Source organism: Rhodococcus sp. MALMAid1271 (genome assembly GCF_049195265.1).
Taxonomy (GTDB): Bacteria; Actinomycetota; Actinomycetes; order Mycobacteriales; family Mycobacteriaceae; genus Rhodococcoides.
Genome location: NZ_JBMIRQ010000049.1, coordinates 1 through 57671, shown reverse-complemented (window position 1 = coordinate 57671; position 57671 = coordinate 1). Strand labels below are relative to the sequence as shown.

Genomic DNA, 57671 nt, shown 5'->3' with positions numbered 1-57671 from the left:
CGCAGCGGCGCTGAGTGTTCCTTCCCGGCCCCTGATGTCGTCGAGCGCGCGGGCCATCGCCAGCCGGGCCGCGTCGATCTGCTCAGCGGCCGCGAAGTAGTCCGTCAACGAGCCCATGTTCTTCTCGTCGCGCGCCTTGCGGTCGGCGACGACTTTTTGCTGCGCCGCACGCGCCCGAGCACGCGCAGTCATCCGGGCCTGAGTCGACGCCATGCCGCACACCCTAACCCCGAACACCCTCGAATTCACAGATCCTGACACAACCTCCCCCCACATCACCGATCCACCACCACCGAAACCCCAGTTCACCGACCCGATCCCACCCGTCACCATTTACCTCTCGGAAGCCAACATCGACCCACACACCTCATGCACTATGGAGCTACGCGTGTTTTCGCTGGTACAGTCCGCGTTTGTGATGGGTCTGCACAAGCTGACCGCTGGGGACGGGTACGAGTACCTGACCCGGCAGGTTGCGGTTGCCGATTCCACCGAGCGTGGGGCCTCTTCGTTGGCCGATTACTACTCCGAAAAAGGGGAGTCACCGGGCCGTTGGGCTGGGGCGGGCCTCGCTGGTCTGGGGTCGGTCACGGCCGGCCAGCAGGTGTCCGAGGCGCAGATGAAGGCCTTGTTCGGTGAAGGTCTGCACCCGAACGCGGACTTGATATTCGAGTTGGCGCTCGCGCAAGGCGCGTCTCAGGCGGACGCTGCCCGGTCGGCGAAATTGGGTCGGGCGTTCAAGATCAATTCGGGAGCGACCGCGTATCGGGTGGCGTGCGCGGAGGCATTCGTTGTGCACAATCTCGCACGCTGGCAGAAGTGGAACGCCTCGATCGACGACGCCGACCGCGCGCGGATCCGCACCGATGTCGGATCGAAGATGTTCGCGAAGGAGTACGGCCGCGCGCCGGCGGACGAGCGGGAACTGTCGGGGTGGGTGGCGAAGGTCGGCCGGCAGAAGACCACCGCTGTAGCTGGTTTCGACTTGACGTTCACACCGGTGAAGTCGGTGTCGGCATTGTGGGCGGTCGCACCGCGCGAGGTCTCGTTACAGATCGAAGCTGCACACGAGTCCGCGATCGCCGCCGCGGTGACGTACCTGGAGAAGCACGCGTGCTTCACCCGCGTCGGGACCGGGGGAGTGGCGCAGGTCGACGGCAACGGTTTGATCGCCGCACAGTTCACCCACCGCGATTCACGCGCCGGGGATCCGAACCTGCACACCCACGTCGCGATCAGCAACAAGGTCGCCGCCACGATGCCCGACGGCACGATCAAGTGGCTCGCACTCGACGGGGCCGCGTTGTACCGCAACAACGTTCCCGCCTCCGAGGTGTACAACACCGTTCTCGAAGCGCAGTTGCGTGAACGCATCGGCGTTCGGTTCACCGAGCGAGCGTCGGCCGATCGGAGCAAGCGTCCGGTCCGCGAGATCGACGGTATGGACACTCGTCTCGCCGAGCGGTGGTCCTCGCGCAGCGCCGCGATCAAGCTCCGCACCGCCGAACTCGCGCGCACCTTCCAGGCCGACCACGGGCGCGAACCGACCGCCATCGAAGCGATCTCTCTCGCCCAGCAAGCGACGTTGGAAACCCGCGCCGCCAAACACGAACCGGTCTCGCACGCCGACCAACGCAGCGGCTGGCGAGCCGAAGCGATCGAGATCCTCGGCTCACAGAAGGCGTTGTCGAAACTGGTCTCCTCGATCACCGCGCACACCGCCGCCGAAGCGGCGACGGACTTCGATCAGGCCTGGGTGCGCGAGACCGCAGAACGCTCACTCGACATCGTCTCGCGGAAGCGATCTCGGTTCCTGCGGCACAACATTCGCGCCGAGGTCGTGCGGCAAGTACGCACTTTCGACCCGCCGGCCGAGCGCATCGACGCACTTGTCGAGGCGGTCACCGACCTCGCGTGTGGGGAGGAGTTGTCGATCGACCTCTCCGGTGCCGCCGACACCGACCCCGCTGCCGATATCGCCCCGGATGTGATGCGCCGACGCGACGGTGCCGATGTGCACACCCGCCACGAATCGCAGTTGCTCACCACCGCAGCAGTACTCGATGCCGAAGCGCGCATCGTCGCCCTCGCCGGACGCACCGACGGTATTGCGATCGACGACAAGCATGTCGAGATTGCGTTGCTCGAATCCGCAGCGAACGGTCTCGACCTCAACGCCGGGCAGCGGTCGCTGGTGCGCGCGATGGCGACCTCGGGAGCGAAAGTGCAGCTCGCACTCGCCCCCGCAGGTACCGGCAAGACCGCGTCGATGAAAGCACTGACGACCGCGTGGCAGAACGCCGCCGGCCGCGTGGTCGGGTTCGCGCCGACCGCTGCCGCCGCCGCAGTCCTGCGTCAAGATATCTTGACGACTACCGACACGTTGGCGAAGTTCGTCGACATCACCCAACGCTTGCGCGAGGGCCGGTCGGTGAAAGTTCCGCAGTGGTACACCGACATCGGCGAGGACACTCTCGTCATCGTCGACGAAGCGGGCATGACCGGCACCCTCGATCTCGACGAAGCAATCACTGCACTCGTCGAGCGCGGTGCAACGGTGCGGTTGATCGGTGACGATCAACAGCTCGCCTCCGTCGCCTCCGGTGGCGTGCTCCGCGATATCCACGACCGCATCGGTGCGTTGTCTCTCTCGCAGGTCGTCCGGTTCCGCGACCCGGCCGAAGGTGCCGCGTCGCTGGCGTTGCGTGACGGCGACGAGGCCGCGATCGGGTTCTACATCGACCACGGACGAGTCCACGTCGGGTCGATTGCGACGGTCACCGACGACGCCTACACCGCGTGGGCGGCCGATCATGCGGCCGGCATGGACGCGCTCATGCTCGCCCCGACCCGCGAGCTCGTCGCCGAACTCAACACCCGCGCCCGCACCGACCGCCTCGCCGCCACCGGCAAGCGTGTCGGCCGCGAAGCCGTCCTCGCCGACGGGCTCATGGCCAGCGCCGGGGACACCGTCCGCACCCGCTCGAACGACCGCTATAACACCTTGTCCAAGACTGACTGGGTCCGCAACGGTGACCGCTGGATCGTCGAGAAGGTCGGACGGGACGGCTCGCTCCAGGTCCGGCATATCGAACTCGGACGCACCGTCACCCTCGACGCCGACTACGTCCAGTCCGCCACCGAACTCGGCTATGCCGGAACCGTGCACTCCGCGCAGGGCTCGACCGCCGACACCTGCCACGTCGTGGCCACCGGCGACGAAACCCGCCAGCTCGCCTACGTCGGACTCACCCGCGGCAAGCAAGCCAACCACCTGTACTTGGCGACCGCGTCGGACGGCGACCTGCACACCGCGATGACCGAACGCGGAATGCTTCCCCCGACCGCGGTCGACGACCTCCGCGAGATTCTGCGGCGCGACGGCGCACAGGTCTCGGCGCACTCCACTCTCGCCGAAGCCGACGATCCGCACCTCAATCTCTCGCCGGCTGCGCGGGCCTACGACTACTCGGTGGCCACCGGCTCCGAAGTGCACCTCGGGCCGGAGGTGATGGCCGCGATCGACGTTGCCGCCGAAGAAGAGGCGCCGGGTCTGACCGACGAGCCCGCGTGGCCGACCCTGCGCGGACACTTGGCGATCCTCGGTGCACACGGACGCGATCCCGTCGAGGCCCTGCGCAGTGCTGTCCGTTCGCGCGAGCTCGATACCGCCCTCGACCGGGCCGCGGTTCTCGACTGGCGTCTGGACCCGAGCGGCAAGCATTCCTCCGCCTCCGGGCCGCTGCCGTGGCTACCTACCATCCCGACAGCGGTACACGATCTGCCCGAGTGGGGTGCTTACCTCGACGCCCGCGAGGAACTGGTGACGGCGCACTGCGCACGCATCGCCGCCGACGTCGCCACGTGGACACCGACGACTGCACCGGTGTGGGCGCGCCCGCTGCTCACCGACGAACCCGACCTCGAACTGCTCACCGATCTCGCGGTGTTCCGCGCCGCACACGACGTCGACCCGGCCGATCGGCGTCCGACCGGACCCGAGCAGCTCGCCGCCGCATCGGTGAAAGCGCAACGCAGCCTCGACCGCCGCGCCGCCGAAATGATCGAGACCGGAAACGATGCCGTCGCCCGGTGGCGTCCGTTCGTCGACGAACTCGACACCCACATCGCCCGCGACCCGTACTTCCCGATCCTCGCCGACCGACTCTCCGCTGCCGCCCGCGCCGGAATCGACGTCCACACCCTCGTCCGTGACTCCCTCGCTTCCTCACCGCTGCCCGACGAGCTGCCCGCTGCGGCACTGTGGTGGCGACTGTCCGGTGAACTGTCCGTCGCCGCCCTCGACGCCGACGGCGACGGCGCGGTCCTCGAACCGTCCTGGGCACCGGCGCTGACCGAACTGCTCGGCTACACCGCCGCCGTCCGCGTCATGTCGGATCCGGCATGGCCCTCGCTCGTCGCGACCGTCGACGCCGCCGACCCGAGCCTGTGGACACCGGGACAGTTGCTCGGAACCGCGTACGAGTTCCTGCACGGAGGAATCGACCCGGTCGATCACGGTGTCACCCTGCCCGCCCACGAACTCGCCACCGCCCTGACATGGCGAGCCGAGATGCTGGTCCGCGAGAACCACCTCGCCCGCACCTACACACCACCCACCGTCGAACCACTGTCAGTCGAGGACGAAGAAGCCCTCGCCCCACTCGACGAGACGATCGGCGATACCACCGCCGACGTGCTGCCGCCCGAGTTCGCCGATCCGGACAACCTCCCGACACCGGTCAACGCACCCACAGCAGCAGTCGACGCAGCCGCGCCGACAATCCCGCTGGGCAATGACGCCGACTACCTCGCCTCCCTCGCCTCCCTCGCCTCCCTCGACGCCCCCGTCGACTACGACCAAGCGCCACCACCGGAGTACGACAGCGGGTACGACGAGTACACCGGTGCCGACGTCGTCGAGTCCGGTGCAGATGATGCTGAAGCCGACGTGTGGGATGTGCTGCGCTCGCAGATCGAGACGATCGAGCTGCCGTACCCGACGGTCACCACCGACGAACGAGTCCGACTGCTCACCGCAGATCTCGACGAGGCGACGACCAAGTATCGGGAGCTACGGGGTCAGATTTCCGACGGAAGCAGCCCCGCACAGTTCCATGCCCGCACGATGCTCGCCGAGCTGCAGAAGCGAGCCGACCGGCAACGCCCCGCCCGCATCGCGATGCTCGATACCCGCCAGGAGTGGACCGATCGCGAGTTCGAGGCCGAAGCGCTCTGGCATCACATCGACACCGTCATCCGGCCCGCAGTCGCCGCCGACGTCGCGGCCGCCGGGGACGACGACGATGCCCGCGCCCTCGCTCAGCGCGGTCTCGACTGGGAGATCTGGCGCGCCCGATTCGTCGACGACACCGCGACCGCCGCCCGCGCCCGCGCACACGACGCCGCCGCCGAATACGAGCGCGTCACCGACGCCGACGGAGGAGAAGTCACCGCCGTCGACGTCACCACCGCACGCCTGGCAGCCGAGAGCGTCGACCTTGCAACCCTCGCCGACCTCAAGGCCGACGTCGACCGCACCGAAGCGATGCTGTGGCGGGCCGAACAGGCAGCGAAGCGTGCCGCGATGACCAGCAGCCCGGCACAGATACAGGCCGTGGGCGAGGCCATCGACGCACTCGAAGCCGACACCGCCGTCGAGCAGCTCGAATCGACGCAGACTCAGCCGGAGATACCTGTCGAAGGCGAGCGAACCGTCCAGCCAGTGCCCGATCCGCAGCCGGTGCTCTCGCCGGCCGACGCCGCTCTGCTGGCGAAGATGGAGCAGGACCCGATCCGGCTCGTCCCGGACGCGGAACTGACAGCGTTCATCGACCGCGCCGGACGCGGACGTACCGAACCGACCGTGGTGGCCGACACCGAAAAGCTGTACGCCCGACTCGACGAGCAAACTGCAGCGATCGCCGCGGCCCGTGAACTCGCTAGCGAACTACGCCGGATCACCGCGCAACACGAGACTGCACGCGCTGAACGCGCCTCACTCACCGAGCAACTGTCGACCGCGAAGCGGCGCGAGCGCAAGACCCTCGAACCCGCCGTCGACGACGCACGCCTACGTCAAGAACGCCTTGAACGTCAGCTCCGCGATACTCAACGCGCCGCGCGCGACGCCGCCGGACGTGTCCAGGCTGAGGCCAGTCAATGGCCCGCGATAGTTGAGCGCGCCGCCGACCCGGACCGCCGCACCGCCGACCTCGCCGCCGCCGCTGTCTTCGACACTGCCATCGCCGAACGAGGTCGACGCCTCCGTGCAGTGACGATGGCCAGCGACCGGCACGCCGCCGAACAACGCATCCGCGAGTCTTCCGGGAACGCTGGAGCGGTCGAGACGCTGCCGATCGACGGGCTCACCGACATACACGCGCCCGCTGTCGAGTCCACTGATTCCAAGACGCAGCAGAACATTGCACGCCTGCTGGCAGATGCGCCAGGACCTGGACGGACCCACGGCGCTCAGGAGGCTCGGAATCCGTCCGTCCAGACCGATCCCGCGACGGAGCAGCGCCGGATCGACCACGATCACGGGCTGTAGCCCCATCAACAGGGGTGCAATGTTCGGATCACAGTGGGGTGCTCGTGCTCTGTGCTATCGCCGAGATCTTCGATAGTGCGTTGAGTGCAACCACGTCGGAATCCTGTGTTCGGAGGCCGAAGTGATCGTGAAGACGCACGCCAGCCTTGTAGTAGACAAGGCCCGCTGTGAGCATATTCTGTGCCATCTTGGGCAGAGAGATGCTGGCCGATACAGTTTGCACTCCCTCGATGCTCGGACCGGTTTGGGTCATGTTCGTCAGAGCTGCCGAGTTTGGATTTGCGTGTACCACAGCCGAATACCACTTGTAGGCGAAACGCCCGAAGGTCTGTTCGTCTTCAGGATCGTCGACAATTGCTTGAGCGATAGCCGTTTCGCTGGGCACCCTAAGCCCCAGGCGGTGTCTAACACCGCCCCAGCGCAGCTTGTCGATACGAAAGTCCACACCCAGTACCTCAGCCGCTTCTCCAATATTCGAGATCTGCTTGCTCAGATTCTCGGTGTACACACTGTTGGAGTCGGCAAGCTCAGCCCTTTGGTCCAGAGTGTCCAATTCGACGGCGAGACGGCGGCGAATTCTCTCGCCCACGTCGATGTCTGGATCCATCAGCCAGTACGCCATTCCGCACGCGCTCAAAACCGTGCGTCCGAGTGAGACTGGGCTGTAGATGACGGAGTTGTCGCCGCCGACAAGTATCCCAGCGCCACGAAGATGATCCTCGGCTCGGAAGAAGTACCCAACCGCTTCGTGATAGGCGTTGATGAGCGGCTGGCGAGACCAGACACCGGTGAATCGTCGTTCGGCTTGATGTTCGGTCCAGGCACGGCTTCTGGGCCGGAATGGCGGACTGCTATCCATTCCGTACTCATCGTCGCGGAAGGCGCTGGCGATCACTTGCAGTTGTTGGCCCAAGAACTCGAACGATGTCATGGATGGACCCCTGTTCCAGTGGATACGGTGCACCGCGCATGGCAACTGTGCATCGGGCTCCGTTTCGCGAGTGTGGGCCGCAGCCGGCTGGTCCGACCCTCCTTATGGGCCTTTGGTCGGCCACTTGGGCTCGGTAAGTAGAGCGCTGTCGAGCACCCGATAGATCTTTCTGTTTCTTCTGAACTGCATCGTTCCACCCTCAACACGGCTTTCGGCGGTGATCAGGCCGTGGTCGACCAGCTGCTGAGTGCCTCGCGTCCACGTATCAGCAGCGAAGCAGTATTCGTCTCGTTGATCACCGGTGAAGAACCTCGGTTTTGCTGTCCCGACGTCGTCTTTGCCCTGGCCGTCCAGAATCGCGAGGTATATCGCCAGCTCTACCCCGGTGAGGGCTGCAATCCAGTGACTCGTCCATAGATCCAGTGGAACCGTGACGTAGCCACTGGCGGGTTTCACGTATTCCTTTCCGTCCAAGCTTTGACTGAGCAACGTGAACCCGGGGGGGCGTCCTCGTGCTCGATCGACGTCCAGATATTTGTGCGTGTCGAGCCAGGTAAATGCGTCGGAAATCCGACGCGCTCCGGACTTGCTCGGTGCGGGCAGGCTCAACGCCTCCGCCCACCGTGCTGCCGGGCTGGGGCGGCTGTACTCGAAGGGTGGGGCCGCGGCGATGAGGCACGCGGTCAGATACAGCTTGAGCCGCACCTCTCCTCCACGCCCGCCTCTGATGAGGCGGGCAAGAGGGGGCGGAGATCCTTGTCGAAGAAACGCGTGCGGCAACTGCAACCCTTTGGAACGCCGTGACGTCTCCACCAGAAACGTCATCGCGGTTCGAGCCTCGGCAGTCGGAGCCGACTGTGCGACCAACAGATACCTCCAGGAAGAAGTCAATGAAGTGCTACACGTTTGTGCAGGAGCAACCAGCCATACGGTGCTCCCCGGTGCTCGGTAAGAGGTCCTAGTGCTTCGTTTAATACCACACCTATAAGAGCGCGACGTAACTCCTGCGCAAGCGTAATGCATCCCCTGTGATAATACCATGTAGCTTCGCCAGAAACGTTAAGTAGAGGTCGCCGCAACGTGTATCTGGCATACTTGACCGTGCGTATTTGCCCAGGCAGAGTCACTGTTGAAGGTTCTTGAGCGTGAGGTAACGACCCCGAAACGCAAAGGACCCCCGAGAGCATTAGCTCCCGGGGGTTACCTTCATTGTTTTCGCAAGGTATCAAGCCCTCGCCTCTGAAGCGAACATAGCAAAGGGAGATCCCGTGGTCCAGCCCGTGTCGTTGGCAGTTCTCGCGCATCACATAGGCGAACCGCGGTTCGAGACGTACCGAGAGCTCGCCCTCAACCACAATTTCGATGCAGTGCGACTCTATCGCTGGAATCTGGAGATGAGCGGCGCTCTCCATGAGGCACTAGGGCTCGCTGAAGTGTTTCTTCGGAACGCGATCGACCGCGAGCTGAGAGTGTGGAACGCTGCGCAGCCTCCTCGGCGCGGCTCCCCGGCGTACAACGCCGAGTGGGTGAAGAACCCGGCCGGACCCCTGTGGGCACTTCTCAACCCACCGACGCGGAGTGCGAGTTCAAATCGATTCTCTACCTACGAGGATGCGCGCAAACGAGCACAGAAGGACCTCACGGAACGGCCTCTCGGGCACCGGAGGTACGGACACCCCGTCGATCATGACGACCTCGTGGCGCACATGACCTTCGGCACGTGGAAGAAGCTCCTGGCGAAGAGGGACTACAAAGCGCCCTCGGGTATCGGGCCGTCCGGTCAGCGACGCCTGTGGAATGAAGCAATCGTGGGTGCGTTCCCTCACCATCAATCGCCGGCGGTCATCTACTACTGGGTCGACCGGCTGCATTCCCTACGGAACCGCGTCGCACACGCCGAGCCGCTGTGTGAGGCAGACGTGATGAGTTACCACCGCACAATCGTGCGGCTGTTGCGGGCAATGGATCCCTCGCTCGGTCAATGGTTCAGTGGAATCAGCCGTATCCCGGAGGTGTCGCGCCGACGCCCGATGTGAAAGCACTTGGCTGCACCATGTCGGATAGAAAAGACCTAGAAACCGTCAAGATATGTTGACGGCTTGTAGGTCGGCGCGTAGCAGGATTCGTCGACTAGTTCAGTGATCAGGGCCGATATCGTGGCCCGTGTCGGGTCCGCGTTCGGGCCCTGCTTCAGGAGTTTCGTTGTCGGCCCCCTTCCATCGCTTAGCAGTTCCGGGGTTGTCGTCCACAGCTCGAAGGAAGTTTCCGGGGCGGGTCGATGAATCGCCCGATCCCAGCTGTCCGTCCGCGACCGCACTCTGCGCGGCGGCAAGCTGAGCAGCAATAGCCTTGTCGTGCATCATCGCTCGTACATCGTCGGCGCTACCCATTCCGAGGTCTTCGACGAGTGCGGGGGTGGGGTTGAGCATGAGCGACCACTTCGGCTCGCGGCCTTTCGCTGCGGCGCGTTCGGCCCGTGCAGCATCTCGGGCGAGGGCTTCGGGGCTGGTCTCGGCCTCCTTGATCTCGCGTCGCAGACGAGCGACTTCGTTCGAGAGGTCTTTGAGCTGCACTGCTTTCGGGAAGTCCGAGAGCTCGATCAGGTCGAGGTCGTCGAGGCGTTGCTCGTCTCGATCGAGGGAGCGTTCGGCCTTGGCCAGGTCGGTGTCGACGGTGTACGCCATGTTCTCCACGCGCGTGAGCAGCCCAAAGGCGTGCTGGCTGCGGTCACTGTCCCCGATCTTCGGGTGCAGGTCGCGGGCTTCGATCACTTTCGTCGACGACCCGAGTCCGGAGAACGACAGATACAGCGCACTGTCTTGGGCAGGACGCGACGCCTCGATCGGGAATCCGCTCATCTCCGCGATCATCACCGTCTTGGTCAATCCTTCGCCTTTGAGCGAGTGATAAGTTCCCTGCAACGCTATGGCCATCGCATTCGCGGCATCGCTGCGGTTGTCGTAGAACACCCCGCGGATGGTCATGCCGGGCCACTGGTCGACCTCGCGCCTGCCTTTGAGGATCGGTGCTGCCTCGGTCAATTGGGCAACCCGCTGACGCGCGCGGGGTACTTCGCGGCGCAGCCGGTCGCGGTCACGCTCGATCGAACGTTGCTCGGCGAAATGCGAATCTGCTTCGGACTGGAGCTCCTGGAGCTGGGAGTCGAGTTCGATCTGCTGAATGTACCGATCGTCGCCGGTGGCGAGGGCTTTGGTCATGGCCGAGTTCTCGGCGAGCGAGTCGCTGTCGAGGTCGACCACGCGCCGCATGGAGCGGTCCGCTTTCTTGAGCTGCTCGATGAAATGCGCCTTGCGGTGCACGGTCTGCCACATCACGGTGTCGAAGGTCTTCTCGGCGACGTAGTTGAACACCTTCACATGCGCGTTCTGGTTGCCCTGCCGGATGATTCGGCCCTCACGCTGTTCGAGGTCGGCCGGTCGCCACGGCACGTCGACGTGATGCAGTGCGATCGCCCGGTCCTGGATGTTGGTGCCCGTGCCCATCTTTTCGGTGGACCCGAACACCACCGATACCTTTCCGGTGCGGCACATCTCGAACAGGCGGGCCTTCTCCGACGGCTTCGGGTAGTCGTGGACGTAGGCGATCTGTGCGGGCTCCATTCCGCCGGCGAGCAACTCTTCGCGGATCCCGTCGTAGATCGACCACGACCCGTCGGCTTTCGGGGTGGAGCGGTCGCAGAACACGATCTGCAACGCACCCGGGCTCGGGTGGGGTGCACCGGAGGCATCGAGGTAGGTGTTCTCGCTGGAGTCGTTGTGCACGTCCAGGATTCGCTGCGCGACGATGTGCGCACGTGAATGCTCCGGTGGTGCCGGATCGAGGTGCGCGACCCTGGGGTCGAGGGTGGCGTTGCGACCGTCGTTGGCGACCTTGAGCGCGTTGTCGATATCCGGCCGTTTGGCGTCGGCATGGTCGGCGCGAAAGCCCAGGTCGGCGATGAAGTCCTGCACTTCCAGCGCCGGGGTGAACGTGACGTCGGTGTTGCGGCCACCGTCCTTGACCGGCAGGTTCGCCGGCACCTGATCGCGGGTGACGGCGTCGGTGTAGACGCTGGTCATGCCGATCAGATCGCCGACGTTGGTGAACTCACCGACCCGGGTCACTGCCCGCAGTCTCGAGCCGGACGAGTTCAGCTCGACCCGCTCGACGGTGTCGGTGAATGTTGCTCCCCAGTCGTTGATCTGGGCGACCCCGGCGTCCTCGAGGAGATCGGGTCGTAGGTAGTGCTGCATCACCCACAGCTCGGCGAGGGAGTTCGCGACGGGGGTGCCGGTGGCGAACGTGGCCACGCGTTCGACGTACTCCTCCGGCGGGATGCCTTTGGTGATCGCTTCCTCGCGGCGCATCGACCGCAGATAGTTCAGTTTCAGATCGAGGTCGGTGGCGCGGTGCGAGCCTTCGTTGGCGAGTTCGGTGACCCCGGAGGCGCGGGCGAGGTTCTTGAATTCGTGGGCTTCGTCGATGAAGAGGTAGTCGCAGCCCGATGCTTCGAACGTGAGCCCGAGATCCTTCCCAGCCTGTTCCAGCGCGGTTTCGAGCTTCTCCTCGAGCTTGGCTTTCATCGCCTCGAGACGTTTGCCGGTCTGGATGCTCTCGACGTTGTCGAGCTCGGCGGCGATGGTCTCAACCTGGGTACGGATGTATTCGGCTTTCGTGCCGGGATCGACGCCGATCGAGGAGAACGCCGATCGCGGCACGATGACCATGTCCCAGTCCTGTGAGGCCGACTGTGCGACGAGCAATCGGCGCCCTTCGGCGTCGGTGGCCGCCGATCCGGACAGGATCCGTGCGCCGGGATACCACTGGCCCGCTTCGCGGACGACCTGGTCGATGATGTGGTTGGGCACCACCACCCACGGCTTGTTCGCCAACCCGAGGCGCTTGAGCTCCATCGCGCCCATCAAGATGGTGCCGGTCTTGCCGGCCCCGACGACGTGATCGAGCAGCACCGTCGGCTCAGAGACGATCCGGGCGGCGGCGTCGCGTTGGTACGGGTACGGCGAGTACTTCTCCCCGAGACCGGGAAAAGACATGTGCGCTCCCGAATGCACGGGTGCGACAAGGGAGTTGAACTTGTCGTTGTAGATGTCGAGGAGCTGTTCACAGCGCACCTCGTCGGCGTGCAATGCCCACTGCCCGAACTCCTGCGCCAGTCGTCGCGCCTTGGACTGAGCGGCGCGGGTCGCAGCATCGTGTACCGCCGGTGCGCCCGCGCTGTCGCGGAACTCTTTCGAGCTGGTGATCTCGATCGGGTCGCTGTTGAGCAGATCGGTGAGCATCGCGGGCCATTCGTAGTCCCCGGCGCGCATACCGGCGTTGCCGATACCGCGGTCTTCGGCCGGGCGGTGCTCGAAGTTGTACTTCGTCGACCACGCACCCCGTTTGGGCACCAGACCCCACTTGAGATTCTGCGCGCCCGAGTCCGCGTAGTGCCCGACCGTGACCGACCATCGTCCCGATGCCCGCTCGATGGTCACCGGAACATCTGCCGGTACCTCGAAGGTCTCGCGCACGAACTGGACGTAGGTCGGGGTCGGCACCCACGTAGCACCGAGGGCGACGTCGGGGTCGGTCTTACGCGGAGGAATGACGGCGGTCAGGGCGTCGACGTTGGCTTGGTAGCGGGGATCGAGCGCGGCGATCTCTTCGGCGTCGGCGAGCTTGGTGCGGACATTGCCCGACAAATAGTTCGAGGCCGATACCCAGCGGGTCGGATCGGTCAACGTACGGAAGGCGCGTCCCTCCATCTGACTTTCGGCCTGCTCGACCGTGGTCCCGAGCAGCTCGGCGATACGCCCGACGTCCAGACGCGCGTGCTCGTCGAGGCTGATGGCCATTGCCTCGTCGACGGTATCGGCGTGGTTGCGCAGCTCACGCGAGTGCAGGACGTCGGTGTGGAAGATCGCCGCCTTGCGGGCGGTCATGGTCTCCTCGTCGAAATGCTCGAGGGAGAGCACTGCGGCGAACGTCGGGTCGGTGCGGATAGCTCGGCCGAGGTGGCTCTGCAGCTTGGTGGGCTGTCGTGGGTTGATCCAGGCATCGTCGGACAGCCGGGCGTAGACGTCTTCGGGAACCTCTCCGGCAAAGGGGTCGCCGGCAACCCCTTCGTCCTTACGCCACGTCTCGATCAGTTTCGCGAGAGCGGCATCGTGCTGCGATTCGGTGAGGTCCTTGGGTATTGACATCTTGAACCGGTTGATCGGGCCGTAGCGGGCAACGTAGGCGTCGTACTGCTCACCCAGGATCTCCCGCAGCGCTTGCCGTTGACTGGGGTCGGTGGGGCCTCGTTGCGCGTCGATCAAGGCGTGGGTGGTGTCGCGCAGCGCAAGCAGCTCGCCCCATTCGGCGACCTGTTTGGCTCCACGAGTGTTCACCGGCTCCCAATCCCGCGAGTTCCAGCGTTCGATGGTCTCCATCTGCGCGTCGTGCCGCAGCGTTCCCACCGCGAGCTCGTCCTGGGCCGGGCCGTTCCCGATCGCGAGGAGCCCGCGCTCGAAGTCTTCCCGAGTCGGCCCGAGGGTGTCGCGCCAGGACGCGGTGAGCCCGAGCCCGTCGGTCTTCGCGACATCGACGATCGCGGTGAGCCGATCCTCGACCAGGGAAGCGAGGTCGACGTCGCTGTCGGTCGCGGCGACGGACAGAGTCTCGTTGCCGTACATGCCGTGCCCGACCCGCAGCTCACCGAGCACCCATTCCGGGTGATCGGTGTAGACGGCGTTGATCGGTACGCCCTTGTCCTCGCCGGCATCGTCGAGCGCGGTCGCGTTCTCGAGCTGCAGGAACCGCTCGGTCAACGGTGCGGGCTTCGCCCCGTCTGCGCGGCGACGCAACACGAGAATGTCGGTGACGACCTCCGTCCCGGCGACACGTCGGAACGCGTTGGACGGCAACCTCACTGCGCCGACGAGGTCGCCGAGGGCGGCGATGTCGCGGCGGGCTCGCTGGTTCTGAGCGTCGAGGGTGTAGCGGGAGGTCAGGACGGTGACGTATCCGCCGGGTGCAGTCATCGCCAACGATTTGACGATGAAATGGTTGTGGATCGAGTGCTTGGCTTGGTTGTGAACCGGGTCGTAGAGCCGATAGTCCCCGAACGGGACGTTGCCGATCGCCGCGGTGAACGAGGACGCCGGCGCGGTGGTCTTCTCGAATCCTTCGCCGCGGATCTGCGCCGACGGATTCAGCGCCGCGGCGATCGCGGCAGTGGTGGCATCGAGCTCCACCCCGACCATCTGCGCCGACCCCGGGGCGTGGGCGATGAATGTGCCTGACCCGCAACCCGGTTCGAGGACACGGCCGCCGGTGAACCCGGCCCGGATCGTCGCCTTCCACATCGCGGCGGCAATAGCGGGGTCGGTGTAGTGGGCGTTGAGGATGGTGCGCTGTGCCTGAGCCCAGCCGGTGTCGTCGAGCAGCGTGCGTAGTTGCTCGCGTTCGGCGGTCCAATCGTCGCGTCGCGGGTCGAAGACCTGCGGGGTCGCGCCCCAGCTCGACCAGCGAGCCAGGACCGCTTGCTCGTCGGCGGTGGCGTAGCGATCCTGCGCGGTGACGACGGCGAGGGTGCGCAGGGCGTCGATGTTCGCTGATACACGGGCTTTCGCTCCGGACGGCACCAGAATCTCGGTGCCGGGCCGGAAGTCGACGGGCTCGACATTCCACAATCGCTCGGCGACTGTCTGAGTGTCAGCCACCATCCCTTCGGTGGTGTCAGGGACCGCGGTAGTCGCCGTGGAGTAGGGGTTCGGTTCGACTGTGGGGGAGGCGGTTTCGACGCTGGGCGGGGGAGTGCCTTGCGCGGCCAGGAGTTGGTCGACGCGGCGACCGTCGACGGCGATCAGGTGCCGACTCTGGTTGCCGTAGCTGATCGCGGCGGCGTGATCGTCGGGCCCGAGAGTTTTCTGGTTCTCTTCGGGAATCAACGACACATCGCCTGCGCGGCGCAGCTCCATCAGTGTGTCGGTGACCTGCTCGGCGGTCAGTGTCCCGTCGAGGTCGGCGCGGATCCGCGCCAGCCGCACATAGGCTTCGTCCTCGCGCGCCAGCCGACCGTAGGCGTCGCGCACCAGCTCGACCGGGGACGGCGGTAGCACCGCGGCGTCGACGGCGGTGTCCGCGACGACCTCTGGTGCGCGCTGCAATTGCGGCACCGGTGGGGAAGCGTCGGCCTCGGCGATCAGAACGTCGGGATCGACTGGTGTGGGCAGCGGTGTGCCGCCGACATCGACGGCAGTCGGGTCGATCGGCGCTGCACCGTCGGCGTCGAACGAGAACAGATCGAGCTGGGCGTCGGACTCGCTGCGCCGGGTTACTTTCCGCTTGCCGTGTGCTCGGCCACCCGCTCGTCGAGCTGGCTCGTGAACGTGGGAAACAGTGGGTGCTCGGTCGACGTCGGGTAGGGCTCGTTGTCCTCGATCCGTGCCGCGATCAGATGCGCTGCGTAGTACCGGAACCTCATTGGTTGCTCCGCCCACAACAGGTCCGTCAGCTGGTTCGCTTCCTTGTCCGGGTCCGCGCAGTTCAGTGGGTTGCGCCACCGCTCCGGATCGCTCCGGTGCACCTGGATCCGTGCCCGATCCCGCTCGGCTTCGGCTTCCGGGCTCTCCTGATCCGGCGGGTAGGCCTCCATGTCCTCCGGGAGCTGGTTGTAGATCTCCTCGTTGATCACGAAGTCCGTCGCCTGCGCCCAGGCTTGGTTGATCAACCCGACCTGCTCCATGTACGGGGCCGGCTGCCCGTTCTCCCGGATGTAGCGTTGCAGCACTTGCTGTTCCATGTAGATCTTCATGTTGTCGATCCGCTCCGCGATCCGCTCGCTCTCGCTCTCGAGGAACGCCTGTTGATCGGACGGGCTCAACTCCGGCGGCAGCCCCTGGTGCTCGAGATACAGCTTCATTACTTCCTGCGTCATCGGGTCGATCATGGATGTCACTGTCCTCTGTCTCGGCGAACAAATCGAGTTGGAAATCGTCGGAATCTTTGGCCACAGCGTGCGCTCCTGAAGTCGGGCGAGAGGTGTATGCGACCCGCGCAACCCGAGAGCGGGTGGGGGTCGTTAACGTCGTCGTCGGCTGGAGGCGCAATCTCCGGCCACAAGGAGCCCTGGTGGGTCATGCAGGACCCACCAGGGCTTCTGGCTGTTTCGGGTCAGGGGTTGTGTCAGGTTTTTCAGTCGTTGAGCTCGTCGAACCAGCCGGCCGGGGCCTGCGCCAGGTTCAGCCGTATCGGCGGTGTCTTCTGATGAGAGTCGCGGCTGCACAGGTACATCGGGCCATGCTCGGCATCGAGCATCGTGCGCAGTTGCGGGTCGGCGTGATGAACCCACCACCCCGACATCGCGGCCCCGTCATCCGCCGCGGATGCTGCCTCCCATGCCCTCCACAGCGCGTGCAGACGCACCACGACCTCGGGATGCTCGAACCAGCGTGGGCAGAACACCCGGTTCTTCCCGGCAGACGACGAGAGCTTGCGGGCGATGATTGCCGACAGCCACGTCTCGAACCAGGCATCGAAGCTCGGAAACTTCGTCGCCGCAGCCTTCTGTGAATCGGAATCGGAGTTGTCGGGATGGTCGTCGGGGAAGTTCTCGTCGGGGTGGAAGTCGTCGTCGGCGGTCACAGGAACGGCTCTTCATCGATCTCGCCCGTGGAGTCGAATGCTGCCCGCTCGACCTGGTGGTGAGTTTTGTCGGGGATTCCGTACAGAGCAAGCGATGCCTCGATCGCCTCGGCGTTGGGTCCGTTGGACCAGTCGATCTTCTGCACCAGCACGGGCCTGTTTCCGGAAATCTGCACCAGGGCACGGTCTTTCGGCATCGATGCCAGGTCGTCGACGGTCAGGATCGCTTCCTTCGACCAGGACTGCGACTTCGACGACGACCCGCTCTCGAGCATGCCGCCACTGCGGGAGGCCGACCAACGTTCCACGTCGTGGTCACCGACCAGAGCCGACAGATCGGCGAGTGTGGTCTTGTCCTTCAGCCCGCCGCCGTACCAGAAGAAGTTCGCGGCATCGAGGAGCTGCTTGACTCCGTCCTGACCCCACACCTTCTGAGCTTGAGAGAGGTTCTGCACGACCGTCATCACGCAGATGCCCTGCGAGCCGAGGTGGGAGTACCACGCCGGAAGCTCGGGGAGGCGGCACACGTTCGCGGCTTCGTCGAGGACACCGAGCATCGGTACCGGCAGTCGGCCGCGGGGACTCAACCGAGCAGTGCGTTGGGCGGCGTCGATGATCGATCCGATCAGCGCCGTGGTCAGTGCCGACGACGAGTCCGGTCCTTCCTTCGACAGTGCGTAGAGGGTGTCACGGCTGGTGACGAACTCCTCGACGACGAATTCGTCCATCGAATGCGGATACCGCACACCGCTGCCGATCTTGGTGTCCGGTGTGCGGTCGATAGAGAGATCGACGCGGTTGGGCGGCAGGACCGACATCGCGTAGGTGTTCTCTTCCAGTAACCCGATGAACCGGCGCGCCATGTCGTACAGGCCATCTCGCTGACGCGGGTTGAGCTCTCGTACCGACTTGAGGCGTAGCGCGACGATGTCGTGCCCTGCGGCTTGCAGCAGCTGTTGGGGGAGTTCGTTGTCCTCCTCGGACAGCCAGCCGTAGACGTGCAGCAGATCGCCACCACCGCAGGACGCGGCAAACATCATCTGCGCCAACAGCTCTTGCGCGCCACCGTCGAAGTAGGCATCGACACGGGCCGAATCGTCACGCGAGGCTGCAGCGAAGTAGGACGCGAGCTTGCGGGCCGCAACAATCGAGGTGACTCCGCGCAGTGGGTTCCACCAGAACCCATCGCCACCGGTGCGGGGGCCTTCGGCAATACCTTGCAGGTCGTAGCGCCATACCGTGCCGAGCCGCTCGCGTACCCCGCGAGTGAAGTCGTGCCCGTCTCGCTTGTTCGAGGTGAACAAGGCCGCGCCCGGTGCCGTGCACAGGGCATCGACTGCCAGTGCGCGGGTTTTGCCCATGCGAGGCCCGGCGAGTGCGAACAGCATGTCCTCCCACGACATGAACACTGTCCGATCACCCTGGACGGTGCGGCCGACGGTGACACCGATGTCGGCGTCGGTCAGGGTGTCTGCGCCTGCGAGATCCGGGCGCAGCATTCTCGCGCGGTCTCGGGCCTGCTTGCCGGTCACTCCGCTCAGTTTCGATGTCGACCCCATCAGGCGGGCCTTGGTATCGACGTCGTTCTTGCTGCCGCGTGATGCCTTGGCGGCCGCGCCGACGCCGGCGAGACCGGAGCCGATGATCACCACGATCACGAAGATCACCGTCGAGACGGTCGGCCACGTCAGCTTTCCGCCGGCGACCGAGAACAGCGCCCCGAACGGGTTGACGGGGATATCTTCACCTGTTTCTACGAATACGTGCCCGAGCCACAGTGAGCCGTAACCGAGCGCGATCAGCATGATCACCACCGAGACGGCGATCAGCGGGAACATCGAAGACGATGTCCCGGCTCCCTTGGAGGTCGGCTTCTTGGTCACCATGCGTCCACACCAGCCTCTGTGGCCTTGTCGACGCCGCGGTCGTTCTCGATGACGTTCGCGACCCGGTTGGTGATGTCGACGACCGAGTCCGACGAGCGATTTTGCCGGGGTGTGTCGAGCATCAGATCGACCAGACGGATCGGTTCGACGTCCGCTGCGGTGGAGGACACGTCGAGGGTGTGTTCGGCGATGTCGTCGAAGTCGAGGCCGTCGAGCTCGGCCGGTAACTCCAGGACGTCCAGTGACAGACCCGGACGGAGTACGGCGTCATCGACACCGTTGTCGACAAGCCGCTGCCTCCATGCATCCTCGTGCACTGCCGTGCGATCGGCTGTGGCATCGGCCCAGTCCTGTTGGACGGGGTCGGTGAAGGTCTGGCCGGCGATCATCTCGTGTGCGACACCGGTCGCGGCGAGATACGCCGCCGCCCGCACAAGTGAGACGTCAGTATCGAGCAGACCGGACGCGCGATTGTCACTGCGCGGCTCGTAGGAGTGCGACCGAGCGCGAAACTCCTCGCGTCGGGTGTGCGCCCGGTCGGGCAGGCTGCGGCGGCGTGCGGCAGCCAAAGCGGCGCGTCGGCCGCGTTCGTAGGCGGCAGCAGCGATCTGTGAGCGGCGCTGCAACTCGGCGGTCGAAACAGTGTCGTTGGTCATCGACGGTCACCACCGTCGAGAAGGTGTGTGGTTTCGGATGTGCTGGGCGGGATCGACATGGAGGGCCTTCACTGGGAGCGTCGGCCAGCCCACAGCACGAAGACACCGGCACGTGAAAACGGTGCGGTGCAGCGCTGTTGCTGGATGGACGCTCGACCGTGACCCTCATCGACGGTCGAACGATGTCAGGGTAGCGCATAGGGCGCTGGACAGGCAGGTCAATCCCAGCGAATCTCGGTATCGGAACGTCAGCCTTCCCTATGGATAATGCTGCAGATGCGTTCCTCCACCTCGGCGGGGGTGCGGTGGTAGGAATCGCCCCAATTCTTCAATTGAGTGAGGTAGCGGCTGTAGTCCTCGGTCTGTCCGGGCCGAATCCGCATTCCGATGTTTTCACGTAGCCACCGGATGACGAGAGCGTCCAGGATTGGGGCGGCGTCAGCGGAGGTGGAGTCACCACGTGCGGTGACGAAGAACAACCATGTGGTGAAGAAGTCCGAACCAAGCCGCGGAATTGCACCGGCGTTGTTGAGGTAGCGGTATCCCTCCACTGCGCCTTCGTCTCTGGCGATCCACATCGAACGGACGAGGCGGTTCACGACATTTGGTGAGAGCTCCGCGCCGATCGGCTTGTGTTCACCGGTCAGAATCTGTGCCGTTCGATACGGCCCGTAGCCGGAACCGCGGTGACCCCAGATCATCGCGACCACGAACGCGGCAGCCGGGTTGTCGTGTGCAATGCGATCGATCAACTGGGCTGCATCATCGCGTTTCAACGATTCCGGCAGAGACTGAAGGACATCGGAGACGCCCGGAATGTGCCCCACCCACTTCGACCACCGACCGATCGCGTACGCCGAACCCCGGTGATATGTGGGACTTCTCAAATATTGAGACAGCAAAGCCGGAACCATGACTCGCGTCGAAACAGTAGCGGTGTGGCGCCCCACCTTCCCGCTTATCGTGCCGTCCGCCCCCACGACAGTGTCGTCTTCGAACCAGGTGTTGTCGCAGGTGAGGCAGTGGCGGTTGACGGCGTCACCGGGGCTGTTCAACAGGACGACGCAACCGGTGAAAGCGATGCCCGGCACGGGACCCGGGGGCATGCCGTATTCGAGATGCATCACCGTGTGGCACTCGCACCGTGTGCACGCCGGCCGATGCGCCATGATCAGCTCGGACAGGCCCCCGGAGAACGGGTCATGCACCATCGCATGGCAACTCGCGCACAGCACCATGGAACCGCCGAACAATTCGGAGCCGTGGTGCTGTTGAAGGGCTGCCCGCGCCTGCAGGAGCGGCAGATGGTCGAAGCGCTGATGACATGCCGCGCACTCCCATGAGTGGCGGGCCATGCCTTGATCACCGTCGGCGCACCCGGTGGTGTCGATGAGATACCACGGTGTCGGATCGCTTTCTTCGGCTGCCGCGGCGTCGAGAAATAGCTGACTTGTCACGGGGTCCAAGGTTGCTGGGGGAGCGGGCAGGCTGTGCCCGAGTCGTCGTTCGATCCCAGCAACGGCCACCCCGCGAATGTTCCAACCGGCGGAGTCCACCACCAAGGTGTCAGGCGAGTGGACGTCGAATTCTTCGATGTTCAACACGGCAGGAACGTCGCCGGGGACGATCCACGCCACCAGATCACCGGGTTCGTAGTCGGGGTAGGAGAGCCTGAACTGATCCAGGTTCGGTTCGTCGTCACGGTAGAAGGCGAGGAACTGCTCGCGAGGCGTACCTATGCCGAGATGAACGGTGATTGGATCGGACATCGACCCCTCCTCGGGGTTGTAACGGTACTTACTGAACTTCGACTGAGACCGACGGTCAAGCGAAAGCGCACGCGGTCCGCGAAGGCGGCGAGTGATTGATTCGATTCCTCAAACACGTTCCATCAGAGTTGATCCCGGTACGTCGCTGGTTCGAGGCGTTAGAACCCTGACTCGTCGAGGGTGTCGAGTACCAGGTCGGCGATCGGGAGAGCCATGCTGTAGAGGTGACCGTTCTTCCTGAACGGCTTCTCGCGGACTCCGCGTGTGTTCTTCACGGCGAAACCGAAAGACGACATCGACCCTGCGAACGAACTCGGCTCGAGACCCGTGGAACTCTGTACGGACTCGACGGTGGCTTCAGGTGCCTGGTCTGCTATGGCGCGCAGCACCTTTCGTGCAGTTGGCTTCAATTGGGTGACGTACTTCCTCATCTTCGAGGCCGTCCAAAATTCAAGGTCGGGTGGTGTAGCGCTTTCCTTTTCGATGTCCTCGTCTTCGTCGTCAGCGAGCAAGTCTTCGACCGTATCGAGCCCGTAGCTCCAGGCGAGTTGCAACGCAACCAAGCTGGATTTGTCGACGTCTGGGTCGAAACTTATTGTTACAAGCATTTCGGTATCCTCTATGTGAGTCTCAGTGAGTTCGATAAGACTACACAAAAACAACGTGTGTTCGCAAGTGAGTAGGCGTGACTCTTTAGAAAACACGTTCATTCTCCGCGAGGGTAAACGAGACGCTTTGCTCGACGTGTCGTCGACTACGGTCGGGTCACTCCCCGATCCACGAGGCGCGGAGGTCAACGCCTTCGCCGGGTATTGCCCGCTCACGCGCCAAGAGCGCGGTAGTGTCCGGTCCGACGCGGGTTGTGAACTCAGCGAACACGCCTGGGGCCGGGAACGGACATTGGGGAGGGCAACGATGCAGATAGAGACTTACTTCAATTACGTTGCTGCGGTTGACAAGGCATGACACAGCCTACGGAATCGCTGCCCATCACGACGCTTCTACCGGAGACCGTGGCCGATCCCATCGTCATGTACGACAGTCATGCGGCGTTGCGGTTCGCCGTTGTCGAGCGAGCCTATGTTCAGCGTCTCGGTCCGGAGTGGGATCAGCCAGGAAACTACATCCTTCTCGACCCGGTTACGCCGGAAGGAAAGTGGGGGTGTTACGTCGGAAAGGCTGCACCCGGCGGCATCCGCGCCAGGTTGATGGACCACTTACGACAGAAGGACCATTGGCGACGAGCTTTGCTCATGCAGCGCGACACCAGCCACAGTTTCAACTCGGCTCAGGTGGCGTGGTTGGAGGGTCGCCTGTACGACCTGTTGGACTCCGCCGAGGAGGCGGTGCTGTCGAACGGGGTCAGGCCAAGTGACGAGACGTTGCCCTCATTCGAAAGGGCCATGTTGGAGGCGTGCGTGCTTCCGGTAAGACGGGTTCTGCGGCTGCTGGGGTACGACGCCGCGACGGCGGACGATGCGAGTGTGCCGACGCCATCGATGATCAGGACCCGTTCGAGTCGCTTCAATGGCGTGTCCCTGGTGGATCTAATCAATGCCGGGCTTCTCGGGCCTGGGACCCGCCTGGTCAGCGTCAGCACTCCATGGCCCGCGTCGGCTGTGGTGGGGGCACAGAACGAGATCGAGGTGGACGGGAAGAGCTACCCGACGCCGAGCGGAGCTGCCAGCGCGGTGAAGAACGGTGCGCCGGTCAACGGCTGGGATTTTTGGGCTATCGAAGAACCCAGCGGCAAGACCACGCTGGCAACGTTGCGAGCCAGGCTTCTGGACGCGCGAGGCGCGGCGGATACCTAGGTCGCGAACGCGCTCTGTCGGAGGTCGGCGCTCCTGTCACGCCGACGACAGGAAGAGCTCATGTGCACTGCAGGAAATTGTCTTCACGGGGTGGGCGTTCCGCGCGCCGGTCGGCAGCTCAACCTGCCCAGGTAACTGTGATGACGTCAACGTTCGTGTCGGGCGCAGCACTGAGGCGAGTCCGGCAGTCATAAACTTCCCCTCATGGATGGGCTGGACTTCGGAATGCCGAAGACATACAAGAACCGCAGCGGCAACGACGTCACCGAATGGCCGGATGGACTCAAGCTCGTTCGTTTCGCCGACGGCCGGATCAAGGTCGGCCGTCAAGGATCCGTCCTGCGTGGTGGCACACGCGGAGTCACTGCTCAGGAATTCCGTAGCGGGAACAACCCCACCGCTCATATCATTGCCGCGTTCGACAACCTAGAGGCCTAGTTCCCGTCGAGCGCACGAAATTAACGGTTCGGACACTCGAGGTGAGCGGAAATTCGATACGTGGACCTGCCTCTATTTGAACCACGATTCGGGAGCGTGCACCGGTGGCCTGATCTTGCCGTCGTCGATCAGGTACTCGCCCGGGTAGAGGCGATTGGCAGCGGGACGTTCGTGAGCGGGTATTTTCACCAGAAAGTTGTTCTCGCGCAACCGTGATGGCCTGTACGTGCCGGAGAACGTGACCATGACTGCGCCACCGCGACCGGATGACCCACCGTCGAGTGATTCTCGCCCGGTGTTGAACGTTTCGGCGATGTCACGGCCGTCGTTCCCCACGGTGATGCTGCCATCGTGATGGAGCTCGACGAAGGTGCCGTTGTCCGCGGCCACCGTGGCCGCCGTGACCTGCCCGGCCTGCGGATCGAGGTCGACAGCAAAGTCGGGAACCTTGCGTGCACCGCTGGGCGGGTCCACGTCGAGCTCTCGGCCGACACAAAGGGTGACGTACTGGCCCAACGCAGTGTGTCTGCCGGTGTCGGCTATCTCCCAGAGATGTTTCCTGGACGCAACTTTGACGCGTCCGTCGAGAAAGATACTGACCCAGTCGAATCCGTTGGAGAGCACGACGCGTTTGCTGTTCGGTGCCATTGCTACAGGATCGTGCACAGCGCCACGCCGGGCAATCCCACGACGTTCAATCGGTGGGCTGACGCCGGATGAAGTCCGACATCCCCGGCACGGTGAACGCGATCCGGCCGTGTTCGGGGGACCAGACCAGGCCTTTGCGGATCAGGGAGTCGCGGACGTCGCTGACACCAGTCGTCGTTTGTCCCATCGCCGCGGCGACGACTCCCGAACGCGGTGCGTCGTCGGCAGCGAGGGCAATGGCGCGCATGTAGCGACGCTCCCTGTCGGAGGGGCGGTTCCATCGCGAGGGGAAGAAGCCTTCGTCCAGAGCTCGCCGGCCTTCCTCGACCGCGAGGTGGGCGTCGTCTTCGTCGAATACTGCTGTGGCGGCGACGTTCCAGACGGCTTTGCCGTATTCCTGCAGGAAGTACGGGTACCCGCCGCTGGCCTCGACGAGAAGGGCCAGGGCATCGGGGGTGAAGGACCCGCCGTGCTGGTTGACCGGGATCTCCAGAGCTTCGGCAGCATCGGCCGGTGCCAGGGGACCGATGGTGCTGTACGCGAACTGCCGCTCCGCGTAGGACCGGTTGTCGGCGAGCACCGACGGAAGGTTAGGCAGGCCCGCGCCGATGACGAAGAACGGCCACTCCCGCTGGCTGGCCCGATGCTGCACCGACAGCAACGCCCCGAGGAGATCGGAATCGAGGTCCTGCATCTCGTCGATGAACAGCCCGAACGCGGTGCCCTTCTTCTTCATCGCGGCACTGATCGCCTCGACGAGTTCTTCCAGGTCGAGATCGATGTCTCCGCTGGCGGCACCGTGATCGAGTGACAGTTCGACTTTTGCCGGTCCGACCCCGACACCGAGGGTGAACCCGCGGGCGAGGGAGATCAGGTCATCGAGCGCCTTCTGCATCTGATGTTTGCGGCTGAACCGGCGCAGGCCGGCGGCGAGTTCGGACCCGAGCTTGGCGCGCACGGCGCTGACGCCGGACTCGTTGGGCCGCGCCTCGAGGCCGATCGTCAACCAACCTTGACGTTCGGCGTGTTCGGACAGGTTGTTGAGCAGTGTGGTTTTGCCGACGCCGCGCAGGCCCGACAGGATCATGCCGCGGTCGTAGTTGCGGTTCTTGCTCCTGGCCACCAGGAGGTCGAATTCTTCGCGTTGGCGGGTGCGACCTTCGAGCGCGGGAGGGCGCAGGCCCGATCCAGGCTTGAACGGGTTCAGGGCAGGATCCATATGGCAAACTATAGCCGTTTATGGAGAACAGGACCATAAATGTCAATAAACCTCCATACGCTGGTCACGGCAACACGGACGCGCCACGGACAGCGCCCGCTGATCGAGCCGGCAACACACTCCACGCCGTCTGCGACACGCTCACTCGCAGGTCCTGTGTTCGCAAGGCGGCCGGGTGGGATGATCAGGCGATGGCGAACGTCCTCGACAATGCCGGTCTGGACCGGCTCACCGCTGCAGTCCTGGCGTTGAACCCGCGCCCGCGCGAGCGACGATGGGTCAGCCTGAGTTTCGCGATCGTCGACGCAGTCTGGAGCATCGGCGCGACCTACGCCACCACCGTCGTGCCACTGGTTTCCCGTGTGGCGGCCGACTTCGGCGTCAGCCAGCCCTCGGTGCCGAACTCGTCGCCGCCGATACCGGATCCTGTCCCGCTGGAGGCCTTTCGCGCCAGATTCGATGTCGAGTCGCTCACCGCACGCACCAATCGCCAGCGGACCTCCACCCGCGGCGGCACCAGCAAAGCCCACGCCGTGCTCGACCACGTCGAGATCTTCCGCGCCGCCGGCATCGACACCCTCGATCAGGCCCGCGCGATCATGAGCGACGGACCGGCATTCGAGCGCCTCGACACCGCGCTGCAGGCCGTACCCGGGGAAGGCGGACACGGTGTGCGCCGCGGATACCTGTGGATGCTGATCGGCGACGACGACCGCATCAAGCCCGACCGCATGGTGCTGCGATGGCTCCGCAGCCAGGGCGTTGCGGCATCGCCGGTCACCGCTACCGCGATCGTCCACGAAATCGTCGCCCGCATCAACGACATCCCCGGCGAACGTCGCACCACCGCATGGGAAGTCGACCACGTCCTATGGCAGGCCGGCCGCGCACTGCCCGCATGACGTCCGGCGACGTCGTGGCCACCGGATCGGGCCAGCCGCCGCAGAAAGCGGACGTCCTCGCGCGGGCCTGCGCCGCGCTCAGCGCCGGAGACGACACCGCAGCCAAAGCCATCATCGACACCGACTACCCACACGTTGTCGGCACCGCAGCGCAACGCCGATACACGCTCCCCGAGATGCTGCGCACCTTCTACCGCGACGGATTCCTCGACCGCTACTCCGGCGACCGACTGATCCACCCGGGAGCATTGAGGTTGCTGTCGGTCGTGCTGCCGAACGAATTTCCCGCACATCCGAATTGGAAGATGACCGAGACCCATTTCGCGTTCTGGGAGCTGTTCCCGACCATCGATCACCTCGACCCTGTCGCCCGCGGGGGAGCAGACGAGGCCTCGAACTGGGTCACCACCTCGATGCTGCGCAACTCCGCCAAAGCGCACTGGAGACTGGACGAGCTCGGCTGGACGCTGCACCCACCCGGCGACGCGCAGCACTGGGACGGCCTGTCGGGCTGGTTCACCGACTACCTCACCGACCGCCCCGACCTCGCCGCCTCCTCGGCCTATCTAGGTCGGTGGCTGCGCGCCACCCGCGCTGTCCAGACAGAACGCCCCTGAACCACGGGGCACGTCGAGACGTCAGACGCCCAGGGCAGTCCCAGTGCCCGCTGACAGCGTGGGCTCGACCGATAAGGAGCCCTTATGTCAGGTGGCGACTCGTGACGGCGCTCATCGAGAAGTTCGTTAAGCCTCGTCAGTGCGGGCTATTACGGTTAGAACGAGTTGCAGGACCCCTGATAGGGGTGATCTGACCAGCACTGAGGCGAACCCGCGTTTGTCCTTGACACTGCTCTACAAACTCCGCACATCACACCGGTTGCGGACCTAATCGCAGCTCACCATTCAAGCGACAGAGTCGTCGGCGACCGCGCTGGCCTTGACCCCCCGCAGGATGTCCGCAATGACCTGAACGTCGTGGTCAGGGAAGAGAGAGTAGACCCCTTCCTTTGCATTGTCAGTGAAGGGTGACTCGAACAGTCGTGCCGGTTCCATGACACCGTTCGCGGTGAGCTCATCGACGATCAGAGTTACGAACCGGACCTGGTTAACGTCGAATCGCTTACGGTCGAGGTAACTTTCGAAGGCGTCGAGCGCCGATTGGCGGTCAAGCCCGATCAGGGACCGAATGAACAAACCCAGTCCGGCACCTTCCTGCTTAGCCCGCTCAACATCAACGGTGGTGGCTCCGCTGGCGGCGAGCATCTCTTCGAGCGCTTCGAGGTCTTCGGTCGTGAGTTGCCTGTTGCGCCGCAGACGTTGCAGGGCTACGTGATCCTCGTGCTGTTTGAGGTAAGCGGCCGTCTTTGCTCGGAATCGTTCCCAGTTGGTTCCGGGTGTGACGCCGGGCAGGACCACCACGGTCTGTTCACCGAAGGTGTCCTCGAAGTCGGTGTACACCTTCGCCTTCTTGATCTTCTCCAGAAAACGCAGCAGGCCCCGCAGCCGCAGCCGGGCAAGTTCGAGCATCGGCAGAGACACATCGACCCACCACTGATCGCCCGCAATCTCATCGAGCAGTACCTCTTGGGCCTTCACCGACGGAATCGAGAGCTGACTCAGTAGACCCATGGCAATGTTTTGGACCTGTTCACGGATGCGTTCGGCGGCAACCGCGTCACCTTCGAGCTGAGCGAGTTGGCGGCGCAGAATCAGCAAATCGAACCGTTTTGCGTCTTCATCGTCGTCCGTGGCCGTCGAGGGCAGCCCTGCGAGGTGCTCCGCCACCTCGGTCGCCGCCTGCGGAGTCAGAGCTGTCCACGAATCCCACTTGGCGTACCGCTCGACCCATTTACGGTGCGGGCGCACGAGGAAGTTGTCGAGGGTCATCGCGGCGACGATGGTGTGCAACGCTTTAGCGGTGGAGCGGCGCAGTTCGGGTTCGGTGTCGTCGAGGGCCGTGATCAGGCCCAGGCGGTTCTCGAAGAGTCGCTGGTTGAGCGATTTCTGGGTTGAGCCTTCGGAGCCGGGTAAGTTTTGGCTGAAGAATTCGAGGTTCCCGCAGAAGTCGAAGACGAAAAAGTCTGTCTTGTCTTGACCCGGGCCGAAGAGATCTGGGCGTAGTCGGGTTCCGCGTCCGATCATCTGCCAGAACTTTGACTTCGAACGCACCATTTTGAAGAAGACCAGGTTGACGACGTCGGGGACGTCGATGCCGGTATCGAGCATGTCGACGGAGATCGCGATGTGGGGAGCTTTGTCGGTCACGGAGAAATCGTCGATCAGCGACTGCGCGTAGCTGATGCCGTGGGTGATGACACGCGCAAACTGCCCTCCGTACCCAGGGTATTGGACATCGAAGCGCTTCTGTATGAACTCGGCATGGTCCTTGTTCTTCGCAAAGACGATCGTTTTGCCCAGTCGGTCACCGGAAGCCACCTTGTGACCCTGGTCCATCAGAATAGCGAGGACCTTGTCGACGGTGTCCTCATTGAAGAGGAACCGGTTGACCTCCTCGGAGGTGACCTCGTCCGGTCGGTCGTCCTCGCCCCAGTCGAGGGTGTCCCACTGATCCTTTTCCTCGTCGCTCAGGTCGGCGTACTTGATGCCCTGCCGCAGGAACGTCGTACCGACAGAGACTCCGACGGGTGGTACGAGGTACCCCTCACCGACGGCTTCGTCGAGACTGTAGGCGTCGGTCGGAACACCGTCTTCGAGGTGGAACAGCCGGTAGGTGTTGTGGTCGACTTCGTCCTTCGGGGTGGCGGTCAGTCCGACGAGGAGCGAGTCGAACCACTCGAAGATCGCGCCGTACTTCTGGTAGACGGATCGGTGTGCTTCATCGATGACGATCAGGTCGAAGTATCCGGGGCCGAACTTGCGCAGATCCCCCTCGACACCGTTGATGAGGTTCAGCATCGTCGGATAAGTGCACACGTACACCCGACCGTCGGCGGACTTCTCGGTGACCAGGTTGACCGTCGTCGCGGAAGGCAAGCTCGCTTTGAACGCGCTGGTCGCCTGGTTGACCAGCGCTGTTCGGTCGGCGAGGAACAAGACCCGCTTGACCCAGTTGGCTTTCATGAGCTGATCGGCCAACGCTATGACTGTCCGAGTCTTTCCCGACCCGGTTGCCATGACGAGCAACGCCTGGCGCTGTTTGCGGTCTAATGCGTCGTCGACGGCTTTGATGGCTCGGACTTGGTAGGGGCGACCAGCAACAGCGGTGTTGACTTGGGCGGCGCTAAGGGGAAGTCGGGTCGTTCGGCGCTGAATCAGCAGTTCTAGTTCATCGCGGGTGTAGAAGCCTCGGACTTCGCGGGGCGGGTAACCAGCTGCGTCATCCCAAATCCAATGTTCGTAACCGCTGGTGAAAAAAATGACAGGCCGGCGACCGAACTGCTTCTGTAGGCAGTCGGCGTAGAGCATGGCCTGCTGCTGCCCAACTTGGGGACTCTTGGTTGTGCGTTTCGCCTCGACCACCGCCAACGGCAAGCCGTCAGCACCCCACAGCACGTAGTCGACGAAGCCCTTGCCGTCCCTGTTGGGCATACCGGCGACTTCGTACTCACGGTCGCGGGGATCGGTGAGCGGCCATCCTGCTTCGGCCAGCAAAACGTCGATGAAGAGGTCACGGGTCTGCGCCTCGGAATAGTCGTGGTCATCGTGTGTGGTGTTCGCAGCCTGAGCTGCGGCGATCTGGACGCGGAGCGTCGTAATCTCGGCATCGTGCATGGCGAGCAGGTCATCCTTCTCTGCCAACGCCTTCGCAAGTGCTTCGTCTTGTTCCTCGAACTTCTGCGCCAGCTTAGCCAGCTCATCACGGCTCAGCGGTGCCGCGCTCCGAGCGAGCGCCGGGTCGAATGTGGCCTTCGTCGGTACAACTTGCGGGTTCGGCGAATAGCGGTAAGCGGCCCACACCATTACGTGGAACAGCTCCCGTAGTACCGCCTGCGAGACATCGCCCCTGATCGGCTTGTTGTCGTGGACAGCGGTATTGGCGACCTTGCGGATCAGGTTCAGCTTCTGTCCGATGCCCGCACCTGCCTTCGTGGCGAACGCTGCGTCGTTGATCTTCGCCGCCAAATCGTCCCTGTAGGGAATTGGAAGGTTCAAGACGTCGTAGAGATGGTTCACCAATCCCTCCGCCGCACGGCGGCTGTAGAAGCACGCGGAACGAGGGTCGCTGATCAAGTATGACTCAGCGCGGGCGCAATCGGAGAACGTGACGGGAAGTGTGGTCTTCAGGAAGTCGAAATTGCCCATCAGAGCTCACCCTGGAAAGCGCGGGCCTGGATGGAGCTAAACAGTTGGTCATCGAGGTCCAGCGCATGTTGGACGACTGCGCGCTGCGCGGTGAGATGTGCAGTTCTCAATGCGAAGAGTTTTTGAAGCGAAACCGGCGCAACAGCGATAGATAGCTTGCCGAACCTGCTCTTCGGCAACAATGGCATCGTCGTTGATGCACCGGCGGCAACAATGACCGGTTTCAGCTTTCGCATAGATTCCAGTCCGTAGGCGTCGTCGATCTCGTCAAACCATTCGACGGCGTTTATCTGTTGATTGAAGGCACAGGCTGAGCGAGCTTGATCGACCTTGCCGATGGTTGCACCGATACAACAGACAAGAGTCGCGCCTTTCCGAACAACTCGACTGGCCTGCGCGCCAGCTGATGAAACGGTTCGGGCGACCTCCCTCCGCGAGTTGAGGTCGCCCGGCGTTACGAATGGTATCGGTCCATCGAACATTCCGGGTTCTAAAGTTGGCGGGGTTTTTCCTGTCGATATTTTGCCTAAAAGCTCGATAGGCTTTTGTGGCCATTCACCATCTCTGAACATGTCTCGGTAAATGGCCTGCGCGAGTCCGTCCAATTGAACAATCACTTGGCGGCGTTTCTTACGCAGGGCGTCAGCCTGGTCGAGGATCGCGGCGATGCGCCGCTGCTCCTCAAGGGGCGGGAGCAACAGCTTTTGCCGGTACGCGTCCTCACGATTGAGACCCGGCACTGCGGCAGCCCTGTTCATCTGAGTCAGCCCGAGGCCGCGAAGCCTGTAGCTAAGCCACTTCAAGCTGACGTCGGATGATGGCGAGTTGACGTAGTAGGTCGTGTCTATTGGCCAGCACGAGTCGGATGAGTATGCAACCTCGCCGAAGGAGCCCTTGCGGCCAATGACTATTGTCGGACCTTTGGAAATCGTCGCCGAATGGTAGCCTACAACGCCATTTGATCCGTAAACTGGAAAAGCCCCGCCGTCGCGTTGATTAGCCGGAAGCGACTTACCGTACTTAAACTCGCAGATTTCGCCCAGCGACACCTCTGCCCAGCTCACGAGAGCATCGCCTTTAACTCCGACAAACCTTTAGCGATGTCGGCTTCGAGTGCTTCGATGTCGGCGACGATGTCGAGCGGTGCACGGTGTTCGGTCTCGTCGCGGACGACCTCCTTGTAGCGGTTGAGGGAGAGGTCGTATCCCTGGGCGACGATATCGGCTTTGGGTACGCAGAACGACTTCTCTGTCCGAGCCCGCTCGAGCTCCGAACCGTAACGCTTCGTCCAGCGTGTAAGAACGTCGGGGAGGTCATTCGCGTCGACCGGGTTCCGTCTATCGTCGAGGGAGTAGCCGTCTGCGTGGACGTCGTAGAACCACACGTCTTCGGTGCCACCGGAGTTGGTTTTCGTAAAGAACAGGATCGCCGTCGAGACACCCGCATACGGTCGGAACACGCCTGAGGGCAGCTTCACTACCGCGTCGAGCTTGTGGTCCTCGACGAGGATCTTTCGGAGCGACTTGTATGCGGTTGACGACCCGAACAGGACACCTTCGGGAACGACGACTGCTGCCCTGCCACCGGGCTTTAGCAGCTTCAAAAACAACGCCAAGAAGAGGAGTTCGGTCTTCTTTGTCTTAACGATCCGCTGCAGGTCCTTGCTGGTTGCCTCGTAATCGAGCGACCCAGCGAACGGTGGGTTGGCCAGGATTAAGGTGTACTTCTCGACATCTTCACTCGCACCCTCCGACAGTGAGTCGCGGTAGCGGATGTCGGGGGCTTCGATGCCGTGGAGCAGCATGTTCATGCTGCCGATGCGCAGCATCACGTTGTCGAAGTCGTAGCCGTGGAACATCGACCGGTGGAAGTGATTGCGCTGGGTCGCATCGGTCAGGGCTGACGGGTGCTTTTCTCGCACGTACTCCGAGGCGGCGACTAGGAACCCGGCGGTTCCGCACGCTGGGTCGCAAATCTCGTCAGTGGGTGTCGGGGCGGTCATTGCGACCATCAGGTTGATGATGTGGCGCGGCGTGCGGAACTGTCCATTGACTCCTGCGCTGGCGATCTTCGACAGCAGGTACTCGTAGAGGTCGCCGTTGGTGTCGCGCTCGACCATTGGGATGTCGTCGAGCATGTCGACGACCTTCGACAACAGCGCAGGTGTCGGGATGGTGAAGCGGGCGTCTTTCATGTGCTCGGAGTACGTAGAGCCGTCACCGCCGAGTCCGCGCAGGAACGGAAATACCTGCTCCCCGACGAGCTTGAACATCACTTCTGCGTCAGCGTTCTTGAACCGACTCCAACGCAGTTCCTCCTGACCCGGCAGGAAGACAGGGTTCTCAAGCGTGCCTGTGACGCGCGCCTTCTTCTCGGCGAGTGTCTGCAGGTCGTCTAGTCGACGGATGAAAAGCAAGGAGGTCACCTGCTCGATAACCTCTAGCGGGTTGCTGATACCACCCGACCAGAACGAGTCCCAGACACGGTCAATCTTGCTCTTAAGGTCACCAGTGATCACACAGTGACAGTAGCGAAGGGAATGACCTGAACTCGCAGGAACGGGTGACCACACCGGCAACGCAGTCAAATTCCAGTGTCGCTTGCCAGGGTGATGGGACCACCTGATTGCCAGTGGGTAGGGACCACCGTGGCGCGTTATTGAGGATGCTCGTTGTCGGTGGTGGCGTCAACTGTTCCGGGTCGGGTGCGTTGGCGGTAGGACGGTCCTTCGATGACGAGGGTGTGCGCGGTGGAGGTCAGTCGGTCGATGGCGGATTGAGCGAGGAGGGTGTCGGCGGTCATGGTCAGCCACTCCGCCGGCTCCCGGTTGGAGGTGACGATGGTGGTCTTCTTGCGGTGGCGTTCGACGATGAGTTCGTAGAAGTCGCTGGTTTCGGTGGCATCGAGTGGGCGCAGCGCGAAGTCGTCGATGATCAGGACTTCGATGGCGGTCAAGCGCCGGATTTCGGCGTCGACGGTATTGTCGAGGCGGGCCGCTCGCAGGCGGGTGAACAGTTTGTCCGATCGCGCGAACAGGACACTGTGTCGACGGCGGATGGCCATGTGTCCCAATGCTGTTGCCAGATGCGTCTTGCCGACTCCGACGGGTCCGAGGATGATCGCGGACTGGTGAGCATCGAGGAAGCGTAGTGAGGTCAGATCTCCGAGCAGGGTCCGGTCGTATCGGAGATCGTCGTGGGTGTTCCAGTCCTCGAACGCCATCGCCGGATCCAGTCCTGCTTTGGTCGATCGCAATGTCGCCGAACGGGAGTCGCGGCGGTTGACTTCGTCGGCGAGGAGTACTTCGAGGAACCCGATGTGGCTGAGTTTGTGTTGCCGAGCCAAAGCTGCGCGTTCTGGCAGAGTGTCGGCGAGCGCACCGAGCTTGAGGGCCTTGAGCAGTCGGACGAGGTCGGTGCCGACCGGTTCGGTGGTGGCTGGGGTGCGAGTGGTAGTCATGAGTGTCCTTCCGTGGATGCGGAGCCGGCGTCTACGACGGTCAGTGATGGTGTTGTGGTGGAACGGAATTCGGATGGGTCACGAGAGAATCGCGTCGATGCCTGTCCGACCGCTGCCGGTAAGGACGGTGCTGTCTTTTCGGTGGCCCGCTCCAACATGGACGCGATCTTGGTGACCGAGACGACATCGAGATCCAACGACAGTGAGCAGGCCTGTTCGACCCGCTCGGCTCCGTAACGTCTCACCAACCCTTGCAGCCGGTAGACACTACGAATCCTCGTCCAGGGCAGTGGGTCATCGAGGATCCGTTCGGCGTAGATCCCGATGTTGCGGCCATGGCCGTTGCAGGTTCTGATCAGTGAGGTGACATCGCGTAATGCGTAGTCGGACTTGTGTTCGGGCAGATCGGCGCGGTCGGTACTGCGCCCACCTGCAGGTTGGCGGGGATGGATCTTCACCAGGGTGCCGCGGTGATAGAACTTGACCAGCTCGGTGTCGGCCCGGACCGACAGTGTCGAGCCGATCCACTGCTGCGGCAACGAATACAGTGCCCGCCCGATCTCCGCGTGGAAGTCGCGGTGGACTTTGACGTCCTTGAAGATCGGCACGTCGTACTCCGGCGGCACCGGAAGCAGTACCGGCAGTTCGGAGTCCTCGAATACCTCGCGCGGTCGGGCGCATGTCGTGCCGTGAATACGCATACCCGCGGTGCTGCTGCACCACCGAACCGCCGCCTCCTGCGCTTGCTCTAGACTGTTGAATCGTTCACCGGCCCAGAAGTTTCCGCGCACATACTGCACGGTGCGTTCGACTTTCGGTTTGTCCTTCGGCGAGCGCACCCGCGCCGGGTCGGTGATGAACCCGACGTGGGCGCTGTAGTCGAGCCATCCATCGCTCAACCGCGGAGCGATCGGGTCCGCCCTCGTGACAACAGGTTTGAGATTGTCCGGGATCAAGACCGCGAACACGCCGCCGAAGAACTTCCATGCTGCTTCGCAGCCGGCAATGACCGCCACCAACGTCTGCGAATAGCTCAGCCACACGAACATGTGCCGGCTGTAGACCGCGGTGAAGATCAGGGCGTGGACTTTGCGGGCCCGCCCGTCGTCGGGGTCGGTGAGCATCCCCAGATACCCGAAGTCGACCTGGCATTCGATCCCCGGTTCGCCGTCGACGACGCGGACGGTGAGGTTCTTGCGGCCGAAACCACACATCTCGGTGGAGAACCGGTGCAACGTCCGGTACGGCACCACGCATCCTTGACGGGCAAGGAGGACTTCGATTTTCGCGATCGTGAGCGGCTTGCGTTCACCGTCGCCTGCCACCCACTTGGTGATCTGCTCCTGATGGGGCACCAGTTGCTCCCATGCCGCGCCGTGACCGTGCGGCCGGTCGGGCCGGACAGTGGCGACGACCGCTGCGATCACCTCGTCGCTGACCGCGCCGGCATCGTCGGTTCTGCTCAGGCCGGCTGCTTGGGCTGCCTCGACGTAACGGCGGACCGTCTTACGATCCACACCGGCATGCTCGGCGATCGTGCGCAGCCCCGGAGCCGGCAGTGCCGCCGTCCCGAGCCACAGCCGTAGTACTTCTCTGATTTCGTTCACACTGATCTCCCGAAAAGCCATGCTCACCGACCTCCGTGACGGACTTCGTGCTGTCACAGACGATCGAACGAGCAAACGACGGGACCACCGGCAAGGCGCGCCGGTGGTCCCATAACTGGCAATCCAGGTGGACCCATCACCCTGGCAGAAATCAGGTCACGCTGGTCCCATGCTCATGGCAGACGACATCCAGGTGTCCGGACGCGGGTAGAACTTACGCCGCCACCCGGGCTTCGACGGCGCTCAATAGCCCGGCAACGCCTTCGCCGCGTCGACCTTTCGTCCGCAATTCTGCATCGCAATGTATTTCACGATCAACCAAAATGGCAACACTGACACCACGACAGTTGACAGGACACCGGATTTGGGTGCCGGGCAGTGCGCCTCGGAGCGAGTGGCAGGTGTTCTACGAAGAACTGGCCGCAGAGATAGCTACCCTCGTCGGCTCACGAGATCGATACATCTGGCCGACGAAACACGATCTACGCCGAATCCCCATCAGCAAACCAACCCTGATCTACCCGGTCTCACTGATTCAAAGAACGCCGCCGCACCCTGAACTCGCAGCGGTCATCCAGCATTCATGGCGCTCGAAGCAGCCGCCACGCCGAGTTGGCGTCCTTCCTGGGCAAGCGGTGTCGGTGCCGACCGCTAGATTTGGGGGTGGCCCGGTATGGCCGAGCCGGACTACATCGCAGGAGGTGTTCGATGGAGCCCGTAACCCTGATTGTCGCGGCGATCGCACTCGGCGCGTCGGACGGCGCGCGCGAGACTACGAAGCAGGTAATCGGTGACGCCTACACGGCCGTGAAGGGCTGGATCACGGACCGGTACAGCTCGGTGACCACGGAGGTCGAGGGTCTGGAGCGGGAGCCAGATGAAGAACTCCGCCGCGCACTCCTGGCGAAGAAACTGGATCAGGCGGGTGCCGGCGACGACACTGAACTGCTAGGGCTCGCGCAAGCGCTCCTGGTAGCCGTCGAGGATCAGGCTCCCGATGAGGTTCACCCCGAAAAGTGGACAGTGGCTACGCGGCCATAATCGGCGCGTTCAGTGACTGTTCGTAATTGTGGGGGCTGAGCATTCCGATCGTGGAGTGCCTACGTCGAGTGTTGTAGAAGTTCATCCAGTTGTCAACTGCAGCAACCAATTCGGTCCTGTACGCGAACGTATGTCGGTAGTAGTACTCGTGCTTGAACGTCGACCATAAACTCTCCGCGCCGGCGTTGTCCCAGCATATGCCGGTCGCGCCCATCGAGCGCCGCAACCCGTACCGTTCGCATGCCTGCTTCATGATCTCGGCGGTGTATTGACTTCCCCTGTCCGAGTGAAGGATTGTGCCCGCGACGTCGCCGCCACGTCCGGCAACTGCCATGTCCAGAGCGTCGAGGACGAGCTCGGTGCGCATGTGATCGGCGACGGCCCACCCGAGGACCTTTTTCGAGTGCTCGTCCTTGATGGCGCACAGGTACATATCGCCCTCGCCGCAGGTCAGGTACGTGATGTCCGAGGTCCACACCGCATCGACGTGCCCCTGATCGAACCGGCGCTGCACCAGATCCTCGGGGAACGAGGCCAACGGGTCGACCACGGTGGTGCGGATCTTGAACGTACGTGGGCTGATCCCCACGACGCCGAGGGAGCGCATGATCGTGGCGACGGTCTTCTCGGTGATCACCTCGCCTCGATCGTGAAGTTCGGCGGTGATGCGCGGTGCTCCGTAGACGCCTTTCGACTCCTGGTGGATCGCGAGGATCTTGATCTCCAGATCGGCTCTACGTTGCTGCCGCTGCGCCAATCTGGTTGTCACACTGCGTCCTTGGTGTTTGTAGAAACCGGATGTCGACACTTCGAGCAGGCGTGCCATCCGGTGGACTGCGGAGTTCGCGTACTCCGCGGCCATCAACGTGTAGAGCTCTACTTTTGTTGATTGGCTGCGAAGTACGCGGACGCTTTTTTCAGGAACGCGATGTCTTTCTCCTGCTCGGAGACCTGCCGGCGTAACCGGGCCAGCTCGGTGCGTTCGGCGGCCGTGAGCGGCTGGTCACCGGATGCTGCGGCGGCTTCGATCCGGCGGCGTTCGTCGGCGACCCAGCGGCCGAGCAGTCCTTCGTTGATGCCCAGTTCGCGGGCGACCTCGGCGATGGTGCGGCCGGAATCGATCACCCTACGGGCGGCCTCGACCTTGTATTCGGTCGTGAACGACCTGCGTTTGCGGGACATGCGGACATCCTTCCAGCGGAACCATCGGTCCCGCTATCTCGGTGTCCACCATCCGGGGTGAACCTCACGAGTTGCCTGCCACCGTCGGCGTAGTGATCCGCCGCGCATCGGTTGGCGGCGACATCGAGGTCGAAGACGTGGCTGTCGATGGTGGAAGTGGAGTTGTCGCCGAGGACATCGCAGCTGCAGGCGATCTGCGGATCGGCCGAGTCGCAGCGCGTGCTCAACGGGAGCCGCCAAACCCTACCCAGGCGCGGGAGCAATAGATGGTTCGTCTGCTTCCGCGCACAGCTTCACCTCGACCCAGCGCAACGTCATCGCTGGCCGGGATAACAACACATACTATTCGGTCGGCGCGACGGAGACGGGAAACAGCGGTGGCCGTATCCGCGCAGTAACGGCGTCCATCAAGCCGCTGCCAATCGGTCAGGGACTATGGACCGTCACCGTGAACAACGCAAGTTCCGGTCCGATCACGGACCTCGAAGTCGACGTGTATGCCGTTGATGGGGACGGCAACCGCCTGGAGGATGCGTGTCACCCGGCGAAGGAGAAGATCTCAATGCAGGGGCTCTTCCGGGAGCTCTTGTCGGACGGTATTAGCGGAACACTGGATGCCATTGGCTCCCAGGCTAACTCGATGTACCCGCGGGGGATGTTCGGTGTGCCGGCGAACCTCGGTTCCTATGGAGGGATGTTGTCGGGTCAAATGATGAACGCTCCAGGCCTCTCCGCGCTTCTTCAGAATGCGCAACAGCAGATGGTCGACAAATACCCGCAAGTGATCTCGCGAGACCAGTCAGTTGAGGTTGCCTACAGCGTCTCCGGAGCGTCCGAGGTGCGGGTTGATCTCCAGTTCGCCGACGACATGGGCGACCTATGGCGTCGACCGCACGGTCAGCAACCCGAACCGGTGATGGAGGGTGAGTAGGTCGAACATGAAGCAGCCGGTGGGTTGAACGCCGCCGGTGAACGTGCCCGGCTACAGCTTACCGGTAACGACATTCATTGCCGATAACAGATATTATGTCAGGTAGTAGATTGGTTATCAGCACTTGGCGCGACCGGGAGTAGATGTCGCCGAACGCGAACGAGATGATGTAGTCGGCCAGCTCGGGGTCCAGGTCCTTGTAAGACTCCACGAGCTTGGCATGATCGAAGGTGTTCGCCTGCCCCCCGGCGACGAGGTCCATCATGCGGTCCATGCCGCGCTGGTAGCGATCGGTGGTCATGAGTTTCTCCTGGGGTTATTCGTTGACTGCGAAGGCATCGTGGTCACCGCCGTGGTGACGTCGGCGGCCCCTGCCGATGAGGTTCATCGGCAGGGGCCGCCGGTGCGGGACCTGGGTAGTTCTGGGAACCTTGGTGTCACGCGCGCGGATTGCGCACGAGCTTCTTGTTGGCGAACTCGTTGAACCCGAAGTGTGAGAGCTCGCGGCCGAAGCCAGACTTCTTCACGCCGCCGAAGGGCAGGTCCGGGGAGCTCTTGGAGGTGCCGTTGATCCATACCATCCCGGCCTCCAGGGCCTCGGCCACGTACTGGGCCTGGTCCATGTCCTCGGTGAACACGCTGGCGGCCAGCCCGTAGGGCGAGTCGTTGGCCACCTCGATGGCCTCGTCCAGGGTCTCGAACCGGTAGACCACACCGGCCGGACCGAACACTTCCTCCCGGTACAGGTCCATCTCCGGGGTGACCTCTCCCAGGAGGGTGGGCCGGTAGTAGGCGCCCTCCCCGTCGGCTTTCCCGCCTTCCAGGAGCACCTGTGCACCCCCGGCGACGGCGGCTCCGACGAGCTCGTCGATCTCCTGCACCGCTCCGGCGGAGGACAGTGGGCCCAACGTCGCGTCTGCGCTGGTGGGATCGGCCGGCTCGAAGGCGGACATGTGCGCCACCAGTTTCTCGACGAAGGCGTCGTAGATGCTGGAATGCGCCAGGAACCGCTTGGAGGCGGTGCAGGCCTGGCCGGCGTTGAAGAGCCGGTTGCCGGCGGCGGCCCGGGCCGCGGCGTCCAAGTCTGCATCCTGCAGGACGATGACCGGGTCGGAGCCGCCCAGTTCCAGCACGCACTTCTTCAGGTTCCGCCCAGCGACCTCCGCGACGGCGGACCCGGCCTTCTCTGAACCGGTCAGGGACACGCCCTGGACGCGGTCATCGGCGATCACGTCCGCCACCTGGGCCGAGGAGATGAACGCATTCTGGTAGACACCTTCCGGAAGGCCGGCGGCGGTCAGGACCTTCTCGATGGCCAGTGCGGACTGTGGGCAGTTGCGGGCGTGCTTGATGATCACCGTGTTACCCAGGGCGATGTTCGGGGCCGCGAATCGGGCCACCTGGTAGTAGGGGAAGTTCCAGGGCATGACCCCGACCAGCGGGCCGATCGGTTCGGTGCGCACCACCGCCGTGCCAGGTCCGGAGATCTCCAGCTGCTCGTCCGCCATGAACTCCTCGACGTGATCGGCGTAGTACTGATAGATCGCCGCCGACAGTTCCACCTCCCCGCGCGCCTGGGTGATCGGCTTGCCCATCTCCAGGGTCAGCAAGGCGGCCAGTTCCTCGGCCTGCTGGCGGTGGATCTTGGCGGCGCGGGTGAGGGTGGCCTTGCGCTCGGCGAGCGAGGTGGCCCGCCACGAGCGGTAGGCGGCGGCACTGCGGGCGATGACCTGCTGCACCTCGGCATCCGAGATCTCCTCGAATGTCGCCACGGTCTGGCCGGTGGTCGGGTTGACGGTGCTGTAGACACCCATACGAGTCCTCCTTCAGTGGAAGGGCGCCACCCGTGGGATGGCGCCCTTCCTATGGCGTGTTGATAGTGGGGGTCAGACCGAGACCGGCTGTTCGGACGGTGTCAGGGTGAAGCCCTTGTAGCCGTTCTCGGTCACATCCTTCAGGACGTTGCGGTAGTTGCCCAGTCCGCCGAGGTAGAACAGCACCGAGGGCTTCTTGCCCGGGATGTTCGCCCCGAAGATCCAGGAGTCGACCTTGGTGAACACGGTCATGTTGGCGATCTCGGTGCAGGTCTGGCCCCACTGATCCACCGCCTGCGGTGTGGGCTCGATGGCCTTGATGCCGTTCTGCTCGGCGTATTTCACCGTGTCGCTGATCCACTCGACCTGGGTCTCGATGCTCGGCGGCAGGTTGGTGAACGGCCCGTTGGGTCCCAGGATCATGAACCAGTTCGGGAAGTTAGCCGTCGTCACGCCGAGGTAGCTGTTCGGCTGCCCCTGCCAGTGGTCGTTGATGTGCTCCCCGTTGCGGCCCAGGATCTCCATGCGCCGGTAGTTGCCGTCCACGGCGTCGAAGCCGGTGGCGAAGACGAGCACGTCGAGTTCGTGCAGCTGGTCGTCCTCGGTCACCACGCCGTGCTCGGTGATCACGCGGATGGGATTCTCCTTGAGCGCCACGACGTCCACGTTGTCCCGGTTGAAGGTCTCGAAGAAGCCGTCATCGCACAGCGGGCGCCTGGCATAGAGACCCTCGGGCATCAGCTTGCGGGCCTTCTCGGGATCCTTGACGATCTGTCCGATCTTGGACCGGATGAACGCGGCAGCGGTCTCGTTGGCCTCGACGTCCGTGGCGATGTCCCCGAAGGTGCCGAACATGAAGCGGAAGCCGCCACCGCGCTGCCAGGCCTGCTCATAGACGCGATGACGCTCCTCCTCGGAGACGGACATCGCCGGCACCGTGGACTCTTCGAAGCCGAAGGCCACGGAGGAGTTCTTGGCCTGGTCCCAGATCTCGTCGTACCTGGCCTTGATCTCCGCGCGCTCCTGCTCGGACACCGGGCGCTTGCCCACCGGCACCGAGTACTGGGGGGTGCGATTGAAGTGGGTCAGGTGGCCGGCCACCGGGCCGAGTGCGGTGACCACCTGGGTGCCGGTGGAGCCGGAACCGATGACCCCCACGCGCTTGCCGGCCAGGTCGTGGTCCTCCGGCCACGCACCGGTGTGGTACACCTCGCCCTGGAAAGTGTGCAGGCCCGGCAGTTGCGGGAAGTTGATCGCCGAGAGCAGTCCGATGGCGTTGACCACGTACTTGGCGCGGAACACGTCCCCGCCCTCCGTGGTGATCTCCCAGAGGCCGGGCTCGTCGAGGTAGTGCGCCGAGGTGACCTCATTCTGTGTGCCGAAGCGGAAGTGCTTGCGCAGGTCGAAGCGGTCCACCACGCCCTCGAGGTAGGACAGGATCTCCGGTTGGGTCAGGTAGGTGTGCTCCCAGGTGTCCTCCTGCAGCATCTCGCGGTCAAAGGAGAAACGGTACAGGTGGCTCTCGGTGTCGGACAGGGCACCGGGGTAGCGATTCCAGTACCAGGTGCCGCCGGGCCCATCGGCCTTGTCGAAGCCGATCACGGACAGGCCGAGCTCGTTAGCCAGTTTGTGAACGGAATAGATGCCGCCGAAACCGGCGCCGATGACGATGGCGTCCACCGTCTGCGGATGCTGCTGGCTCTCGGGGTGGTTCTGAGTGGTCATGATGAAGTCCTCTGAAGGGGTCAGCGGGAAGGAAGGACGCTCAGCGGCCCTGGCGGTACCAGTCGGCGATCCGGGCCAATTCCTGGTCGGCGACCTCGGAACGGCCCGCCAGGAACGGGAAGACGTGCTGCTGGCCCTCGGCGACGTTCAGGGTGACGTCCACGCCGGCTGCCTTCGCGCGCTCCTCCACCCGGTGGGCGTTGTCCACGAGGGCCTCCACGCTGCCGGCGTTCAGGTACAGGCGCGGGAAGCCGGAGAAGTCGGCGTAGAGCGGGTTGGCCAACGGGGTCTTCGGATCCACCGTGCCCCCGAGCACGCCGGCGATCATGCCCTCGAGCAGCTCGGGAGTGATGAGGGCATCGGTGGCGGCGTTGGTGTGGAGGGTCTGGCCCTTGTTCTCCATGTCCACCCATGGGGAGAAGGCGATGACCTGCCCCGGCAGCGGCTTGGCCTGCTCCTTCAGGGCCAGGGCGATGGCGATGGCCAGGTTGCCGCCGGCCGAGTCGCCGATGGTGGTGATGTTCCGGGGTTCGATCCCGGACTCCACCAGGGCGTCGAAGACGGCCACGCCGTCCTCGACCTGGGCCGGGTGCGGATGCTCCGGGGCGCGGCGGTAGTCCAACACGAAGCTGACGGCGCCCAGGGCCTTGGCCACGTGCGCGGCCAGCTTGCGGTGGCTCGAGGCCGAGCCGACGGCGAACCCGCCGCCGTGGGTGTACAGCAACATCTGGGACTCGTCGGCCCTGGCCGGAAGGCACCAGATGCCGGGCACACCGCCGACGGTGTCCTCGCGGTAGGTGACGTCCTCCGGCTCCACGGTGGGCTGGTGCCACTCATCGAACAGGGAGCGGAACATGCGCATGGACATCTCCGGGTTCTCCGCCATGATGGCCGACCAGTCGGCGTAGAGGTCCCGCAGGGCATCCTGGGTGGTGGTGACCGTGTTGGAGGTCATGGTTGCATCCTTTTTTGTGATCTTTGGTGGACGTGGAGGTTGTCTCTCGGGTGCCAAACTTGCGCTAGGAAGCAGTAGGGACGTCACTGGCGGCTGCACGCCGACCCTGGGAGAGGGAAACCAGAACGCCGGTGAGCGGAAGCGCGATGAGAAGCGCTATCACGAGCACGGTTCCTATCTTTGACCCAGTGATGACTTCGATGTTCGTTAGCGACATCACGAGAACCCACAGCAAGCCAAACGTCGCGAGGATCGGGGCGACGAGCCGCACGAAGATGCCGGGCCTGGGCTGCTGCGGGCGAGCAAAGTAGACGACAGCGGCGATCGACGCTGCGGCCATCATCGTGAGGACGGCAAAGCCCAAGATTCCGATGAGCGGGCCGAATACCTGAAGGACCGGATCAAGATTCAGAACCGCTGCGATGATGATCGCGATGAGCGTCGTGACCGACAAGACAAGTGAGGCATTGGAAGGCACGCGATGCACGGCGTGAACGCGTCCCACATACGAGGGAAGTAGACCCGTCGACCCCATGGTGAGCTGGTAGCGAGCCACCACGTTATGAAAAGAAAGGGCACAGGCGAAGACACTGCCCAGGAGGAAGACGTTGACCAGGATAGAGAACCACGGTCCGACGTACTGATCTCCTAACGCGAAGAGAACGGCTGCGGGATCAACTGCTATCAGCTCCCCGACCCCGTCCGTTCCTGCGCCCGTCACGATGCTGAGCGATACAAAGACATAGAGAACGCCGATCAACACGGCTGCTGCGTAGGTTGCGCGGGGAATGGTGCGGTCCGGATCGCGTGCTTCGCTGCGAAAGACCGCTGTGGCCTCAAACCCCACGAAACATAAGACCGCCCACATGATTCCACTCGCCGGTGAACCTTGCCCGAATGCCTCAATGGGACTTAACGCCGCGGGATTGATTCCTTCCTTGCCACCGCTGAGGAAAATGGCCGTTCCGAGCACCACGAGAATGGCCATTTCCAAGATCAGCAGCACGGCCAGTACCCGGGAGCTGAGCTCCACATTCCGGTAACCCACCAAGGCGAGCAGCCCACAACAAAGAACCGACCACAGCCACCACGGTGAATCCGTCCACGGGGTGAAGGTGGCGACCAAGTTGCTGGTAAACGGACCGGCATAGACTGTCAGGGCCATCACGGCCAGCGAATATGCGCCTAGGGCCAGCATTGCCGCGGCGTTACCGGGCACTCGTCCCAGTCCCGCGCCGATATACGCATAGAAGGCACCAGCGTTGTCGACATATTTGCTCAGCGCGATATACCCGACTGCGAATAGGCACAGGAGAACAGTGGCCGCCATGAAATAAACCGGCGCTGCAAAGTTCTCTGAGAAGAGAAAAGACAACGGCAGTACACCCGTCGCCGCGGTCAGGGGGGCCGCCGCGGCGAGCACCATGAAGACAATAGAGGGCGAACCGAGGGTCCGACGCAGTTCAGGTTCACCCCGCTGGGCCCTGTGCGCATCCCCGGCTTGCAGCCCCACCGCTGGCCCGGTAGCTGATGCCACCGTTTGTCCAAGCTCGCTCATAAATCGTTCCTCTCTAATGGGCCCGAAGACTGGGGTTCCTCTAAGCTCTTTTCGTCGTGACGCAGCAATCAGAGGGTGATGCGTATCACATGCCGGGTGTGTGGGAGATACGGTAAGGAAAGGCGCAAGCAAAAACCGTGGTTGTCGAAATGTTTTCGAAATAAGACCTCGTTGTCGCAAGCCCTGCGAGGAGGCCAGTGAGGGGCGGGTGCGCGCCGAAAGATTGCCAAGCGAGATCGCGGCACAACATCCCGTGAGCCCGCGAGATAGCCCCGACGGGTGGCTGTCCGGGGAGGGTGCTATGAAGCGTATTCCCCACCTATTGGCGGCCGGGACCAGGGAAGCGCGAGTGAGGCTGGAGAGAGCCTCGAACGGCTCCCGGGGTCAACTCCGTGCAGCCTGATCATCTCTCGTGCTTGGCGCGCAAGCTCCGTTGATGTTTCTTGCGTCGCACGCCTGCCTTGGGATGAGCTGCCGCAGCTCTTGCGACTAATCGAGGAACTTCCGAAAAACTTTCTGCGAAGCCCCCTTCAGCTTCATGGTTTCTCTACTGTGGCACGCACGCACCTTTGCGTGACCTACATCACCTTGGTTGGTATGCGGTGATCAGTCACCGCAGACACCACAGAGAGGACAGCACCATGACACCTCCCCATATCCATGACTCAGTGGCCCGTGAGCCCGATGCTGACGTGATCATCATCGGGGCCGGAATCTCAGGCAGTGCTGCCGCCAAGGCACTGCATGATCAGGGCAAGTCCGTGCTGATCGTCGAGGGCAATGACCGGATCGGCGGACGCACTTGGACAGAACCAGAGGGTGCCCCCGGCGGCCCGATCGACAATGGCGGCATGTTCATCGGAGACACCCATAAGCACCTCATCGAGCTCGGCACGAGCCTGGGCCTGGAGATGACCCCCTCGGGCAAGCCTGGCGATGATCTCTACGTCGTACAGGGCGAGGTGCTGCGGGCCCCCAATGAGCAACTGGACCCGAGCCTGCCCTTTGTTCCGGAGTACCTGGCCTCGCTCGAGGCTCTCGATGAACTGGCAGACAGCGTGGGCTGGGAGCATCCGTGGGATTCGGCGCACGCGGCCGAGCTGGACAGCAAGACGGTCGCCACGTGGATCGCGGAGACCTTCGAGCACGAAGAAGTGCGCCGGTTGCACACCGTCCTAGTCAATACATTCCTCGGCGCCGATCCCTACGACGTCTCCCTCCTGTACTGGGCCTACTACGTCAGCGAATGCGAGGGGACCAAGTGCCTGATGGGCACCCGGGACGGCGCGCAGTGGGCATGGTGGTTTGGGGGAGCCGCACAGGTGAGCTGGCGAATCGCCGATGCCATCGGGCGAGAAAAAGTCCTCTTGGAATGGCCGGTCGACCGGGTCGAGCAGGATGACTCCGGGGTCACGGTCTTTTCAGGGCAGCGGGGCCTGCGAGCACGCCACGTCGTGATCGCAATGTCACCGTTGGCTTCGAACCAGATCCGCTTCACGCCGGCCCTGCCGACGTCCCGTGCCCAGCTTCAGGCGCGTTCACCGATGGGGCGCTATTACAAGGTCCAGGCGCGGTACCCCTCTGCCTTCTGGGTCGAGCAGGGCTCTTCGGGTGCACTGCTGGATACTGACGACGTCGGAGTCTTCCTCCTCGACGGCACGAAGCCCACCGATACATTGGCAACATTGATCGGGTTCATTGGCGGGTCGAACTACGACCGGTGGACAGCTCGCACGGAGCAAGAGCGCAAGAGCGCCTTCCTCGATCTCCTGGTCAAGAGCTTCGGTCCGCAGGCCGCCGAGCCGAGCTACTTCCACGAAACCGACTGGACCGAACAGGAATGGGCGAAGGGTGGCCCGGTCACCTACATGCCCCCGGGAGTGATGTCCCACTTCGGCGCAGCTCTCCGTGATCCCATCGGAAGGATCCATTTCGCAGGCACCGAAGCCTCGCTCCAATGGTCCGGCTACATGGAGGGCGGCGTTCGAGCCGGTCAGAATGCCGCCGCCGCCATTGTTCAGACACTCGACGCCACCACGAGGAAGGAGGCCCTGCTGTGACTGTCCAGCGCATCGACCAGCGTGCCAGTGGTCATTCGGTCCTGCCGGAGTCCATGATCGAGGACTACCGGGAATTCCACTTCTCGCCGGGCTTCGAAGCCGGCGGCTTGCTGTTCATCTCCGGACAGATCGGGGTCGATGCCTCCGGCGGAGTACCGGACCAGCCAGCTGAACAAGCTCGCTGCGCGTTCGAACGCATCGGAACCATCCTTGCCGAGGCAGGTCTTGGATTCGAGGACATCGCCAGCATCACCAGTCACCATGTCGGCGAGGTGACGGAAATCTTCGCCTGGTTCCCGGAGGTCAAGGACTCCTTCCTGGCGCCTCCCTACCCCGCATGGACTGCACTGGGCGTGAGTGGCCTCGCGATCCCGGGCATCGTCGTTGAGATCAGCGCTATTGCAAAAACACGAGCGAACGGCTCCACAAACGAGACGTCATAATCGGTCCAGCGGGAGAGCCCTCATGCTCGGTGGTGGTCGACGCCATCCGCATGAGGGCTCTCCCTTCATATTGGGTCCGGCCCGCAGAGCGCCCAAGAGCAGTATGTCTCGACCACGTCAGGTTTGGTGGTGAGCGTTCCTGAGCTCTGCGGCCTGCTCTAATGTGTCGCTATCGGTCCGCAGGACCAGATACACGACATCGCAAGCCCGGAGCGTGCAGCGCTCAGGCCGGTTTGCGGCGAAACCGCTTGGGCCAGCCAGCAACGCCGAGTACCTGAATGGGAGAGGAATGGTTGAAAAGCGCGACAGTAGGGACCGCTCGCAAAATCACGAGTCCGGCGGAGGACAGAGCCACCAGTACGCGCCGGTTGATGATCTGGACGAAAGAATCCTCTGGGAACTGATCAGGGACGGCCGGGTCACCGTCTCCGCATTGGCAGAATTTCTGGGTGTGTCTCCCTCAACGGTGTCTGCGCGGACGTCGGCTCTGAAACGCGCAGGAGTGATCAAGTCAGTCCACGCTGACGTCGACTTGAGGAAGGTCGGTCTGCCGATCCAGGCCATGGTCTTCGTTCGCACCCGTGCTCAAGCACGACCGCATATTCAGGAGTACGCGAGGATGGTCTCTCAGCTTCCCAGTGTGCTGAATCTCTACTACATGGGCGGCGACGAGGACTTCTTGATTCATCTGGTTTGCACGTCTACCGACCACTTGAGGGACATCGTGGCCTCTCAGGTGAGCATGCACCAGGTTGTTGCTTCCACCCGTACGCACATTGTCTACGAACACGCCCTCGGGGCAGATCATATGGACCACCTTGCGGGATTTGAGGAAGTAAGGCGTCCGGTCGGCCCTGCCCAGAATGCTGGTCCGGCCCGTGACTTTCCTGCGGTATTCGGCTGACCCTTCCGTGGCCTCAGTACGCGAGGAACGCCAGAGAGCACAAACAGCGTGCCGTAGACGGCGTTGAATTGATCCGTGCACAAAAACGCCCGGTGACTGGTAGTGAGACGTGTTGCGGTGAGACGAGTAAAGGGCCCAAGGTCTTGGATGAGACGGCGCAGTTCTCGGTCGAATGAACACCCGATCTCAGGTTTTGGGTTCGCAGCAGGCACGTGACGTCAACGGAGTGGCAGCGTGCAACGCAACGGGCCGAGGATCTCATCGTCCAAGAGCACGGGAATTCGTCTCGGCAGCGCCTCCATATGCGCCACACCGTATGCAGGAATCTCGCATTAGACGAGAGTTCCCGTTTCCGACCTGCAGGCTCACGCCGACACGCGAGATCCGCCCGATAACCACAGTCATCGGTGGTCTGCCGCCCGACATGGAAAGAGCCAGAAATGACGGGCAGAGACGAGTCATCTCATCTGTTTCTACTCGTCCTACTCCAGCGCCGATAATAGATCTTATGTCAACTTGTAGATTGGTTATCAGCACTTGGCGCGAATATCTCTGCTTCGTGTAACTGCCCCCGTGCTTCGCCGATACTCGCCTGAGCTGCATCGATACCATCGGCATGCACATCCCAGGTCCACATCTAGGCGCCGCTCCGATGAGACAGTGTCACGACAAGCAGCCCGGTCTGAGCAGGCGTTATGGCAGCTATCGTTGCAGTTTGCGCTCTTCAAGTGCAGAATATGCAGACAGACGAAAGGGTGCTGACGTGGACCGACGTGAAGTTGGTGGTCGATTGATCTACCTTCCGGCCGATAGTTCCGCATCCTCCGAAGCCTTCCTCGACGATGTCCTCGTCGGCTGGCGACGCGCGCAGATCACCCAGAATTTCCGTGCAAGTACCGCCGACCGCCGAATCAAACTGATCCATCGCATGGTCGACTTCGTGGGATCCCCACCGTGGCAATGGTCCCCGCACGATGCCGACGAGTTCTTCGCTCATCTGCGTGGGGTACGCAATCTCTCTCACGCCACGATTCGGGCTTATCAGTCCGACGTCCGACTGTTCTTGGAGTACGCGACCAACCCCGTCTACGAGTGGAACGAGAACTGCGGGCGGCTGTTCGGGACCGTGTTCTCGCAGGTGATCACCGAATTCAACCGAGCCACTCATGTGCAGACCAACGACACCCAGGACAAGCGGCGCCCGTTCACCAAGGCGGAGCTACAGCAGTTCTTCGACCTCGCCGATCTCGAACCGGAACGAATCCTCAACTCGGGACGCAAAGGCGCACTTGCTGCGTGGCGCGATGCGGTGGCGTTCAAGGTCTTGTACGGATGGGGCCTGCGGGCCGGCGAAGGGCGACAGCTGCAACTGGTCGACTGCTCACGAAACGCCCGTGCCCCTGGTTTCGGTGAATGGGGACTGCTACGTATCAGGCACGGAAAAGCGATGCGCGGTTCACCCGCCAAACAACGCACAGTCCTGACCGTATTCGACTGGGCTGCAGAGGCACTCGAACACTGGGTCAACTACGGCCTACCCCGTTACGGACAGCCGCTCGCCGACCTGTTCCCCACCGACCGCGGAGGTGTTGTCGCCGGCAGAGACCTGTGGAAGCGGATGCGAAACCTGGTGGACGAGCTCGGCTTCCCGCCGGGCTTGGACCTGCACTCGCTCCGACGCGCGTATGCAACTCATCTACAGACCGAGTACGGATACGACTTGAGCTTCGTGCAAATGCAGCTCGGCCACGAACACGCAGCAACGACCTCCATCTATACGATCGCCTCCCCCGACTACCGGGCACGCCATCTGGAACAAGTGTTGTCGAACACGCTGCGTCGCAGCGTCGGTGAACGAGATGGTGCGAGAGGAAAGGCAGACGATGAAACGTGAAATACAGTATCGCTGGCGTGTGCGTGAACACATGGCACGCGTTGGAATGAAGAACAGTCGTGACCTCGTGGAACCGTTGCGGGACAGAGGAATTACCCTGTCCGAATCACAGATCTACAGGATCGTCGGACAGGAACCCGAACGCATCGCGTTCAGTGTTCTCGTTGCCCTCTGCGACATCTTCGGCATCGAAGCCGGCGACCTCGTGACCTACACCGCGACAGACGCGAACCGTCGACGAGACAAGCGTGCAGTGAACTCGCCAACGGACGTTCCTCTCCTTGACGCATACAGACCAGTCAGGGCGCGAATCACCGACGACGATGCCTGACCGTCCCAGAGGCCGACCGCGTACGGTCGGCGGATCGAAGGTGTGCGATCGCTGCACTATCGCTGTTTCCCGGCACCGAGTCCGATGGCCCACCGAATCACTCTGCGGTGCGTGCTTCACCGCTGCAGTGCGCACCTACGGCCGCTGCGCACTGTGCGGCATCGAACGAATGACACCCGGGCTATCACCCGCCCGGCAGTCGATCTGCCGGGAATGCGCAGGCATCACCACTGCCCTCGACTGCACGAACTGCGGCCGCGAGGCCGAGCGCCTACGTGGTGGACATTGCGCACGATGCGTCGTCACCGCAGACCTCACCGCGGCTCTACGACCGCACGATCCCCCAGACCTCCGACTCAAACGGCTCGTCGCAGAACTGGCGAAGGTGTCACGTCCGGAGAGCATCGTTACCTGGATGCGAGGCAAATCGGCTGCCGAGCTGCTGCAGAAGATCGGTGACCGTGAGCTGATGCTCTCGCACAGTGCCTTCGACGAGCTACCCCCTGGCCGACACGTCGAACACCTTCGAGAAATGCTGGTGGACCTTCACATCCTGCCCGACCGCGGTAATCCTCGACTCGCCCGGTTCCAGACGTGGCTCGAGAACCGGCTCGACACACTCGCAGACCGACCAGATGTTCGCACCGCTCTCGAACAATTTGCCCGATGGCATCACCTTCGCCGCATCCACGGAAACCGAATCCGCAACATGGACAACGCAACTCGAACCGCGAAGCAAGAGATCACCGAAGCCGGGAAGTTCCTGATCTGGCTGAGCGAGAACCATCACGTCACTGTCGACGCACTGACTCAGGCCCACGTCGACGAGTACTTCTCCACTGGGACCACCACCCGAATGGCAGCACGCAACTTTCTCCAATGGCGAGCCAAAACAGGGATCGGCAAGCGCTACCACCTGAAATACCGCGAGGCTCGGCAAACACCACTCGCCTCATCCCACGAACGCTTTACACTGATTCGAACAGTCCTCGAGTCGGAGGCAGTGGTGCTCAACAACCGGATCGCTGCACTGATGCTTCTTCTGTATGCGCTGCCGGTCCGCCGGATCGCCGAAATGCGCACGGAGCAAGTAGAAGTCACACCAACGGGAATCAGCCTCCACCTCGGTGAACATCCTGCGCCAGTGCCCGAACCGCTACTCCCCCTCTTCCATGAATACTTGACCTCACGCGCCAACCAGCGCACCACCAACAATCAATCCCCGTGGCTGTTCCCAGGAACACGGGCCGGGCATCACATCACCGAGCAGACCCTTCTGAATACACTCAGACAGGTCTTCGGCATCAAAATCCTCGCGATTCGCAACGCAGCGCTGCACGACCTGACCAAAGAACTCGACGCCGCAACGCTCGCCGACCTACTCGGATACAGCAACAAGGTGATGAACATTCACGCCGCTCGCTCGGGCGTCCCGATGGGCAGCTATCCGGCGATTGGATCACGCACGACGTGACTACCCGCCCTTTTTGAGGTCATTCAAGACTTCTATCCACGCAGTCGGCCCCGAAGCCTATCCACGGCATTCGCACTACCTCTGAGATTGCGTACGCCCTATGCAGACTTCATACGATGCATTGGCGGGACTCGGCTGCGAGATCGTCGTCGTGCCGTTGTCAGAGCCATTCCTGCAGCAACCTGGGGTCACAGGAGCGGATCGCGCCGTCAACCGGAATTGACAAGCGGCCGATGTCAATTTACATTGACACCATGACCGAAGCCACAACACTCGCCGCAGCCGCCAGCAGCCCTGATCCTGCCGAAGGGCTTCGCGCAGTGCTAGCACTGCGTCGACTGCTCGAGCGTCTCGAAGCAGTCCAAGTTCGCAATGCCCGCAACCAGGGTTGGCCCTGGCAATTGATTGCGGACTCGCTCGAAGTCAGCAGACAGGCCGTGCACAAGAAGCACGGCGGACAAGGGAGGTAGATGATGTTCGAGAAGTTCACCGCAGCAGCTCGACTCACCGTGATCGGTGCGCAGGATGTCGCCCGCGAACTGCAATCGTCGCGTATCGGCGTCGAGCACCTGATGATTGCTGCGCTCGACGGTGCCGACGAGTCGCTAAGGACTCGAATGACCACGCTTGGAGTCACTTCCGAAGCAGTTCGCTCGGTGGTACAGGTCAGCGCTGGGCTGGGGCCCGCAGATGCTCACGCGCTGAAGTCGATTGGAATCGATCTCGATGCCGTTGTCTCGCAGGTCGACGCCGCATTCGGTGCCGGAGCCCTCGATCGCAAGCGCGAACGGGCACGGCGGCATTTACCCTTCGACAAAGCTGCCAAAAAGGCACTCCGGCAGTCGATGAAAGAAGCAGTTGCACTCCGAGACCGCGATATCGGTGTAGCTCACGTTCTGCTCGGGGTTCTTGCGCAGGATGACTCCACGGTGCGCACTCTCCTGCCGGCCGGCGTGACGGTGGCTCGTGCACGCGGCGCGATCTCACCACTGACTACCTAGCGTTTCTCGTCAACGGAGCCCATGAACACCGCGTTTATCAGTCGTATCCCGCCATCGGCACGGACCTGGCATTGTCGACCTTCCCAATTGGGGATTCGTCTGCTGTTCTTGTCGGCGGGGGCCGTATCCGGTCTGCCGTTCGCCGGGACGATCATCCAGCGCGTCGGGGGCAAGACGCGTGATCGCTCCGGGCGTCGTCGTCTCAGCAGTGGGACTGGGTGCGCTCTCCGTCGGGCCGGAATCAGGTTGGTCGGTCTTCGCGGGTGACGCGCTCTATCTGATCGGAATGGGGATGGGTATCTGGGAAGTGAGCATGGATGTCGTGGGCGCTCGCGTGGCACATCTTCTCGGCAATAACGCCATACTTCCTCGACTTCACGCCACGCTCAGTATCGGAACGGTCGTCGGATTGGAGGGTCAGCGAATACCTCGAGATCAGATAAGAGACTTACCCAGTGGACCTCCGTATGTGATGTGCCGCAACGGTTTTCACTACGTTTTGGTAAGCGCCGACCAATCTCGAATCGGTGTCACGAGGTATCAAGTCTTCGCGCGGGTAATGGGCGAGACGGCCAAAATGTTTGTCTCGTTTTGAGCTCTGTGCAGGGCCTCGTCAAGCCACTGTCGACCACCATAGGCATCATCATCGTCGCCCTCCGATCGATGAGTGGGTACGTGCGGTGAGGAAACTGACTCGATGGGGGACGAGCCAGATTTGGTTGTCGCAATCTTCAAAAGCGGCGTCCCAGCACGTCGAGCCCCTGAGTGGTGTCTTTGTCGCGTTTGTCGGAGACACGGGTTAGCCTGACGCGCACTATGACTGCGTACAGTTTCGGTAATCGTTGGGTCGGAATCATCGCGCTGGGTACCCCGCCTCCCCCTGAACCGTTGCACAAGATGGCGCTGCGCCTGCGCGCAAAGCTTCTTTCCCGCACGGTGTCTCTCGATAGAACCGTTGTGGTCCCCGTTGACACCCTGATGCAGTCGCTGGCCCGACTGCGAATGCAGCTGACCGTATCGGGTCAGGATGCGCGGTCACAGGAATGCCTCGAAATGGAACGCAAGTTCCGCGCCGGGCGCACCCCCGTACTACGGCCTTGGATAAACAAGGCACTACTCGAAGTGCACACGCCGCTCCCCTCACGACTACCGAAGGACAACGCCGCGTCGGCTACAACAACGACGGCACGGACGGAAAGCACTGTGCTCACCGGGTGGGCGCAGTATCCGCAGGCACCGCGGTCTCCGTGGGTACCACCGCCGCCGCCGCGGCTGTTGCAGGATCTACGGAAGATGGACTTGGTCCTGGATGAGGATGCATTGTTGTGGGTGCGGTGGGCGTGCCTACACAGAAGCTACCTTTACGAATCGGTACCCGACAGCCCGGTCAGCCCGGCGGTGCTGGATCTGCTCGATGCCCTCGGACGGGGCTGGATGCGTCTGGCAATGCTCGATCGAGTCCGCACGCAGCGCGACGATTTCGCTACAAATAATGAGGTCAGCGGCGTCCTCGCCTCGGACCATCACGCCCGGGCCCTTCTCGGCGCCTGGGTCGGCGACGTCCAGGCAGCGTTCTATGGCAAGGGCGAAGCTGCCCTGATCGCAAACGGTCGGAAAAGCTCCGCGCCAGTGGGCGTCGCGATGCAGATCCTCGGGGCCTTGTCGCTGGTCACTGCGTCTCAGGCACCGGCAGATGCACTTCTCGAGCGGATTTCGTTCACTCCTCAACGCCCGGAACCGGACTGGGCAACGGTCCTTGGTTCAGCGTTGAAACGCAAACCGGAGTTCGTACGCTCTTCATCCGGCCCGGATCACGACAAGACTTTCAGTGTGACGGTGACTGCTAACGGGCTTTCGGCGTCTGCCTCCGCGAAAAGCTTCAAGACGGCGCGTAAGGCCGCTTCACGCTCGTACGTCCTGCAGCATCTGCCTCGCGCAGTGCAAGACGACTCACCCGGTCGTGCGCAACCAACAGTAGCGCCCCGCCTTTACAGAGGCGACTTCCCGCAACACATGCGTGCGACTCGGTGGGCGCAGCAAGCCTTCGAGGTGGCTGACGCCGCGTGGATGAGCCAGGCGCTGACACACCGATCCTGGGTTCACGAGAATGCAGCGATGGTGGCCGAAGCCGCCCAGCGTGATTACGGGACCCTGGCCGCTGAAGGCTCTGAGGTTCTTACCACCTTGGTGCGTCATCATTATGTGCTGCAGACCCTGAGTTCCTCGTCCCGGCTGGCAACGACGGTGGCTGTACACCCGGCAGTGTCGGCCGAGGTCGTGCTGCCCTTGTTCGACGCGATGCCCGTAGGAGCCGGGGTGCTTCGGGGCAGGGGCATGCCCGTGCTGAGTCGGGAGGTCAAGGAAGATGTCGCGCAGGCCATCGCGGCTGTGGCATGGCGCGCCAACGGAGACCTCCTCATGGAGCGTCAACCCCAGACGGTAGCGAACTGGATCCGTTCCTTCGAGCCGCCCGTTGATTCATCGACCCAGCTGCAGGAATATTGCGCGCGCCTGAGGGTCGACTACGACTTCGACTACGAACGTCGTGGCCCCGACCATCAATCGGAGCAGCGCGCAACCATCACATTCGCCGTCGACGGCCGTCCGCGCTGTCGCGGGCCATGGCGCTCTGGAAAGACCCCGGCGAAACAGGCGGCGGCAGCGATTGCACTGGGCTGGGTTTTCGGCCGCGACGAGACCGGTCCGTCGCCAACCGGGGACCGTCTGGCGCTGCTGCGGGAAGCGTTCCTTGCCGAGCTGCGCCTGGCCGACCCAGACCGGTGGATCCATTTCGATAGGGACGTCATCTCCGGCACGCTGGGTGTCGATCTGCTTGCTGCCAGGGACTATGACGGTTATTTGCACTGGAGTCGAGCACGAGCGCATTTGGTCCCCGGTTCGGCGATTGCGACCGTTGCCCGACTGACCGCGTTCTACAATGCAGTTCTGACCCAGCACTGCCGGGCGGCGGTCCGCCGGTGGAGTGTTCAGAACACTCCCTTTCACGGCGCGGAGGTGCTGCCGACGGAGCTCGCCGACCACATCGCTGCTTGGCGAGCCGGGTCGGGTCCCGGTCGACTGACGCTGCTCGAAGACCTATTGACCATGCTCCGCGGCGCTGACCGGGTAGCAGCCACCCTAGATTACGTGCAGCGGCAGGCGCATACAGTCGCAGATTCCGCTGGCGTTCGTCTCGAAACCGAAAGCAGCAGCGATGCCACCGGTCGGTCTGTCGTCCTTCATCTTCCAGGGGCGCGATGGTCGGAGGCGTTCGAGCCGGTCATAGATATCGTCGACACCATTGTCGGCGGAGCGATCTGGGTCCAGGAGGCCGAAGTAATCTCGGTCACGATCCCCCTCGAACCGATAGCCGACGACCCGATGACGCGGGCCGGGCTATACGCCATTGAGGGGGTGTGGAGTGATCCATGGCTGAATCGAGTACGCGACGCTCTGACAGATCTCTTGCTGCTGGTCGAATACCTCCCCGCATCCGAGGCTGGACCGTCACCAGCACAGGTGGACGAGTTGGCCCGCGCCGAACATGCCCTCATGCTGTGCCTACGGACCAAAAGGTAAGGCAGATGGTGATCGGGACATTGCCTCTGGCGCAGAAAGATTCCTCAGAACTCGAGGAATTGGCGTGCGCTCAGACCGTCACGAACCACCAGCGCATGCAACTATGCGGACTCGGCCAGGATTACCTTCTGAGCTTCGAGGTGTCGTCGGAGGATAGAACGACACCGCCGTCGGAGTCGACCTCGTCTAGTGGACGGAGGTTGACTTCGTACGCCGCCGCAAGCCGCGGCGTGTGTGCGAACACCACATCGAACAGGGGCACAAGGTTGCCCAGTGAGATCAGCACCTCGTTCCCTTCCTCCATGAACGCTTTGACCGCGTCCAAGTTGAACTATGAGCTCATCGAGGATGGTCGCGTCGAGGGCTGCCTGGTGCCTCGCATCCAGCCATCGGCGGCCGAACCGGTAACCCCAAACTCCGCGAAGGAGCGCGGGTCAAATTCTAATGTGAGAACCCAAACTTGACCCTGTTGGCTTCGTCGTTCTCAGTCTGCGAAGGTGAGGATGCAGGGTCTGGCACCGAACTTCGTGCGAAGGCTGCAGCACGTTCCTCCTCGGGCATGAACAGGATGTCGGACAAGCGGCGAACGGCATTTGGAATCGCCGTTCGGATGATTGCCGAGTCGTCGTCAGATTCGAGTACACCGGCGGCTTGGAGCGCATTGATCGTTTCCAACATCTTCCCGGGTAATGGCTCTGCGTTTCCGACTGGAACGCCGGTGTATGTAGGTGACGGACGATTGATCCGAAATGGCGCGTGGTAGGTAGTTCGCCGGAGACGCTCGAAGCCGTCGTGTACGAGGTGAACCGCTACGGAGTTCTCTTCTTCTCTGTCTCTACCCCGGCCGTGGCGTGGGCTAGTTGTAATGAGCAGGGACGTTGTGGACGGCGTGGCAGCGACAGATAGGTGAGGACCTCCGGTATCGGTGTGGTTACCACAACTGCACCGACAACCGAGAGGTCCTCGTGTCACACGCTAATGCCTTGCTCACCCCGAAGGGGC

General features: G+C 63.1%; 43 protein-coding genes (1 of these 43 running past the window's edge). 18 read left to right on the top strand and 25 right to left on the bottom strand.

Going from position 1 to position 57671, the window contains the following annotated elements; genetic code table 11:
* Nucleotides 1-213, bottom strand: partial view of a hypothetical protein gene (locus ACOQFP_RS04355; RefSeq protein WP_421583580.1) — the start only. The gene continues 252 nt to the left of window position 1, outside the view; 213 of the gene's 465 nt are visible here — the first part of the coding sequence; the start codon lies at nucleotides 211-213; its stop codon lies beyond the left edge, outside the window.
* Between the two features lie 175 nt (nucleotides 214-388).
* Here ACOQFP_RS04355 and mobF point away from each other — a divergent pair, with 175 nt between their 5' ends.
* Nucleotides 389-6553 carry a MobF family relaxase gene (gene mobF / locus ACOQFP_RS04350; protein ID WP_421583579.1) on the top strand — a complete coding sequence of 2055 codons (6165 nt, stop codon included), beginning with the start codon at nucleotides 389-391 and terminating at the stop codon, nucleotides 6551-6553.
* A gap of 28 nt (nucleotides 6554-6581) precedes the next feature.
* On the opposite strand, the gene ACOQFP_RS04345 is transcribed toward mobF, so the two are convergent.
* Together ACOQFP_RS04345 and ACOQFP_RS04340 are read right to left on the bottom strand one after the other, a co-directional pair.
* Nucleotides 6582-7484, bottom strand: a complete 903-nt coding sequence (locus ACOQFP_RS04345; protein ID WP_421583578.1) for a hypothetical protein — start codon at nucleotides 7482-7484, stop codon at nucleotides 6582-6584.
* A gap of 102 nt (nucleotides 7485-7586) precedes the next feature.
* Nucleotides 7587-8189: a hypothetical protein gene (locus ACOQFP_RS04340; protein WP_421583577.1), complete on the bottom strand. Its 603-nt coding sequence runs from the start codon at nucleotides 8187-8189 to the stop codon at nucleotides 7587-7589.
* A 563-nt stretch (nucleotides 8190-8752) separates the two neighbouring features.
* Between ACOQFP_RS04340 and ACOQFP_RS04335 the strand changes: the two genes are divergently transcribed.
* Entirely contained in the window at nucleotides 8753-9520 is a 768-nt protein-coding gene (locus ACOQFP_RS04335; protein ID WP_421583576.1) for a hypothetical protein, read from the top strand.
* A 99-nt stretch (nucleotides 9521-9619) separates the two neighbouring features.
* On the opposite strand, the gene ACOQFP_RS04330 is transcribed toward ACOQFP_RS04335, so the two are convergent.
* From ACOQFP_RS04330 to ACOQFP_RS04300, 7 genes are all read right to left on the bottom strand, one after another.
* Complete coding sequence (locus tag ACOQFP_RS04330; RefSeq protein WP_421583636.1) at nucleotides 9620-15649, bottom strand: helicase-related protein; 6030 nt, start codon at nucleotides 15647-15649, stop codon at nucleotides 9620-9622.
* A 158-nt stretch (nucleotides 15650-15807) separates the two neighbouring features.
* Entirely contained in the window at nucleotides 15808-16410 is a 603-nt protein-coding gene (locus tag ACOQFP_RS04325; protein ID WP_421583575.1) for a hypothetical protein, read from the bottom strand.
* A 257-nt stretch (nucleotides 16411-16667) separates the two neighbouring features.
* On the bottom strand, nucleotides 16668-17117 hold the full coding sequence (locus ACOQFP_RS04320; RefSeq protein ID WP_421583573.1) for a DUF4913 domain-containing protein: 450 nt from the start codon (nucleotides 17115-17117) through the stop codon (nucleotides 16668-16670).
* The gene (locus ACOQFP_RS04315) at nucleotides 17114-19003 is read right to left on the bottom strand and encodes a type IV secretory system conjugative DNA transfer family protein (RefSeq protein WP_421583572.1); all 1890 of its coding nucleotides are present in this window, start codon (nucleotides 19001-19003) and stop codon (nucleotides 17114-17116) included. Before ACOQFP_RS04315 ends, ACOQFP_RS04320 begins: the two co-directional genes overlap by 4 nt.
* The gene (locus tag ACOQFP_RS04310; protein ID WP_421583570.1) at nucleotides 18997-19659 is read right to left on the bottom strand and encodes a TraI DNA relaxase; all 663 of its coding nucleotides are present in this window, start codon (nucleotides 19657-19659) and stop codon (nucleotides 18997-18999) included. Before ACOQFP_RS04310 ends, ACOQFP_RS04315 begins: the two co-directional genes overlap by 7 nt.
* A gap of 248 nt (nucleotides 19660-19907) precedes the next feature.
* Nucleotides 19908-21428: a hypothetical protein gene (locus ACOQFP_RS04305; RefSeq protein ID WP_421583569.1), complete on the bottom strand. Its 1521-nt coding sequence runs from the start codon at nucleotides 21426-21428 to the stop codon at nucleotides 19908-19910.
* Between the two features lie 158 nt (nucleotides 21429-21586).
* On the bottom strand, nucleotides 21587-22138 hold the full coding sequence (locus ACOQFP_RS04300; protein ID WP_421583567.1) for a hypothetical protein: 552 nt from the start codon (nucleotides 22136-22138) through the stop codon (nucleotides 21587-21589).
* Between the two features lie 252 nt (nucleotides 22139-22390).
* Here ACOQFP_RS04300 and ACOQFP_RS04295 point away from each other — a divergent pair, with 252 nt between their 5' ends.
* Together ACOQFP_RS04295 and ACOQFP_RS04290 are read left to right on the top strand one after the other, a co-directional pair.
* The gene (locus ACOQFP_RS04295) at nucleotides 22391-23242 is read left to right on the top strand and encodes a hypothetical protein (protein WP_421583566.1); all 852 of its coding nucleotides are present in this window, start codon (nucleotides 22391-22393) and stop codon (nucleotides 23240-23242) included.
* A 204-nt stretch (nucleotides 23243-23446) separates the two neighbouring features.
* Nucleotides 23447-23680: a hypothetical protein gene (locus ACOQFP_RS04290; RefSeq protein ID WP_421583565.1), complete on the top strand. Its 234-nt coding sequence runs from the start codon at nucleotides 23447-23449 to the stop codon at nucleotides 23678-23680.
* Between the two features lie 72 nt (nucleotides 23681-23752).
* Here the strand turns inward: ACOQFP_RS04290 and ACOQFP_RS04285 are convergent, their stop codons facing one another.
* Both ACOQFP_RS04285 and ACOQFP_RS04280 read right to left on the bottom strand, forming a co-directional pair.
* The gene (locus tag ACOQFP_RS04285; RefSeq protein WP_421583563.1) at nucleotides 23753-24328 is read right to left on the bottom strand and encodes a hypothetical protein; all 576 of its coding nucleotides are present in this window, start codon (nucleotides 24326-24328) and stop codon (nucleotides 23753-23755) included.
* 46 nt (nucleotides 24329-24374) lie between these two features.
* Nucleotides 24375-25547, bottom strand: a complete 1173-nt coding sequence (locus ACOQFP_RS04280; RefSeq protein ID WP_421583562.1) for an AAA family ATPase — start codon at nucleotides 25545-25547, stop codon at nucleotides 24375-24377.
* Nucleotides 25548-25738: 191 nt separating this feature from the next.
* Between ACOQFP_RS04280 and ACOQFP_RS04275 the strand changes: the two genes are divergently transcribed.
* Both ACOQFP_RS04275 and ACOQFP_RS04270 read left to right on the top strand, forming a co-directional pair.
* Nucleotides 25739-26449 carry a hypothetical protein gene (locus tag ACOQFP_RS04275; RefSeq protein ID WP_421583560.1) on the top strand — a complete coding sequence of 237 codons (711 nt, stop codon included), beginning with the start codon at nucleotides 25739-25741 and terminating at the stop codon, nucleotides 26447-26449.
* Nucleotides 26446-27066, top strand: a complete 621-nt coding sequence (locus ACOQFP_RS04270; protein ID WP_421583559.1) for an HNH endonuclease — start codon at nucleotides 26446-26448, stop codon at nucleotides 27064-27066. The genes ACOQFP_RS04275 and ACOQFP_RS04270 overlap by 4 nt, the downstream gene beginning before the upstream one ends.
* A 285-nt stretch (nucleotides 27067-27351) precedes the next feature.
* On the opposite strand, the gene ACOQFP_RS04265 is transcribed toward ACOQFP_RS04270, so the two are convergent.
* The 5 genes from ACOQFP_RS04265 to istA form a co-directional block, all read right to left on the bottom strand.
* Nucleotides 27352-30711: a DEAD/DEAH box helicase family protein gene (locus tag ACOQFP_RS04265; RefSeq protein WP_421583557.1), complete on the bottom strand. Its 3360-nt coding sequence runs from the start codon at nucleotides 30709-30711 to the stop codon at nucleotides 27352-27354.
* Nucleotides 30711-31775 (bottom strand): restriction endonuclease subunit S, encoded by a 1065-nt coding sequence (locus ACOQFP_RS04260; RefSeq protein ID WP_421583556.1) that lies wholly within the window; start codon nucleotides 31773-31775, stop codon nucleotides 30711-30713. The genes ACOQFP_RS04265 and ACOQFP_RS04260 overlap by 1 nt, the downstream gene beginning before the upstream one ends.
* Entirely contained in the window at nucleotides 31772-33229 is a 1458-nt protein-coding gene (locus tag ACOQFP_RS04255) for a type I restriction-modification system subunit M (RefSeq protein ID WP_421583555.1), read from the bottom strand. Before ACOQFP_RS04255 ends, ACOQFP_RS04260 begins: the two co-directional genes overlap by 4 nt.
* A gap of 137 nt (nucleotides 33230-33366) precedes the next feature.
* On the bottom strand, nucleotides 33367-34170 hold the full coding sequence (gene istB, locus ACOQFP_RS04250) for an IS21-like element helper ATPase IstB (protein WP_421583553.1): 804 nt from the start codon (nucleotides 34168-34170) through the stop codon (nucleotides 33367-33369).
* Nucleotides 34167-35798 (bottom strand): IS21 family transposase, encoded by a 1632-nt coding sequence (gene istA, locus ACOQFP_RS04245; RefSeq protein WP_121869745.1) that lies wholly within the window; start codon nucleotides 35796-35798, stop codon nucleotides 34167-34169. Before istA ends, istB begins: the two co-directional genes overlap by 4 nt.
* Nucleotides 35799-36485: 687 nt before the next feature.
* Here istA and ACOQFP_RS04240 point away from each other — a divergent pair.
* Entirely contained in the window at nucleotides 36486-36818 is a 333-nt protein-coding gene (locus ACOQFP_RS04240; protein WP_421583552.1) for a hypothetical protein, read from the top strand.
* Here the strand turns inward: ACOQFP_RS04240 and ACOQFP_RS04235 are convergent.
* Together ACOQFP_RS04235 and ACOQFP_RS04230 are read right to left on the bottom strand one after the other, a co-directional pair.
* Nucleotides 36805-37680 carry an IS3 family transposase gene (locus ACOQFP_RS04235; protein ID WP_241257671.1) on the bottom strand — a complete coding sequence of 292 codons (876 nt, stop codon included), beginning with the start codon at nucleotides 37678-37680 and terminating at the stop codon, nucleotides 36805-36807. The two genes, ACOQFP_RS04240 and ACOQFP_RS04235, sit on opposite strands and share 14 nt — an antisense overlap.
* Nucleotides 37681-37694: 14 nt before the next feature.
* Entirely contained in the window at nucleotides 37695-38000 is a 306-nt protein-coding gene (locus ACOQFP_RS04230; RefSeq protein WP_065181100.1) for a transposase, read from the bottom strand.
* A gap of 41 nt (nucleotides 38001-38041) precedes the next feature.
* Here ACOQFP_RS04230 and ACOQFP_RS04225 point away from each other — a divergent pair, with 41 nt between their 5' ends.
* Nucleotides 38042-38266 carry a hypothetical protein gene (locus ACOQFP_RS04225; RefSeq protein ID WP_421583551.1) on the top strand — a complete coding sequence of 75 codons (225 nt, stop codon included), beginning with the start codon at nucleotides 38042-38044 and terminating at the stop codon, nucleotides 38264-38266.
* Nucleotides 38267-38448: 182 nt separating this feature from the next.
* Nucleotides 38449-38931: a hypothetical protein gene (locus ACOQFP_RS04220; RefSeq protein WP_421583550.1), complete on the top strand. Its 483-nt coding sequence runs from the start codon at nucleotides 38449-38451 to the stop codon at nucleotides 38929-38931.
* A 58-nt stretch (nucleotides 38932-38989) separates the two neighbouring features.
* Here ACOQFP_RS04220 and ACOQFP_RS04215 read toward each other — a convergent pair whose 3' ends face one another.
* From ACOQFP_RS04215 to ACOQFP_RS04195, 5 genes are all read right to left on the bottom strand, one after another.
* Nucleotides 38990-39232 carry a hypothetical protein gene (locus ACOQFP_RS04215; protein ID WP_421583548.1) on the bottom strand — a complete coding sequence of 81 codons (243 nt, stop codon included), beginning with the start codon at nucleotides 39230-39232 and terminating at the stop codon, nucleotides 38990-38992.
* Nucleotides 39233-39368: 136 nt separating this feature from the next.
* On the bottom strand, nucleotides 39369-40745 hold the full coding sequence (locus ACOQFP_RS04210; RefSeq protein WP_288121860.1) for an NAD-dependent succinate-semialdehyde dehydrogenase: 1377 nt from the start codon (nucleotides 40743-40745) through the stop codon (nucleotides 39369-39371).
* Nucleotides 40746-40817: 72 nt separating this feature from the next.
* Complete coding sequence (locus tag ACOQFP_RS04205; protein ID WP_421583547.1) at nucleotides 40818-42425, bottom strand: flavin-containing monooxygenase; 1608 nt, start codon at nucleotides 42423-42425, stop codon at nucleotides 40818-40820.
* 85 nt (nucleotides 42426-42510) lie between these two features.
* Nucleotides 42511-43425: an alpha/beta hydrolase gene (locus ACOQFP_RS04200; protein ID WP_288121862.1), complete on the bottom strand. Its 915-nt coding sequence runs from the start codon at nucleotides 43423-43425 to the stop codon at nucleotides 42511-42513.
* A 64-nt stretch (nucleotides 43426-43489) separates the two neighbouring features.
* Nucleotides 43490-44983, bottom strand: coding sequence for an APC family permease (locus ACOQFP_RS04195; RefSeq protein ID WP_421583546.1), 1494 nt, complete (start codon nucleotides 44981-44983; stop codon nucleotides 43490-43492).
* A gap of 641 nt (nucleotides 44984-45624) precedes the next feature.
* Here ACOQFP_RS04195 and ACOQFP_RS04190 point away from each other — a divergent pair.
* From ACOQFP_RS04190 to ACOQFP_RS04150, 9 genes are all read left to right on the top strand, one after another.
* Entirely contained in the window at nucleotides 45625-47043 is a 1419-nt protein-coding gene (locus tag ACOQFP_RS04190; RefSeq protein ID WP_288121864.1) for an NAD(P)/FAD-dependent oxidoreductase, read from the top strand.
* A complete protein-coding gene (locus ACOQFP_RS04185) occupies nucleotides 47040-47486 on the top strand; it encodes a RidA family protein (protein WP_288121865.1) in 447 nt (148 codons plus the stop codon). The genes ACOQFP_RS04190 and ACOQFP_RS04185 overlap by 4 nt, the downstream gene beginning before the upstream one ends.
* 289 nt (nucleotides 47487-47775) lie before the next feature.
* On the top strand, nucleotides 47776-48390 hold the full coding sequence (locus ACOQFP_RS04180; RefSeq protein ID WP_288121866.1) for an Lrp/AsnC family transcriptional regulator: 615 nt from the start codon (nucleotides 47776-47778) through the stop codon (nucleotides 48388-48390).
* A 763-nt stretch (nucleotides 48391-49153) separates the two neighbouring features.
* Nucleotides 49154-50284 (top strand): tyrosine-type recombinase/integrase, encoded by a 1131-nt coding sequence (locus ACOQFP_RS04175; RefSeq protein ID WP_231893908.1) that lies wholly within the window; start codon nucleotides 49154-49156, stop codon nucleotides 50282-50284.
* Nucleotides 50250-50615, top strand: a complete 366-nt coding sequence (locus ACOQFP_RS04170; protein WP_317784747.1) for a helix-turn-helix domain-containing protein — start codon at nucleotides 50250-50252, stop codon at nucleotides 50613-50615. Before ACOQFP_RS04175 ends, ACOQFP_RS04170 begins: the two co-directional genes overlap by 35 nt.
* 169 nt (nucleotides 50616-50784) lie before the next feature.
* Nucleotides 50785-52089, top strand: a complete 1305-nt coding sequence (locus ACOQFP_RS04165) for a recombinase XerD (protein WP_206492635.1) — start codon at nucleotides 50785-50787, stop codon at nucleotides 52087-52089.
* 254 nt (nucleotides 52090-52343) lie between these two features.
* On the top strand, nucleotides 52344-52559 hold the full coding sequence (locus tag ACOQFP_RS04160; protein ID WP_068051821.1) for a hypothetical protein: 216 nt from the start codon (nucleotides 52344-52346) through the stop codon (nucleotides 52557-52559).
* The gene (locus ACOQFP_RS04155) at nucleotides 52560-53090 is read left to right on the top strand and encodes a Clp protease N-terminal domain-containing protein (protein ID WP_082898905.1); all 531 of its coding nucleotides are present in this window, start codon (nucleotides 52560-52562) and stop codon (nucleotides 53088-53090) included.
* 1398 nt (nucleotides 53091-54488) lie between these two features.
* Complete coding sequence (locus tag ACOQFP_RS04150; RefSeq protein WP_230074524.1) at nucleotides 54489-56669, top strand: putative dsRNA-binding protein; 2181 nt, start codon at nucleotides 54489-54491, stop codon at nucleotides 56667-56669.
* Nucleotides 56670-56790: 121 nt separating this feature from the next.
* Here ACOQFP_RS04150 and ACOQFP_RS04145 read toward each other — a convergent pair whose 3' ends face one another.
* Complete coding sequence (locus ACOQFP_RS04145; RefSeq protein ID WP_027494156.1) at nucleotides 56791-56994, bottom strand: hypothetical protein; 204 nt, start codon at nucleotides 56992-56994, stop codon at nucleotides 56791-56793.
* Nucleotides 56995-57671 lie beyond the last annotated feature (677 nt).

Coding starts and splice junctions, on each gene's coding strand:
- ACOQFP_RS04345 (WP_421583578.1), bottom strand. CDS start 7,484: ATGACATCGTTCGAGTTCTTGGGCCAACAACTGCAAGTGATCGCCAGC.
- ACOQFP_RS04325 (WP_421583575.1), bottom strand. CDS start 16,410: ATGACGCAGGAAGTAATGAAGCTGTATCTCGAGCACCAGGGGCTGCCG.
- ACOQFP_RS04315 (WP_421583572.1), bottom strand. CDS start 19,003: ATGGTGACCAAGAAGCCGACCTCCAAGGGAGCCGGGACATCGTCTTCG.
- ACOQFP_RS04310 (WP_421583570.1), bottom strand. CDS start 19,659: ATGACCAACGACACTGTTTCGACCGCCGAGTTGCAGCGCCGCTCACAG.
- ACOQFP_RS04305 (WP_421583569.1), bottom strand. CDS start 21,428: ATGTCCGATCCAATCACCGTTCATCTCGGCATAGGTACGCCTCGCGAG.
- ACOQFP_RS04300 (WP_421583567.1), bottom strand. CDS start 22,138: ATGAACGTGTTTTCTAAAGAGTCACGCCTACTCACTTGCGAACACACG.
- ACOQFP_RS04295 (WP_421583566.1), top strand. CDS start 22,391: ATGACACAGCCTACGGAATCGCTGCCCATCACGACGCTTCTACCGGAG.
- ACOQFP_RS04290 (WP_421583565.1), top strand. CDS start 23,447: ATGGATGGGCTGGACTTCGGAATGCCGAAGACATACAAGAACCGCAGC.
- ACOQFP_RS04285 (WP_421583563.1), bottom strand. CDS start 24,328: ATGGCACCGAACAGCAAACGCGTCGTGCTCTCCAACGGATTCGACTGG.
- ACOQFP_RS04280 (WP_421583562.1), bottom strand. CDS start 25,547: ATGGATCCTGCCCTGAACCCGTTCAAGCCTGGATCGGGCCTGCGCCCT.
- ACOQFP_RS04275 (WP_421583560.1), top strand. CDS start 25,739: ATGGCGAACGTCCTCGACAATGCCGGTCTGGACCGGCTCACCGCTGCA.
- ACOQFP_RS04270 (WP_421583559.1), top strand. CDS start 26,446: ATGACGTCCGGCGACGTCGTGGCCACCGGATCGGGCCAGCCGCCGCAG.
- ACOQFP_RS04265 (WP_421583557.1), bottom strand. CDS start 30,711: ATGGGCAATTTCGACTTCCTGAAGACCACACTTCCCGTCACGTTCTCC.
- istB (WP_421583553.1), bottom strand. CDS start 34,170: ATGACTACCACTCGCACCCCAGCCACCACCGAACCGGTCGGCACCGAC.
- istA (WP_121869745.1), bottom strand. CDS start 35,798: ATGGCTTTTCGGGAGATCAGTGTGAACGAAATCAGAGAAGTACTACGG.
- ACOQFP_RS04240 (WP_421583552.1), top strand. CDS start 36,486: ATGGAGCCCGTAACCCTGATTGTCGCGGCGATCGCACTCGGCGCGTCG.
- ACOQFP_RS04235 (WP_241257671.1), bottom strand. CDS start 37,680: ATGGCCGCGGAGTACGCGAACTCCGCAGTCCACCGGATGGCACGCCTG.
- ACOQFP_RS04230 (WP_065181100.1), bottom strand. CDS start 38,000: ATGTCCCGCAAACGCAGGTCGTTCACGACCGAATACAAGGTCGAGGCC.
- ACOQFP_RS04215 (WP_421583548.1), bottom strand. CDS start 39,232: ATGACCACCGATCGCTACCAGCGCGGCATGGACCGCATGATGGACCTC.
- ACOQFP_RS04210 (WP_288121860.1), bottom strand. CDS start 40,745: ATGGGTGTCTACAGCACCGTCAACCCGACCACCGGCCAGACCGTGGCG.
- ACOQFP_RS04200 (WP_288121862.1), bottom strand. CDS start 43,425: ATGACCTCCAACACGGTCACCACCACCCAGGATGCCCTGCGGGACCTC.
- ACOQFP_RS04195 (WP_421583546.1), bottom strand. CDS start 44,983: ATGAGCGAGCTTGGACAAACGGTGGCATCAGCTACCGGGCCAGCGGTG.
- ACOQFP_RS04190 (WP_288121864.1), top strand. CDS start 45,625: ATGACACCTCCCCATATCCATGACTCAGTGGCCCGTGAGCCCGATGCT.
- ACOQFP_RS04180 (WP_288121866.1), top strand. CDS start 47,776: ATGGTTGAAAAGCGCGACAGTAGGGACCGCTCGCAAAATCACGAGTCC.
- ACOQFP_RS04170 (WP_317784747.1), top strand. CDS start 50,250: ATGGTGCGAGAGGAAAGGCAGACGATGAAACGTGAAATACAGTATCGC.
- ACOQFP_RS04165 (WP_206492635.1), top strand. CDS start 50,785: ATGACACCCGGGCTATCACCCGCCCGGCAGTCGATCTGCCGGGAATGC.
- ACOQFP_RS04160 (WP_068051821.1), top strand. CDS start 52,344: ATGACCGAAGCCACAACACTCGCCGCAGCCGCCAGCAGCCCTGATCCT.
- ACOQFP_RS04155 (WP_082898905.1), top strand. CDS start 52,560: ATGATGTTCGAGAAGTTCACCGCAGCAGCTCGACTCACCGTGATCGGT.